The 57,671-nt window shown below is 66.7% G+C and carries 46 protein-coding genes and 2 pseudogenes (1 of these 48 cut by a window edge); 21 read left to right on the top strand and 27 right to left on the bottom strand.

From position 1 onward, the window contains the following. The 5 genes from MBENS4_RS10840 to MBENS4_RS10820 all read left to right on the top strand — a co-directional run. Positions 1-205: the end of an IclR family transcriptional regulator domain-containing protein gene (locus MBENS4_RS10840; protein ID WP_039390716.1), read on the top strand. It extends 575 nt beyond the left edge of the window; only the last 205 of its 780 coding nucleotides appear in the window; the start codon falls outside the window, past its left edge; it ends in the stop codon at positions 203-205. A gap of 153 nt (positions 206-358) precedes the next feature. Next, entirely contained in the window at positions 359-1,138 is a 780-nt protein-coding gene (locus tag MBENS4_RS10835) for an IclR family transcriptional regulator (protein ID WP_039390715.1), read from the top strand. Between the two features lie 309 nt (positions 1,139-1,447). Beyond that, a complete protein-coding gene (locus tag MBENS4_RS10830) occupies positions 1,448-2,404 on the top strand; it encodes a LysR family transcriptional regulator (RefSeq protein ID WP_052322194.1) in 957 nt (318 codons plus the stop codon). Positions 2,405-2,490: 86 nt separating this feature from the next. After that, positions 2,491-3,024 (top strand): phosphoribosyltransferase, encoded by a 534-nt coding sequence (locus MBENS4_RS10825; protein ID WP_039390713.1) that lies wholly within the window; start codon positions 2,491-2,493, stop codon positions 3,022-3,024. A 50-nt stretch (positions 3,025-3,074) separates the two neighbouring features. Continuing rightward, positions 3,075-3,653, top strand: coding sequence for an LOG family protein (locus MBENS4_RS10820; RefSeq protein WP_039390710.1), 579 nt, complete (start codon positions 3,075-3,077; stop codon positions 3,651-3,653). 60 nt (positions 3,654-3,713) lie between these two features. Here MBENS4_RS10820 and MBENS4_RS10815 read toward each other — a convergent pair whose 3' ends face one another. The 20 genes and pseudogenes from MBENS4_RS10815 to MBENS4_RS10725 form a co-directional block, all read right to left on the bottom strand. Continuing rightward, positions 3,714-4,232 carry a DUF4269 domain-containing protein gene (locus MBENS4_RS10815; RefSeq protein ID WP_039390708.1) on the bottom strand — a complete coding sequence of 173 codons (519 nt, stop codon included), beginning with the start codon at positions 4,230-4,232 and terminating at the stop codon, positions 3,714-3,716. Positions 4,233-4,236: 4 nt separating this feature from the next. After that, positions 4,237-5,199: a nucleoside hydrolase gene (locus tag MBENS4_RS10810; protein WP_242404872.1), complete on the bottom strand. Its 963-nt coding sequence runs from the start codon at positions 5,197-5,199 to the stop codon at positions 4,237-4,239. A 169-nt stretch (positions 5,200-5,368) separates the two neighbouring features. Beyond that, positions 5,369-6,385, bottom strand: a complete 1,017-nt coding sequence (locus tag MBENS4_RS10805) for an adenosine deaminase (protein WP_039390706.1) — start codon at positions 6,383-6,385, stop codon at positions 5,369-5,371. Next, positions 6,385-7,683, bottom strand: coding sequence for a guanine deaminase (guaD, locus tag MBENS4_RS10800; protein WP_039390704.1), 1,299 nt, complete (start codon positions 7,681-7,683; stop codon positions 6,385-6,387). Before guaD ends, MBENS4_RS10805 begins: the two co-directional genes overlap by 1 nt. Next, on the bottom strand, positions 7,683-8,600 hold the full coding sequence (gene xdhC / locus MBENS4_RS10795) for a xanthine dehydrogenase accessory protein XdhC (RefSeq protein ID WP_039390703.1): 918 nt from the start codon (positions 8,598-8,600) through the stop codon (positions 7,683-7,685). The genes guaD and xdhC overlap by 1 nt, the downstream gene beginning before the upstream one ends. After that, positions 8,597-10,924, bottom strand: a complete 2,328-nt coding sequence (xdhB, locus tag MBENS4_RS10790; RefSeq protein ID WP_039390701.1) for a xanthine dehydrogenase molybdopterin binding subunit — start codon at positions 10,922-10,924, stop codon at positions 8,597-8,599. Before xdhB ends, xdhC begins: the two co-directional genes overlap by 4 nt. Then, the gene (xdhA, locus tag MBENS4_RS10785) at positions 10,917-12,344 is read right to left on the bottom strand and encodes a xanthine dehydrogenase small subunit (RefSeq protein WP_039390699.1); all 1,428 of its coding nucleotides are present in this window, start codon (positions 12,342-12,344) and stop codon (positions 10,917-10,919) included. Before xdhA ends, xdhB begins: the two co-directional genes overlap by 8 nt. 1 nt (position 12,345) lies before the next feature. Continuing rightward, entirely contained in the window at positions 12,346-12,678 is a 333-nt protein-coding gene (uraH, locus tag MBENS4_RS10780; protein WP_039390698.1) for a hydroxyisourate hydrolase, read from the bottom strand. Then, on the bottom strand, positions 12,675-14,108 hold the full coding sequence (locus MBENS4_RS10775; RefSeq protein WP_039390696.1) for an FAD/NAD(P)-binding protein: 1,434 nt from the start codon (positions 14,106-14,108) through the stop codon (positions 12,675-12,677). The genes uraH and MBENS4_RS10775 overlap by 4 nt, the downstream gene beginning before the upstream one ends. Then, entirely contained in the window at positions 14,105-14,545 is a 441-nt protein-coding gene (gene uraD / locus MBENS4_RS10770) for a 2-oxo-4-hydroxy-4-carboxy-5-ureidoimidazoline decarboxylase (protein ID WP_039390695.1), read from the bottom strand. The genes MBENS4_RS10775 and uraD overlap by 4 nt, the downstream gene beginning before the upstream one ends. Beyond that, positions 14,545-14,937, bottom strand: coding sequence for an oxalurate catabolism protein HpxZ (gene hpxZ, locus MBENS4_RS10765; protein ID WP_039390693.1), 393 nt, complete (start codon positions 14,935-14,937; stop codon positions 14,545-14,547). The genes uraD and hpxZ overlap by 1 nt, the downstream gene beginning before the upstream one ends. Further along, positions 14,934-15,839 carry an allantoinase PuuE gene (puuE, locus tag MBENS4_RS10760; RefSeq protein WP_039390691.1) on the bottom strand — a complete coding sequence of 302 codons (906 nt, stop codon included), beginning with the start codon at positions 15,837-15,839 and terminating at the stop codon, positions 14,934-14,936. The genes hpxZ and puuE overlap by 4 nt, the downstream gene beginning before the upstream one ends. Continuing rightward, positions 15,836-17,098: a pyridoxal-phosphate-dependent aminotransferase family protein gene (locus MBENS4_RS10755; protein ID WP_039390689.1), complete on the bottom strand. Its 1,263-nt coding sequence runs from the start codon at positions 17,096-17,098 to the stop codon at positions 15,836-15,838. The genes puuE and MBENS4_RS10755 overlap by 4 nt, the downstream gene beginning before the upstream one ends. Continuing rightward, positions 17,088-18,338: an allantoate amidohydrolase gene (locus MBENS4_RS10750; protein ID WP_039390687.1), complete on the bottom strand. Its 1,251-nt coding sequence runs from the start codon at positions 18,336-18,338 to the stop codon at positions 17,088-17,090. The genes MBENS4_RS10755 and MBENS4_RS10750 overlap by 11 nt, the downstream gene beginning before the upstream one ends. After that, complete coding sequence (locus MBENS4_RS10745; protein WP_039390685.1) at positions 18,332-19,909, bottom strand: gamma-glutamyltransferase family protein; 1,578 nt, start codon at positions 19,907-19,909, stop codon at positions 18,332-18,334. Before MBENS4_RS10745 ends, MBENS4_RS10750 begins: the two co-directional genes overlap by 7 nt. A 17-nt stretch (positions 19,910-19,926) precedes the next feature. Further along, positions 19,927-20,853, bottom strand: coding sequence for a 5'-methylthioadenosine/S-adenosylhomocysteine nucleosidase (locus tag MBENS4_RS10740; RefSeq protein ID WP_039390683.1), 927 nt, complete (start codon positions 20,851-20,853; stop codon positions 19,927-19,929). Continuing rightward, entirely contained in the window at positions 20,853-22,217 is a 1,365-nt protein-coding gene (locus tag MBENS4_RS10735) for an NCS2 family permease (protein ID WP_039390681.1), read from the bottom strand. Before MBENS4_RS10735 ends, MBENS4_RS10740 begins: the two co-directional genes overlap by 1 nt. After that, positions 22,214-22,546, bottom strand: a complete 333-nt coding sequence (locus MBENS4_RS26635; RefSeq protein ID WP_242404871.1) for an amidase family protein — start codon at positions 22,544-22,546, stop codon at positions 22,214-22,216. Before MBENS4_RS26635 ends, MBENS4_RS10735 begins: the two co-directional genes overlap by 4 nt. Before the next feature lie 392 nt (positions 22,547-22,938). Next, positions 22,939-23,583, bottom strand: a pseudogene (locus MBENS4_RS26630) (amidase family protein); the annotation flags it as partial. Then, on the bottom strand, positions 23,580-23,762 hold the full coding sequence (locus MBENS4_RS10725) for an AtzG-like protein (protein ID WP_039390679.1): 183 nt from the start codon (positions 23,760-23,762) through the stop codon (positions 23,580-23,582). The pseudogene MBENS4_RS26630 and the gene MBENS4_RS10725, both read right to left, overlap by 4 nt. A 530-nt stretch (positions 23,763-24,292) precedes the next feature. Between MBENS4_RS10725 and MBENS4_RS27580 the strand changes: the two are divergent. Beyond that, positions 24,293-26,769: pseudogene (locus MBENS4_RS27580) on the top strand (TonB-dependent siderophore receptor). 82 nt (positions 26,770-26,851) lie between these two features. Then, positions 26,852-28,096, top strand: a complete 1,245-nt coding sequence (locus MBENS4_RS10715; protein WP_242404868.1) for a purine-nucleoside phosphorylase — start codon at positions 26,852-26,854, stop codon at positions 28,094-28,096. Between the two features lie 47 nt (positions 28,097-28,143). On the opposite strand, the gene pobA is transcribed toward MBENS4_RS10715, so the two are convergent. Then, positions 28,144-29,313 carry a 4-hydroxybenzoate 3-monooxygenase gene (gene pobA / locus MBENS4_RS10710; protein WP_039390677.1) on the bottom strand — a complete coding sequence of 390 codons (1,170 nt, stop codon included), beginning with the start codon at positions 29,311-29,313 and terminating at the stop codon, positions 28,144-28,146. A 160-nt stretch (positions 29,314-29,473) separates the two neighbouring features. On the opposite strand from pobA, the gene MBENS4_RS10705 reads away from it, so the two are divergent. Then, positions 29,474-30,337, top strand: coding sequence for a helix-turn-helix domain-containing protein (locus tag MBENS4_RS10705; protein ID WP_039390675.1), 864 nt, complete (start codon positions 29,474-29,476; stop codon positions 30,335-30,337). Positions 30,338-30,344: 7 nt separating this feature from the next. Here MBENS4_RS10705 and MBENS4_RS10700 read toward each other — a convergent pair whose 3' ends face one another. The 4 genes from MBENS4_RS10700 to MBENS4_RS10685 form a co-directional block, all read right to left on the bottom strand. Next, positions 30,345-32,735: a hypothetical protein gene (locus tag MBENS4_RS10700; RefSeq protein ID WP_242404867.1), complete on the bottom strand. Its 2,391-nt coding sequence runs from the start codon at positions 32,733-32,735 to the stop codon at positions 30,345-30,347. Positions 32,736-33,108: 373 nt separating this feature from the next. After that, on the bottom strand, positions 33,109-34,395 hold the full coding sequence (locus tag MBENS4_RS10695) for an anaerobic sulfatase maturase (protein WP_052322193.1): 1,287 nt from the start codon (positions 34,393-34,395) through the stop codon (positions 33,109-33,111). Between the two features lie 111 nt (positions 34,396-34,506). Next, the gene (locus MBENS4_RS10690; protein ID WP_052322192.1) at positions 34,507-34,983 is read right to left on the bottom strand and encodes a hypothetical protein; all 477 of its coding nucleotides are present in this window, start codon (positions 34,981-34,983) and stop codon (positions 34,507-34,509) included. 118 nt (positions 34,984-35,101) lie between these two features. After that, on the bottom strand, positions 35,102-36,103 hold the full coding sequence (locus tag MBENS4_RS10685) for a sterol desaturase family protein (RefSeq protein ID WP_039390671.1): 1,002 nt from the start codon (positions 36,101-36,103) through the stop codon (positions 35,102-35,104). A gap of 510 nt (positions 36,104-36,613) precedes the next feature. Between MBENS4_RS10685 and MBENS4_RS10680 the strand changes: the two genes are divergently transcribed. Further along, positions 36,614-38,185, top strand: coding sequence for a tetratricopeptide repeat-containing sulfotransferase family protein (locus MBENS4_RS10680; RefSeq protein ID WP_039390670.1), 1,572 nt, complete (start codon positions 36,614-36,616; stop codon positions 38,183-38,185). Positions 38,186-38,276: 91 nt separating this feature from the next. Here the strand turns inward: MBENS4_RS10680 and MBENS4_RS10675 are convergent, their stop codons facing one another. Both MBENS4_RS10675 and MBENS4_RS10670 read right to left on the bottom strand, forming a co-directional pair. Further along, the gene (locus tag MBENS4_RS10675; protein ID WP_039390668.1) at positions 38,277-40,775 is read right to left on the bottom strand and encodes a TonB-dependent receptor; all 2,499 of its coding nucleotides are present in this window, start codon (positions 40,773-40,775) and stop codon (positions 38,277-38,279) included. A 135-nt stretch (positions 40,776-40,910) separates the two neighbouring features. Then, the gene (locus MBENS4_RS10670; RefSeq protein WP_084592038.1) at positions 40,911-41,909 is read right to left on the bottom strand and encodes a sterol desaturase family protein; all 999 of its coding nucleotides are present in this window, start codon (positions 41,907-41,909) and stop codon (positions 40,911-40,913) included. A gap of 488 nt (positions 41,910-42,397) precedes the next feature. Here MBENS4_RS10670 and MBENS4_RS10665 point away from each other — a divergent pair, with 488 nt between their 5' ends. The 12 genes from MBENS4_RS10665 to MBENS4_RS10610 form a co-directional block, all read left to right on the top strand. Then, the gene (locus MBENS4_RS10665) at positions 42,398-42,895 is read left to right on the top strand and encodes a CopG family ribbon-helix-helix protein (protein ID WP_039390666.1); all 498 of its coding nucleotides are present in this window, start codon (positions 42,398-42,400) and stop codon (positions 42,893-42,895) included. Positions 42,896-43,133: 238 nt separating this feature from the next. After that, entirely contained in the window at positions 43,134-44,216 is a 1,083-nt protein-coding gene (locus MBENS4_RS10660) for a putative urea ABC transporter substrate-binding protein (protein ID WP_039390664.1), read from the top strand. A gap of 57 nt (positions 44,217-44,273) precedes the next feature. Next, complete coding sequence (locus tag MBENS4_RS10655; protein WP_039390662.1) at positions 44,274-45,089, top strand: ABC transporter permease; 816 nt, start codon at positions 44,274-44,276, stop codon at positions 45,087-45,089. Further along, a complete protein-coding gene (locus MBENS4_RS10650) occupies positions 45,086-45,868 on the top strand; it encodes an ABC transporter ATP-binding protein (RefSeq protein WP_039390661.1) in 783 nt (260 codons plus the stop codon). Before MBENS4_RS10655 ends, MBENS4_RS10650 begins: the two co-directional genes overlap by 4 nt. 12 nt (positions 45,869-45,880) lie before the next feature. Next, the gene (locus tag MBENS4_RS10645) at positions 45,881-46,372 is read left to right on the top strand and encodes a CopG family ribbon-helix-helix protein (protein ID WP_039390659.1); all 492 of its coding nucleotides are present in this window, start codon (positions 45,881-45,883) and stop codon (positions 46,370-46,372) included. Beyond that, entirely contained in the window at positions 46,369-47,196 is an 828-nt protein-coding gene (locus tag MBENS4_RS10640; protein WP_039390657.1) for an urea amidolyase associated protein UAAP1, read from the top strand. Before MBENS4_RS10645 ends, MBENS4_RS10640 begins: the two co-directional genes overlap by 4 nt. 14 nt (positions 47,197-47,210) lie before the next feature. After that, the gene (locus MBENS4_RS10635) at positions 47,211-47,846 is read left to right on the top strand and encodes an urea amidolyase associated protein UAAP2 (RefSeq protein WP_039390656.1); all 636 of its coding nucleotides are present in this window, start codon (positions 47,211-47,213) and stop codon (positions 47,844-47,846) included. After that, complete coding sequence (gene uca / locus MBENS4_RS10630) at positions 47,843-51,439, top strand: urea carboxylase (protein ID WP_039390655.1); 3,597 nt, start codon at positions 47,843-47,845, stop codon at positions 51,437-51,439. The genes MBENS4_RS10635 and uca overlap by 4 nt, the downstream gene beginning before the upstream one ends. Next, positions 51,436-53,205 carry an allophanate hydrolase gene (gene atzF, locus MBENS4_RS10625; protein ID WP_039390647.1) on the top strand — a complete coding sequence of 590 codons (1,770 nt, stop codon included), beginning with the start codon at positions 51,436-51,438 and terminating at the stop codon, positions 53,203-53,205. The genes uca and atzF overlap by 4 nt, the downstream gene beginning before the upstream one ends. A 67-nt stretch (positions 53,206-53,272) precedes the next feature. After that, entirely contained in the window at positions 53,273-54,202 is a 930-nt protein-coding gene (locus tag MBENS4_RS10620; RefSeq protein ID WP_039390645.1) for a Vgb family protein, read from the top strand. Positions 54,203-54,631: 429 nt separating this feature from the next. Continuing rightward, positions 54,632-55,798 carry a nucleotide sugar dehydrogenase gene (locus MBENS4_RS10615; protein ID WP_039390643.1) on the top strand — a complete coding sequence of 389 codons (1,167 nt, stop codon included), beginning with the start codon at positions 54,632-54,634 and terminating at the stop codon, positions 55,796-55,798. Positions 55,799-56,195: 397 nt separating this feature from the next. Continuing rightward, on the top strand, positions 56,196-57,671 hold a 1,476-nt coding region (locus MBENS4_RS10610), incomplete at its 3' end, for a tannase/feruloyl esterase family alpha/beta hydrolase (protein WP_039390641.1).

The raw sequence follows: 57,671 nt of genomic DNA, 5'->3' as shown, positions 1-57,671 counted from the left end.
GTGGCGCCCCTCGCTGTTCGGCGATGAGAACAAGACCTCCTCGATCTCGGTGCCGGTGCTCTATGGCGAGCGCATCCTCGCGGTTCTCACGCTGACCTACTTCTCCGCCGCGATGAAGTCCGATGTCGCGCGGGAACGCTATGTGCAGCCACTCAGGGAAACCGCCGCCCAAATCGCGCACGACGTCACGCCGAATTGCCCCTGAGATCGACCTGAAGCCCCTCTCACAGAACGAATTTTTTGAAAAAGTTTCCATTAGGTGGAAACACTTTGCATTTTCGGCTGCAGCGCAGCGCAATTTGCCGATCCTCCTACCACCACGACGCGAAACCGCGCGAACACAGGGGGAAGTACACAAATGGAAGGGGTTCCAATTCGCTCCGTCTGCCGGTCCATCTCGGTCCTGCAAGTCATCAATTCGCATGGTCCGCTGCCGCTGATGGACATCGCGCGCATCGGCAATCTGCCCTATCCCACGGTCTTTCGCATCGTGCAGACGCTCGTCCACGAGGGACTCGTCGAGCAGGAGCCGACGTCCAAGACCTACCGCCCGACCGCGCTCGTCGAATCGCTGGCCCACGGCTACCGCTCGGACGGCCCCTTGAGCGAAGCGAGTCGCGAGCCCATCGCCGCGCTCACCCGCGACATCGGCTGGCCGGTCTTCGTCTCGGTACGCGTTGGCCAGCGTATGGTCGTGCGCGAATCGACGCACGCCCAGACCTCGATGACCTTCGAACCGTGCAATCCTGGCGTCACCATCCCGCTGCTAAGCAGCACCACCGGCCGCGCCTACCTCTCGGCCCTGCCGACCGCGCGCGTCCACGCGATCCTCGACAGTGCGGAGCGCAACCGCTGGGGCCTTGATCCCAACTTCGAGCGCGAGGCCTTCCTCGCCCGCCTCGAACAGATCCGCGCCCGCGGCGTAAGCGCGGCTCCCTACACCTCGCGCGAGGCCAACCGGACCGCCTCCATCGCGGTGCCGATCGTCGCCGACGGCGAGGTGGAAGCGACGCTCACGCTGACCTACTTCTTCAACGCCATGAACGAGCAGACCGCGATCGCGCGCTACGCCGACCGTCTTCACGCGGTAGCCACGCGCATCTCCGACCGGCTCGAATGCCGCGCGGTGGCCGCCTAGAGGGAAAGGGCCATGGAAAGAACTACGTCTTCAAGGGGTCATCACCCCTTGCCCCCGGAATCGGCGAACTCCCCTTTCTCGGCCAAGTCGGCGCGACAAAGGTGACTTCGACAGTTTGGGGAGCCCGAGGGCGATGGCCCTCGGAAATCCTCTTTCCGTTACCTCGTTTCTTTCCTGCAAACTCTGGGGTTTGCTGATTAAGTTCCCTAGCCTAGCTGCGCCGGGCGCGCTTGACAGCGCCCGGCAAAATGCAATGCTGACCCGAAATGCGTTGCCGAAAAGCGCGCACCTTGGGGACACCATCACGCGATGCCGGCATTCTCGCGCTTCCTGCGCTACTTCATGGCCGTGGGCCGCCTCGGCTCGATCCGCAAGGCTGCGGACGAGTTGAACCTGTCGGCCTCGGCCATCGACCGCCAGATCCTCAACGTCGAGGCCGAGCTGGGCATGCCGCTGTTCGAGCGCCTGCCCACCGGTCTCAAGCTGACCGCGGCGGGCGAACTGATGATGGCCAGCGCCCACCAGTGGGAAAAGGGCATGACCGAGGTCCGCGCGCGGATCGAGGACCTGCGCGGGCTCAAGCGCGGCCACGTCGAGATCGCGGTGATCGATGCCCTCACCCGCGGCTACATTCCCGAAACCGTCCACCGCATCCAGCGCGACTATCCCGGCATCACGATCTCCCTGCGCGTTCTCGACAACGATTCGGTACGCCGCGCGGTCGCCGAGGGCGAAGTCGATTGCGGCATCATGTTCGATCCCCAATCGCTGCGCGAGTTGAACGTGCGCGCCTACGTGGAAGTGGTGCTCGGCTTCGTCACCCCGCCCGGCCATCCCTTCGGCGCGCGCGAGGAGGCCCGCTTCTCGCAATGCGTGGGCGAACCCATCATTGCACCGGGTGAGCCGCTGGCCGTCGGCCAGCAGGTCGCCCTTCTCGAAGCCGCCACCAGCGTGCCCCTCAAGCGGCGCGTCACCTCCGACAATATCCAGATGATAGCGGCACTTGTACGCCAGGGCGCAGGGATCGGCATCCTCACCTCGCTCGATGTCATGACCGAGGTGCAGGAAGGCCGCCTCCAGTTCACGCGCATTGCCGAACCGCTGCTGCGGCCCATGACGCTGGCATTGTGCACCGCCTCGACGCGCACGCCGTCCTATGCAGCAGCGCTGGTCCTGCGCGAGATCGGCAATGGCTACACCCGCCTCGACCACCGCAGCGCGCTGGCCGGTTTCGGGACAGATACGGCGCGCGAGGCGGGGGAATAGCGCGCGTTCCAATATTGTTTGCAGGGCCGGAATTGGGTAATTCGGAAGGCTCTCCCTCCCCCAAGCTTTCCTCTCAGGAGTCCCCCATGGACGACACGTCCGAGCCCCAACTGCAGTACCTCGAATACTACGAGGACTTCCTTGCCAAGGTGCGCGTTGTCTCGCGCAAGGTCGCCGACAGCGACTGGATGCCCGATTTCGTGATCGGGATCGGCCGCGGCGGCCTCGTTCCGGGGTGCTACGTCTCGCACCAGCTCGACGTCCCCATGCTCTCGATCGACCACTCGGCCAAGCAGCCCGACTTCGCCGACGAGCTCCTCGCCAAGCTCGCGGTGATGAGCGGCGAGGGCAAGAAGCTGCTGTTCATCGACGACATCAACGACAGCGGCGGCACCATCGAATTCCTGCGCGCGCGCCTTGCCGAACTGGGCGCGGACGCCAGCTTCGTGCGCTTTGCGGTCATCATCACCAACACCAGCTCGCGCGCGAAGACCGACTACTGGGCCCAGACCATCGATCGCAGCCACGACAAGCGCTGGTTCGTCTTCCCCTGGGAATCGGTCTCGACCCGGGAAACCATTACCGCCGAAGCGCTTTCGGTACCTGAAAGGCTTGCCTGAGGCCTTCGTGCCTGCCCCTCCCGTGCGATAGCAGAAAGAAGATCCCGTTCATGCGCATCTGTGTCTACCTCGGTTCCTCCCCCGGCCGTAACCCGATCTACCGCGAGACGGCCGAGCAGTTCGGCACGCTTCTCGCCAAGCGGGGCATCGGCCTTGTCTATGGCGGGGGCGAAGTGGGCCTGATGGGCGTGATCGCGGACGCGGTCTGCGCGGCGGGCGGCGAGGTGATCGGCGTGATCCCCGAGGCGCTCCGCGCGCGCGAGAAGGACCACCAGGGCATCACCGAGCTGCACGTGGTCAAGTCCATGCACGAACGCAAGGCGCTGATGGCCAAGCTCTCCGATGGCTTCGTCACCCTTCCGGGCGGCATCGGCACCTTCGAGGAGATGTTCGAGGCCTGGTGCTGGTCGCAGCTGGGCTACCACGCCAAGCCCGTGGGCCTGCTCAACGTGGGCGATTTCTACAACGGCCTCATCCAGTTCGTCGACAAGATCGTCTCCGAGGGCTTCCTCCAGGACCGCCACCGCGACATGCTGCTGGTCGACGACAACCCCGAGCGCCTCCTCGACCGCATCATCGAGTTCATTCCGCCCCAGACCGAGCACTGGCTCCACGAAGGCGAGAACTGAGGCACAGCTAACGCGGGCCGGCGGAGAGACACCTTCCGCCGGCCCGTTTCGCATGTGGCTCTAGGCAAAGCCCGCCTGCGCAAGAGTGCCGCGCAGTTGGCCATCGCGCGCCGAGGCCAGCTCGAACAGCCGCGCGTAAGGATCTCCTGCAAGTCCCAGAACCTGTGCGAAGGCCGGTTCGGTCTTGACCCCGGTGCGCCGCACTTCTCGCACCGCAGCGTGGAAGGCAACTCCACCCAGGGCCAGCAAGCGCCGTTCCACCTCGAAGTGGCGCCACCCCGCCTGCATCGCGACCGGCACTGGCGCGCCGAAGACTTCGAGGGGCAGATCGCAGATGGAAAACTGCGCGATCACCGCCCGCTCCCCCTGCACCCACTGCCGCAGGGCGAAGTGCTCGCTCTGTGCGAAACGCGCCCAAAGCTCGTGCGCAAACGCCTTCGCATCGGGCGCATGGCAAACGATGTCCACATCGCTGCCCGCAACGTCCAGTCCGAGCGGGAAGGTGCCGACCACACGGGCATCATAGGCCGCCAGGACATCGGGCAAACCGCTCGACGCGAGGATACCGCGCCAATCCATCCGATCAGTTGCCCTGCCGCTGGGCCCCTTCGCGCATGGCCGTGACCATCAGGTCCTCCAGCCTCGCCGGGTCGATTGCCAGAACCACGTTCGCCTTGCGCTCGCCGAGACCGGGTTGGTAGTGTTCGTGCCAGCTCAGCGTGGCACCGTACTTGGGCCCGAAATCGGTGACGTAATCGACGTAGAGCTGGTCCGCCTTGGTGACGATACCCGGATCCAGCACATAGCCCGCCGCGATCTCGTCCCAGAGCGGGAAGCCCGGTTCAAGGCCTGCGATGAACGCCGCGACCTTGCTGGGCGCCGCCTTCTCCAGCCGCGCCAGAAGTCCGGGCGTGCGCTGGGTCGCGGTGGAGGGATCGACCGGGATCACCGTCAGCTTGCGCCAGGGGCTGCGCGAAACGATGCTCGCCGCCTCGGGATCGAAGGCGACGTTGAACTCGCGCCGCGGGGTGTTCTCGAACTCGCGCGCGAACTCCGCTGCGGACTGGTCCTTGAGCACCTGCTGCGGATTGAAGCTGCCACCCATGTAGACGAGTTCGCCCACCAGGCTTGCGAACTGGGGATCGAGACGCTGGGCGAGCGCGAGGTTGGTGAGTGGCCCGCAGGCCACGATCGTGATCTCGCCCGGGTACTGGTGCACCATCCGGATCAGGAAATTCGCCGCGATCTCCTCCGACTTCTGCAAGTGCGAGTTGCCACCGGGCAGCTCCACCGGATCAAAGGGGCCATGGTATTCGGGCGTCGACTGCACGGTGGGCTCGACCCAGTCGCGCATCCACGCGCCTTTCCAGACAAGCTTGCCGTAAAGGCCCTCCCAGCGCGCGGTCGCCGCCTCGGAGTTGAGGAGCGGAAAGGTCGCCCCTTGCGCGACGGGGATATCTTCGCGGCCCGTCAGTCCCAGCCCGCGCAGCGCCAGCGCTGTCGCCCGGTTGGCCCAGACATCGCCCGAGACCGTGGTGATGCCCACGACGTAATCTTGCGGCTTTCCAAAAGCATGAGGTGCATGAGCGCAAAGCCCTCATCCTCGATGATGACCTTGCGCGGTGCCCCTTCCTCCGCTTGCGCCGCAAGAGCCGCCACCGGCGCGAGGAACAGGGCCACAAGCAGCGCCAGTGCAGCGCAGGCACGCCTGTGCATCAGGCGACCTCGGCGACGAAGGCGTCGATCGCAGCCAGATGGCGCGCGATATCCTCTTCCGGCAGGAACGATCCGGTGAAGCTGTTGCGCGCCAGCGTCACCAGGTCCTCGCGCCCCAGCCCGCGCGCCTCTGCAACGGCCCGATAGTTGTCCGCGATGTAGCCCCCGAAATAGGCCGGATCATCGGAATTGAGCGTCGCCTTCAGGCCCGCCTTGAGCATGGCGTCGATGGGGTGCTGCACGATGTCGTCGATCACGCAGAGCTTGAGGTTCGAGAGCGGACAGACCGTCAGCGCCATGCCGCTGTCCGCCAGCCGCCTGGTCAGTACCGGATCCTCCAGCGCGCGGTTGCCGTGATCGATCCGGTCGACATCGATCAGGTCGAGCGCCTGGTAGACATATTCCGGCGGCCCCTCCTCGCCCGCGTGCGCGGTGAGCTTCAGGCCCTTTTCGCGCGCCGCAGCAAAGACCTGTGCGAACTTGATCGGGGGATGGCCGACCTCGCTGGAATCCAGCCCCACCGCCGCGATCCGGTCGAGCCAGGGCTCGGCCGCCGCAAGGGTCTCAAAGGCGGCCTCTTCGCTCAGATGCCGCAGGAAGGAGAGGATGAGGCAGCTGGTCATGCCGTGTTTCGTACGCGCCTCCTCCATTGCCGAGAGCAGCCCCTCGATCACCTCGGCAAAGGGAATGCCGCGATCGGTGTGGGTCTGGGGGTCGAACATCAGCTCGGCATGGACCACCCCGTCCCTCGCGGCCCGGTCGAAATAGGCCATGGCCATGTCGTGAAAATCGCACCGCGTGCGCAGCACATTGGCGCCTGCGTAGTAGATGTCGAGGAAGTCCTGAAGCCTGGTGAAGGCATAGGCCGCGCGCACCTCCTCCACGCTCGCATAGGGGATCTCGACCTGGTTGCGGCGGGCCAGCTCGAACATCAGCTCGGGCTCGAGGCTCCCCTCGATATGCAGGTGCAGTTCGGCCTTGGGAAGCCTTGCAATAAACGTGTCGAGATCGGTCATCATGCTGTCCTTTCCCAGGCGCACCCGCCCAGAACGTAGGTGCGGGCCACGGCCCGGTCATCGCCCAGAACCTGAAGCGCAAACAGCCGCTGCGCAAGAGGAGCGTCCTGTGTACGGCGTGCAAGAAGCGGGGTCGCGGCAGGGTCCAGCACCACAAAGTCCGCCTCCTGCCCGACCTCCAGCGCCCCGACCTTGTCGGCAATACCCAGAAGCTGCGCACTTCCCAGTGTTGCGAGGTACAGCGCACGGAAGGGAGAAAGCCGGTCCTCGCGCGCCAGCGCCGCCTGGTAAGCAAGGCCCGCCGTGTGCAGCAACGAGAAGGTCGTGCCCGCCCCGACGTCGCTGCCCAGCCCCAGCTTCACACCAAAACGGTCCGCCTGCCCGAAGTCGAAATGGCCCGACCCCAGGAACAGGTTGGAGCTGGGACAGACCGCGATGCCCGCCCCGCTTTCGTGCAGGCGCGCGCAGGCCCGGTCAAGGAGATGAATGCCATGCGCGAAAACCGAACGCGGCCCGACGAGGCCGAAGCGGTCGTAAACATCAAGATAGTCCGCCGCATCGGGGAAGCGCGCCGCGACGGCCGCGCACTCGTGGACATTCTCGGCCAGGTGCGTGTGCAGAAGAACCTCGGGATGCTCAGCTAGGAAGGCGCCCGCATCGGCGAGCTGCGCGTCGCTGGAGGTCAGCGCGAAACGCGGGGTCAGTGCATAGCCCAGCCGCCCACGTCCGCGCCAGCGCCGCAGCAGCGCCTCGCTCCCGGCCCGGCCCGAGGCGACACTGTCGCGCAGGCCCTCGGGGCCTTCGTCCATCTGCACCTTGCCCGAGATGACCCGCATGCGCCGCGCCAGCGCCGCCTCGAACAGCGCGTCGACCGAATGTTCATGGACCGTTGCAAAGACCAGCGCGCTCGTCGTTCCGTTGCGCAGCATTTCGGTCAGGAATGCCTGCGCCAGCGCGTCAGCGTGGGCGCGCTCGGCAAAGGCCATCTCGGCCGGGAAGATGTGGCGCTCCAGCCAGTCGAGCAATTGCTCGCCATGCGCGGCCATGCTGTCCATCTGCGGATAGTGGACGTGGGCATCGATGAAGCCCGGCACGACAAGGCCGGGCAGCGTCTCGGTCGGCACCTGGGCGAAGCGCCCGGACAGGTCGGCATGGTGCCCGCGCGCCACGACGATCCCGTCCTCGACCACAAGGAGACCATCCGCCTCGTAACGGATCGCCCTCTCACCGTCGGCCCCTGCATCGCGCGGATCACAGGTCAGCGACAGGAACTCCCCCCGGAACGCGCGCAAGGCCATTACTGCCCCCTCAGCTGGAGAAGCTGGGCGAGCACCGAAATCGCGATCACGTCGGGCTCCTTGCCTTTCACCCCCGGCACCCCGATGGGCGTTGTCAGGCGCGCGAGGGCCTCGTCGGAGATACCATCGGCCTTGAGGCGCGAGCGGAAGCGGGCAATCTTGGTGGACGAGCCGATCAGGCCCACGAAGGCGACCGGATCGCGTCGCAGCGCAGCCAGGGTCAGGTGGTAGTCGAGCGGATGGTCGTGCGTCAGGATCGCGATGGCCGCCTCGGGCGGCGCTTCCTCGATGCAGGTCGCAATGTCCTCGACATCGACGATGGTCACCCCGTCGAGATCGGCCAGTTCCGGACGAATGTCGAACCAGGCCAGTTGAAGCGGAAGGCCCGTCGCATGCCGCGCGATGGCCTGCCCGACATGGCCCGCTCCGAAAAGATAGACCGGACGCGGACGCTCCCCCACCGGCTCAATGATCCGCGCGCCCGCGACCGGCTTGTCTCCGCGCGCGGACTGGCGTGTCGCCGTCTCGCGGTCATGGATGCGCCGCCGCACCGCGCCGTCCTCGAAGCAGGTCTCCAGCATGCGACCGGGCTCGGCCTCGTGCAGCCAGTCGAGCCCTGCGGGATCAAGATGCTCAATGAGGAGACACACACGCCCGCCGCAACATTGGCCAAGGAGAGGCCCGAGCGGATAGTCCTGCACGCGCCAGGTCCCGACCGGGCGGTCAAGGATCGCGCGCGCCTGTTCGACTGCGCGGTATTCCAGCTGACCACCGCCGATGGTGCCCTGCTGCTCCCTCGCGGTCACCAGCATGCGCGTGCCGCCCCCGCGCGGCGCCGAGCCCTCGGTCGCGAGCACGGAAACCATGGCACAAGGGCCGGCCTCGAGACGCCGCAGCCAACCGATCCACTGGGTCATGCCGCCGTGCCCTCCTTGCGATGCCCCGCAATCGCGGCCAACACCTTTTCCGGCGTTGCCGGTGCATCGAGTGGGGGCAGGCACCGCGCCTCAGGCACACAGGCCCCGACCGCGCGGTTGAGCGCAGAAAAGACCGAGATTGCAAGCATGAAGGGAGGTTCGCCCACGGCCTTGGAGCGGTTGATCGTGGGCTCCACGTTCTGCCCGTCCCACAGTTCGATGGTCAGGCGTTTCGGGCGGTCCGAAGCGGTCGGGATCTTGTAGGTCGCCGGGCTGTGGGTGAGCAGGCGCCCCTTCGCATCCCAGACCAGTTCCTCGGTGGTGAGCCAGCCCTGCCCCTGTACGAACCCGCCCTCGATCTGGCCCTTGTCGATGGCCGGGTTGAGTGAGGCGCCCACGTCGTGGAGGATGTCGACGGCCAGCACCTTGTGCTCGCCGGTCAGCGTGTCCACCGCGACCTCGCTCACCGCCGCGCCATACGAGAAGTAGTAGAACGGACGGCCCTTGTGGGCAGCCCGGTCGTAGGCAATGTCCGGCGTCGCGTAGAAGCCGGTGGAACTGAGCGATACGCGGCCGATCTGCGCGCGCCGCGCCACTTCGCCGAAGGTGAGCCTGGCCGCGCCTGCCTGCACACCATCGGCCCCGAACGTCACATCCTCAGGCGCACAGGCGTACGTGCGCGACAGGAAATCGACGAGGCGCGCCTTGATCGTGGACGCCGCGTTGAAGGCGGCCATGCCGTTGAGGTCGGCCCCGGAACTCGCCGCCGTCGCCGAGGTGTTGGGTACCTTGTCGGTACGGGTCGCGGTGCAGCGAATGGTGTCGAGCGCTACGCCGAAGACATCGGCCACGACTTGCGCCACCTTGACGTAGACCCCCTGCCCCATCTCGGTCCCGCCATGGTTCACCTGGATCGAACCGTCCGCATAGACATGGACGAGAGCGCCCGCCTGGTTGAGGTGCGTCGTCGTGAAGCTGATGCCGAACTTGACCGGCGTCAGCGCAATGCCGCGCTTGATCACAGGGCTTTGCGCATTGAACGCATCAATCGCCTTGCTGCGCGCATCGTAGCGCGCGGTTTCGCGCAGGCGCGCGATCATTTCGGGCGCGATGTTGTCCCTGATCTCCATGCCATAGGGCGTTTCGCTGCGTCCGGTCGCGTAGAGATTGGCAAGACGCACCTCGAGCGGATCGCGGTCCAGCCGCGCGGCAACGTCATCGAGGATACGCTCGATCGCGAGCATCCCCTGAGGACCGCCGAAGCCCCGGAAGGCGGTGGCCGAGACGGTGTTAGTCTTGAGCCGTTCCGAGACGATCTCCACGTCGGGCAGGTAGTAGCAGTTGTCCGCGTGGAACATCGCGCGGTCGTTGATCGCGGGCGAGAGATCGACGCTTGCGCCGCACGGGCTCGACAGGAACAGCGACAGCGCCAGGAGATGCCCCTCCTCATCGTAGCCCACCTCGTAGGCGACTTCGAAAGGGTGACGCTTGCCGGTCATCACCATGTCGTCGTCCCGGTCGCAGCGCAGCTTGGCGGGACGGCCGGTCCTCGCAGCCACCAGCGCGGCCGCCGCGGCAAAAAGCGCGGCCTGCGTCTCCTTGCCGCCGAAGGCCCCGCCCATGCGCCGTACTTCTACCGTCACGTCGGCCGAAGTGAGGCCGAGCATGTGCGCGACGAGATGCTGCACTTCGCTGGGGTGCTGGGTGGAGCTGACGATATGCACCGCGCCATCCTCGCCGGGGGTCGCGACCGCAATCTGGCCTTCCAGATAGAAGTGGTCCTGCCCGCCCATCTCGAAAGAACCGCGGGCGCGGTGCGGAGCGGAAGCCAGTGCGGCCCCGGCATCGCCGCGCGCCATGCGCTGCGTGGGCTCGATGAGGCTGTTTGCCGCGCGCGCCTGTGCCGGCGTGATTGCGGCGTCAAGCGGTTCGTATTCGACTTTCGCAAGGCGTGCCGCGCGCCGGGCGGCCTCGCGGCTGGTTGCCGCGACGAGGAACAGCGCCTGGCCGTGGCTTACCACTTCGTCTTCGGCCAGCAGCGGATCGTCGTGCGCGACGGGTGCGACATCGTTGGCGGCGGGAATGTCGGCGGCGGTGTAGACACTGTGAACACCGGGCGCCGTGCGCACCGCCTCGAGATCCATCGACACGATACGGGCGTGGGCCTCGCTGCTTTGGCCAAAGCACAAGTGCAGCATATCGCCCGGTTCGGCGAGGTCATCGGCATAACGCGCTGCGCCCGTCACGTGCAGATGCGCGCTCTCGTGCGGGTGCGAGGGCCTGGCCAGAACGACCGCGCCCGGTTCGGGATCGCGCTCAGCCATCAAGCGCCTCCATGTCCAGCACCGAAACCGCCCCGCCTTGTTCGCGCAGCCAGAGGCGACGCAGCAGATTGCCCGCCGCTTCGAGGCGGTAGGCGGATGAGCCACGCACGTCGTCGAGCGGCGTGAAATCCTCGCGTAGAGCCTCGGCTGCACGCTCCATCGTTTCCATCGTGAAGGGCGCGCCGACCAGCGCGGCCTCGCACGCCGCCGCGCGGCGCGGGGTTGCCGCCATACCGCCAAAGGACACGCGGGCCGACGCGATCTGCTGGTCCTCCAGTGTCAGCGCAAAAGCCCCGCACACCGCCGAAATATCGCTGTCGAAACGGCGCGAGAGTTTGGCGATGTGGATCACCGTACCGGGCGCGGGGCGCGGTATGCGCACCCCGGCCACGAACTCGCCGTCGCGCAGGTCCTGCTTGCCATATGCGAGAAAGAAGTCCTCGAGCGGCAGCGTGCGCGTACCTTCGATGCTGCGCAGCACAAGCTGCGCGCCAAGCGCGATCAGCGCCGGCGGGCCATCGCCGATGGGCGAACCGTTGGCGATGTTGCCGCCGATGGTGCCCGCGTTGCGAACCTGCAGCGCGGCAAAGCGGCGCCACAGTTCGCCCAGGTCGGGATGCAGCTGCGCCAAAGCCGCATGAGCCTCGGCGTGACGGACATTGGCACCGAGGACCAGCGCTTCATCGGTTGCTTCGATTGCGGCCAGCTCGACGATATCCCCGATGAAGATCACGGTGTCGAGGACCTTCAGGCCCTTGGTCACCCACAGGCCCACGTCGGTCGCTCCGGCCACAAGCGTGGCATCGGGATGCTCGCGCAGGAGCCCAGCCAACTCATCCGGGCTGCGCGGGGCGAACCAGCGCCGCCCCTGCCACTCGCCCGAGGCCGGTGTTCCTGCGATCTCGGCAAGTTGCGGGATCAGGGCGGCATCGTCCTGCGCAAGAACCGGCACCTCCTGCGCGGCCTCCAGGATGGGGCCATAGCCGGTGCAGCGGCACAAGTTGCCCGCAATCACGTCCTCGACCGGGAGCTCGCAGCCGGTTGCGCCAATGGCGCGGCCATGGAGCGACATGACGAAACCCGGCGTGCAGAAGCCGCACTGCGAGGAACCGTTGGCCGCCATACAGGCCTGCAGCGGATTGGGAATACCGTCATGTGCGAGGCTCTCCACCGTCATCAGCGCCTTGCCGTGCAGCATGGGGAGGAACTGGATGCAGGAATTGAGCGTGCGCCACTGAACCTTGGGTCCCGCCTCCAGCGTCCCGACCAGCACCGTACAGGCACCGCAGTCGCCTTCCGCGCAGCCCTCCTTGGTGCCGGTGCGGCGAAGCTGCGTGCGCAAAAAGTCGAGCACCAAACCCGTCGGATCGAGCGTCTCAAGATCAATCCGCTCACCATCAAGCAGAAACGAGATCGCCATGTCAGCTGCCCCGATACGTCGAGTAGCCGTAGGGTGAGACGAGCAGCGGCACGTGGTAGTGCGCGCCCGTCTCGGCGATGCCGAAGTCGATCTGGACAACATCGAGAAACGGCGGTTCGGGCAGGTGCATGCCCTTGCCCCGAAAGTAGTCGGCGACGGCGAAGCGCAGGTGGTATCCGCCCGAGGGCACCTGCGGCAGGTCCGGGCAACGCCCGTCCGCGTTGGTCGTGCCTGTGAACAGCACCGAGCCGCCCTCGGCGATCAATTCTATGGCGACCCCGCTGGCGGGCGTGCCGTGGGCGGTGTCGAGAACGTGGGTCGAAAGTGTGTTCATGCCGCGTCTCCGGTTTCGGGGAGTGGCCATTCGCCGACGAATTCGGGATCATCGTAAGCGAGGAATTCCTCGACCAGCACGTCCTTGTCATCGAGGAACAGCTGGTCGGCAATGCTGCGCAGCAAACGCGGCAGCGCAAGGTGCAGGCCCGAGAGCGCCGAGGCCGAGAGGCCCAGGCTGATCAGCGCGGAATAGTTGAAGGCGTAGAGGCCATGGAGCGGTGCACCGTCAACGCCCTGGCGCGCGCAGAACTCGAAACCGTCACCCAGGTAAGGATGGGCATCGATCAGCGCGTTACGCGGCCCCTTGGGCGTCACGACTTCACCCCAGCGCGCGATGAGATCGGCAACCTCGGCAAGTTCCGGGCGCAGCGCCGGGTCACTGATGAGCCCGGTCGAGATCACCACGAAGTCGAATTCGTGATGGCCATGCGGCGTGGTCACGCGCACCAGCCCGTTGTGCTCGGCAACGTCCAGCCAGGGCGCCCCGGTGTGGAGATGAAAGCCCGGCCAGGACGCGGCGCGGGCGAACGTATCATTCGTCGGGGGCTGGTTGTGCCCCAGGAAGCAATCCATCGCCGCGTACTTCGTCGCATCGTCAAGCGCAGGGTAGCGCGCGGCAAAACCGACCTTCTCCATGAAGCGGATCGGATTGACGCGCGGAAGCTGGCTGCGGCGGATGAAGACTTCGGCCGCCTCCACCCCTTGCGAAAGAGCGAAATGGGCGTTGTCGAAAGCGGAGGCTCCGCCGCCCAGGATGCCAATGCGCTTCCCGTGGAGCGCGGCAAAGTCGATGGGCTCGCTGGTGTGCGCCCAGAGCGCCTTGGGCAGATTGTCGCGCACCATGGCAGGCGTGTGCCATTCGCCCCCGCCCTGGATGCCGGTGGCAAGAACCACCTTGCGCGCGAGTTCGCTCGTGCCGTCGGCAAAGTGCAGACGGTGGAGCGCTTCACCCGGCACAGGTTCGATGCGTACGAGCTTCGCCTCGTTGACGACCGGGAGGTCGAGCGCGTGGCGGTACCAGCGCAGATACGCCATCCAATCCCCGCGGGCGATCTTGTCGAGCGCGCCCCAGCTCGCGGCACCGTTCTGCGCCTCCCACCAGGCCTGGTAGGTGAGCGAAGGCACACCGAAATCGAGCGGGGTGAGCGTCTTGGGCGTGCGCAGCGTGACCATGCGCGCATAGGTCTCCCACGGCCCCTCGAAGCCTGCCGGGCTTTCATCGAAGATCATGACGTTGGTCACGCCTTCGCGCCTGAGGCCAAAGGCCGTCGCAAGGCCGCACTGCCCGCCGCCGATCACGGCAACATCGAGCACATCCTCGCCCTCGAACTGGCGCGGGCGCACCCATTGCGGGCGGTTGAAGGCGATAAGCTCCAGCTCGCGTTCAAGGCGCTGTTCCAGCGCGCGCAGGCCCATCTGTTCGGTCATGCGAGGTCTTCCAGGCGCAGGCGGACGATCTCGCCGATCTGCGCGAGGGCAGTGGCGATCTCGGTCTCGCGGTCGTTGGCAAGGCGCGCGCGCATGGCGGCAAGGATCCCGGCCTTGTCGGTCAGGCGCACGCAGATGATGAAGGGGAAGTCGAAGCGCTCACGGTAGGCCGCATTGAGCGCATGGAACGCCTCGTATTCGGCCGGCGAAAGCCGGTCGAGCCCGGCGCTCGCCTGTTCCGACGCGCTCGCCTGCGTCAAGGTGCGGTCGATGGCGGCCTTGCCGGCAAGTTCGGGGTGCGCGCGGATGAGCGCGAGTTGCTCCTCGCGGCTCGCGGCGTGGACCACGGCCATGAGATCGGCGTGCCGGTCCCCGTGGGACGGTGCGGCATCGGCGCGCGCCTCGACCCAGGGGCTGTGTTCGAAAAGCGCCGCCATCAGTGGGTGTTTCCTTCGAGGCTTACGTGCGCGGAGACGACCTTCCAGCCGCCGAAATCGCCGTCATCGAACTTCACCCAGCTCTGCGTCTGGCGCCCGCGCCGCTCCGATCCCTCGCGAAAGAACTCGGCATCCGCGGTCGCGAAGGCATCGCCGTAAGTCACGATCGAGACCTTGCCAAGCGTGCGCTGGGGCGAGCCGCCGCGTCCCTTTCGAAACGCCCGGATTTCCTCGATGCCGTAGAGCACTTCGCCCACCCCATAGCGGTTGGTGGTTTCAGCCTCGTGGAAGAGCGCATCCATCGCCGTAATGTCGTCCTCCATCAGCGCGCGTTCGTATTCGTGGAACGCGGCGGTGACTTCGGCGAGGAGAACGGGATCGTTGATCTTCATGTCGTCTCTCCGGCGTAGGGGTGCGTGGTCTGCCAGTGGCGGGCGATGTCGATGCGGCGCGCGATCCAGGCCGCGCCGCTTTGCGCGACATGGTCGAGGAAGCGGCCGACCCAGCGCGCGCGGCCGGGCTTTCCGGCGATGCGCGCATGCAGGCCCACCGACATCATTCGCCCGCCTTCCTCGACCAGTTGGTCATACGTGTCGCGCATATGGCGGAAGAACTGCTCACCTTCGGTAAAGCCGTTGTAGGCGACGATCTTCATGTCGTTGACGTCGAGCGTGTAGGGCACGACGAGCTGCGCGCAGCCATGCTTGTCATCCCAGTAGGGCACGTCGTCGGCGTAGCTGTCGGCATCGTACACGAAACCGCCTTCCTCGGCCACGAGACGTGCGGTGTTGGGCGACGTCCGCCCCTGGTACCAGCCGAGCGGGCGGGTGCCGGTTACCGTTTCGTGGAGCGCGATGGCCTCGGCGATGTGCGCGCGTTCGACCTCTTCGGGGACATTCTGATAGTCGATCCAGCGCAGGCCGTGGCTGGCGATCTCCCAGTCGGCCGCCCGCATCGCGGCAACTGCCTCGGGGTTGGCTTCGAGCGCTTTCGCCACGCCGAACACCGTCACCGGAAGGCCGCGCGATGCAAACAGGCGGTGAAGCCGCCAGAACCCGGCGCGACTGCCGTATTCGTAAAGGCTTTCCATCGCCATCGCGCGGTCCGGGTGGCTGGCCGCACCGACCATCTCGGAGAGGAAGGCCTCGGAACCCTTGTCGCCGTTGAGGACGTTGTTCTCCGCGCCTTCCTCGTAGTTGATGACAAACTGGAGAGCGACGCGCTTGCCGCCCGGCCAGTGCGCCTCGGGCGGGTTGGCGCCGTAGCCGACAAGGTCGCGGGGCGTCGTGTTCATGCGGTTTCTCCCACGCCGGCACTGTCCCAGGCCTCGATCGCAGCGGGCACCGCCTCGCCCAGCGGCAGCACGAAACCATGGGCACGCAGGCACGCCTCGAGTGCGCCGAGCGTGATCAGCACCTTGTGCTTCATCGCGTTGTAGCCCATCGCGCCCAGCCGCCAGATCCGCCCCTGCAAGGGGCCGAAGGCCGTGCCGATCTCGATCTCGAAGGTGTCGCGCATCATCGCGCGCACCGCCTCGCCATCGACGCTGTCCGGGATGTGGACGCCCGTGACGTTGGACATGCGGTGCGTGTCATCGCCAAAGACGGTGAGGCCCATCGCGCGCAGGCCCGCCGCCATCGCGCGGCCCGAACGGGTGTGGCGATCATAGCGCGCGGCCAGTCCCTCGCCCAGCGCCACACGAGCGCATTCGCGCGCGGCGTAGAGCATCGAGGTCGCCTCGGTGTGGTGGTTGAGGCGCTTTTCCGACCAGTAGTCCATGATCATGGCGAGGTCGAAATAGTTGGAGGAAATGCGCGGTCCCTGCCCGTCCTCAAGCCCCTTCATGCGAATGCCCGCCTCGGTGTGGCGGCGCGCGAAGATGTGCTCGGCCGCCGCGTCCGAGATGGTGATCGGGGCCGAGCCCGAAGGCCCTCCCAGGCACTTCTGCAGGCCGCCCGTCACGACATCGACATCCCAGCGGTCGGCGGCAAGCTCCATGCCGCCGATGGTCGCGGTCGCATCGACGTAGGAGAGCGCGCCCGCCGCGCGGCACAGCGTGCCGAAACCCTCAAGCGGCTGCGCCATCGTGGTCGAGGTATCGCCGTGGATCGTCGCCACCAGCCTGGGCGAGGTGCGCGCGATGGCCTCCTCGATTGCCGCGAGCGGGACAACTTCGCCCCAGGGCGCCTCGACCGTCTCGATGCGCGCGCCGATGCGGGTGAGAATCTCGGTGAGGAGCAGGCCGAAGCGGCCAAAATTGACGACAAGCACGGTCTCGCCCGGTGCGACAAGGCTGACGAGCGCGGCCTCGATCCCCGCGCGCGCGGTGCCATCGACCAGCATCGTCCAGCGGTTCTTCGTGCCGAAGATCGGGCGGTAGAGCGCCATGACCTGCTCCATGTAGCCGGTCATCTCGGGGTCGAACTGGCCGAGCAGGTCGGCCGACATCGCGCGCAGCACGCGCGGATGCGCGTTGACGGGGCCAGGCCCCATGAGCAGGCGCTGGGGCGGGTCGATCTCCCCGAAGAGAAGGGGATCGAGTTCAACGGGCATGGTGGCGCTCTCCGAGACGGTCGAGGAAACCGAGCATGACGGCGAGCGCGACTTGCGCGTCCGCAGGCTCCACATGTTCGGCCGGGTTGTGGCTGATGCCGCCCCTGCAGCGCAGGAACAGCATGGCGGTGGGGCACAGCGCGCCCATGTTCATGGCATCGTGGCCCGCGCCCGAAACGAGGCGAAAGACCCGCTGGCCTGCGCTTTCGTGGGCGGCGTCGAGCAATTCCATCAGACCCTCATCGCAGGGGCTGGGCGGCAGGTCGTGGATGCACGCGACGTCCAGTTCGAGCGCGCGCGCGGCGGCAATCGCCTGGCAGCGCGTCAGGATTGCTTCGGCCACGCGGTTGCGGCGGCGTACATCGCCCGCGCGCACGTCGAGAGTGAAGCGCACTTCGCCCGGAATGACGTTGGGCGCGCCGGGCAGTGCCTCGATCCGGCCAACGGTGGCGACGGCATCGGACATGTCGGCGGCGGCCAGTTCCTCGGCGGCAAGCACCATCTGCGCGGCACCGGGAAGCGGATCGCGGCGCAGCGGCATCGCGCTCGTCCCCGCGTGTCCGGCAAGACCCTTGAGGGTGATCGCGTAGCGCAGCTGCGCGGCGATGCCGGTGACTGTGCCCACGGCAAGACCATTGGCTTCGAGCACCGGGCCCTGTTCGATATGGGCTTCCAGATAGGCAAAGATCTCGCCCCGCGCGCGCCGGGCGGTGAGGTACGCATCCGGGTCCACTCCGGCCTCAGCCAGCGTCACACCTTGCCCATCGGCGATGTCGAGCGCGCCGCGCTCCAGCGTGCCGGCCACCGCACGGCTGGTCAGCATCGCGGCGGGAAAGCGCGAACCTTCCTCATCGCCAAAGGCATAGACCTCGATTGCGAAGGGGAAGCGACGCCCCTTGGCGTGGAGCGCGGCCACGCACTCGATCCCCAGCATGATGCCGAGCGGCCCGTCGTAGGCACCGCCATCGCGCACCGAATCGAGATGGCTGGCGATCATCAGCGCGGGCGCATCGGGACGGCTCGCCTCATAGCGGCCGATAAGGTTCGCGGCGGCATCGCGGCGCACCTTCATCCCGGCCTCTTCCATCCAGCCGGTCAACGCCCCCTGCGCGGCGGCATAGGCCGGCGTCAGGTAACCCCGGTAGAGCCCCCCTTCCATGTCGGAATAGGGAGCCTCGCGCAGCGCATTGCAGCGCGCGACAGCGCGCGCGCCACCAGGAGATTGCAGACTACTCACCATCCCAGCGCCGCCCCGTCGCTGCGCGGATCGCTCGCGCCTGCAAAGCCGCCTTCGGGCAGGCGCACCAGCGCGCCCGCATGCCCCATCATGGCGCTGGGTGGGCCGACCCGCTCGACATCATGCCCCGCCGCTTCGAGCGCCGTGTAAAGCGCAGGATCGAAGCCGTCCTCCAGCTTGAGCGAGGTCGTGACATCGCCCCAGGTTCGCCCGAGCAGCCAGCGCGGTGCCGAAATCGCCTCCTGCAGGTCCACGCCGTAGCGCGCGTAGCGGGTAAAGAGCGCGGCCTGCGTCTGGGGCTGCCCCTCGCCGCCCATCGTGCCGTAGGCCATGATCCGGCCATCGTCGAAGAGCGCCATGGCGGGATTGAGTGTGTGGAAGGGCTTGCGCCCGGGCTTGAGGGCATTCCAGCCCTCTTCGGCGAGACGGAAGGAGGAGCCCCGGTTCTGCCAGGTAATCCCGGTCTGCGGCAGCACCAGCCCCGAGCCGAACTCGAAGTAGGTCGACTGGATGCACGAGACCACGCGGCCCTCTCCGTCGGCGGCAGCGAACCAGCAGGTATCGCCCCACTGCGGGGGCTGCGGCCAGGGCAGCGCTTTTGCGGGGTCGATGCGCGCAGCCAGAGCGTCGAGCGCATCGGGATCGGCGAGCAGGCCCTGAAAATCGAAATCGGTGAAGGACAGATCGCCCACATGCGCATCGCGAAGCAGAAAGGCCTGCTTGGTCGCCTCGACGAGGCCGTGGACGTGATCGAAGCCGTCCGGCGCGTCGGCCTGCAGGCGGTCGAACAGCGCGAGGATCAGGAGCGAGGCGAACCCTTGCGTGGGCGGCGCGGTGTTGAAGAGGCGCGCGCCCGTAATCGGCACCGAGAGGGGCGCGGGGCGGCTCACCGCATGCGCGGCGAGGTCAGCCGCCGAGACCGGACTGCCCAGTTCCGCGAGGTCCTCGGCCAGGCGCGCGGCCAGCGAACCTGTGTAGAAACTCGCCAGGCCCTCCCGCGCGAGCGTGCGCAGCGTTTCGGCGAGCGCAGGCTGGCGCAGCACGTCGCCTTCGGCAAGCGGGCGGCCTTCGGGTTCGAAGATGTCGGCATAGGCGCCGGGCTGGCTGCGCAGTTCCTCGCCCTTGGTCTGCGCAATCCCGGCCCCGCCTGCGGTCACGGCAACGCCGGTCTCGGCATGGACGATGGCATCGCGCAGCAGACGATCGAGCGGGAGGGTGCAAGCCGGGTCGGCCAGTGCCGCCTCCCAGGCCGAGACCGTGCCCGCCACCGTGTTGGCGGCCAGAGGACCGCGCTGGGGCACCGCATCGAGGCCTGCATAGAGGGAGAGGTCCGCGCTCGCCGCCGCCCCGCCCACGCCGTGGATCGCGTGGAGGCGCCCATCGGGCTCGCGGATCAGCCAGAAGCCATCCCCGCCGATCCCGGTCATGTGCGGATAGACCGCGCTCAGGGTGGCCGCGATGGCAACGCAGGCCTCCAGGGCCGTTCCGCCCTCCGCGAGCACGTCGCGGCCCGCCTGCGCGGCGAGGTGGTGTGGGGCGGTGGCGATGCCATTTTGCGCGGTAACGGTCTGCATGGGTCTGGGCCTTCTGTTCAGTCCGGGAGCGCGGCGAGGAACGCGCGCACGACATGCGCGGAGTTGACCGAGGCAAGCGCCATGAAGGTGTTCATCTGGTTCTCGCCATCATCGCCGCCGGCAAGGTCCGACAGGCTGCGAAAGACGATGGCAGGCACCTCGTTGGCGTAGGCGACCTGCACCACGGCGGCGCTTTCCATATCGACGACGCGCGCGCCCCAGGCGGCCTGAAGGTACTCGCGAAACTCCTTGTTGTCGGCAAAGACGCCCGCGCTCACGCCCGTACCGCCGACCACCACCTTGGGCTCCTCGACCAGGCAGTGCGTACCGCTTGCCGTGCCCGAAGGCCCGGTGCAGCGCTGCAGGCTGATGCGGGCGGTCACATCCTCGGCCAGCTGGAGCAGCGCGGGGTCTGCACCGAGCGTGTAGTGGCGCACCGGGGCCTCGCTCGCGTTGCCCACGCGCACGCCGCGCGGGAACATCATCTCCCAGTTGGCGGGCGCTTCCGCATCGACCGGCTCGGGCGTCACCCAGCTCTCGCCGGTGCGGCGCGCGAAGGAGACTTCAAGGTACTGCGCCCAGTCCCTGGCCACCACCACATCTCCGATCGAAAGCGCCGGATCGACCCCGCCCGCGATCCCGGAGAAGACAATGCGCTTCACCTTGAAACGGTCGAGCACGAGCTGGGTGTTCATCGCCGCGTTGACCATGCTCACCCCGCTCTGCATCAGCACCACGGGCTTTCCTTCCAGCGTTCCGGCCAGGAAGGTGAGGCCATTGGCGCTGTATTCGCGCGGCTCGGCAATGGCTGGGGCCAGCGCATCCCATTCGGGCGCAAAGGCGGTCATCACCACCGTGCGCGGGATCGTGTCGAAAGGCTCGGCCAGCGCGGGGGCAGAAACAAGCGCGAGCGCGGTGGCAAGAAGAGACATGGCACGACGCATCAGGCAGCTCCCATCCAGATGAAGCGGGCAACGAAGAGAGAGGCAAGAACCAGCAGGAAAAGGTCGCTCTTGCCGAAGGTTCCGCGCACGATCTTGAGCACCGCGTGGGCGGTAATCCCGAAGGCAAGGCCATTGGCAATCGAGAAGGTGAAGGGGATCATCGCGACAGTCAGGAAGGCGGGGATCGCGCAGAGCGGGTCCTCCCACTCCACCTCGGTCAGCGGCAGGCACATCATGCCGCCCACGATGATCAGCGCAGGCGCGGTCGCGGCGAGCGGAATGAGCTGCGCATAAGGCGCGACGAACATCATCGCGAGGAACAGGAGGCCGGTGACAATGGCGGTAAGCCCCGTGCGTCCGCCCACCTGCACGCCCGAGGCGCTCTCGACGTAGCTTGTCACCGTGCTCGTGCCCGCCATCGAGCCGACCATGGTCGCCACCGCATCGGTGACCAGGATGCGGTTGAGACGCGGGATCTTTCCGTCCGAACCGATCAGCCCCGCACGCTTGGTCACGGCGACAAGCGTGCCGATGTTGTCGAACAGGTCGACGAAGAGAAAGACGAAGAGCACTTCGAGAAGGCCGAGGCCATGCTGGCCTTCGGAGCCGAACACACCGCCCAGGTCCAGCTGGAACAGCGTGCCGGTCATCGCCTCGAGCGAATAGGGTTCGGGCGTGAAGCTGACGAGGCCGAACAGCCAGCCCAGAACCGTCGTCGCGACAATCCCGATCAGCATGGCTCCGCGCACGTTCCAGGCGCTGAGCCCGCCGATCAGGATCAGCCCGAAGAGCGCAAGCGCGGGTGCCGGCTGGCGCAGGTCGCCCAGCGCCACGAACGTCGCCGGGTTGGCGACGACAATGCCGGAATCGCGAAGACCGATGAAGCCGATGAACAGGCCGATACCGCCCGCGACTGCGGCAAAGAGGTACTGCGGGATCGAGTGGACGATCAGCTGGCGGATGCCGGTCAGCGTCAGGAGCAGGAAGGCCACGCCCGAAATGAACACGCAGCCCAGCGCCACCTGCCAGGGCACCCCCATCTGCTGCACCACGGTAAAGCTGAAGTAGGCGTTGAGCCCCATGCCCGGCGCCAGCGCAAGCGGGGTGTTCGAGGTAAAGCCCATCAGGATCGAGGCAAAGGCTGCGGCAAAACACGTCGCCGCCGCAACCGCCGCGACAGGCATTCCCGCCGTTCCCAGGATCGCGGGATTGACGAGGACGATGTAGGCCATCGTCAGGAAGGTGGTGAACCCGGCCAGCACCTCGGTGCGCGGCGTCGTGCCGCGCGCGCGCAGTTCGAAGCGGCGTTCCAGCCGCGCGTCCCAGGCGCTGTCCTGCCCGGCCAGCGTCTCTGTGTCACTCATTGCCTAGTCCCCTCTTCGCGTGTCTCGGCCATGCAGGCCGGCGCGCTCACCCCCGTGAACCCGCGCATTTCCAGCTGGCGTGCCAGCGCGAACAACCTGTCCTCCTCACCCGGCTTGCCGATCAGCTGCAGGCCGAGCGGCAAGGCGCCTGGTCGCTTCAGAGGCACGGCCAGCGAGGGAAAGCCCAGGAACGTGATCGCCTGGGTGTGAATACCAAGGTCCGCGCGCGCGGGCCGCATCCCGCCATCGATCGCGATACGAGGATCCTCGATGCGCGGGGCGGTACAGGGCGTGGCCGGTGCCAGGACCACATCGGTGTCCGCCAGCATCGCCGTGACCCTGGCGATATAGTCCGCCCGGAACGCGCGCGCTCGTCCACGATGGTCTCGGGCAGGAGGGCGCCTGCGATCAGGCGGTCGCGCACTTGCGGATCGTAGTCCATGGCCCGCTCCGCCAACATGGCGCGGTGGAGCATGCCGCCCTCGTGCGCGGTGATCAGAAACGCCGCCGAGCGCGCCCGGCCAATCTCGGGGATCTCCAGCAAGGGCCCCTCGCCCGCAATGGCGTCCATCGCGGCGAGCTGGTCGGGATCGGCGTTCACCCGGAAGCGCCCGCCCAGCCGCGCAACGCGCAGGTCCGCAGCCGTGAGCGGGACGTTCGGCTCCCCACGCAGCACCGCCCAGACCCGCTCCATGTCTTCCACCGACCTCGTGAAAGGCCCGACATCATCGAAGCTTTCGGCAAACGGAAAGACCCCGTCCAGCGGCAGCGCGGTATGCGTGGGCTTCAGGCCATAGAGCCCGGTGAGGCTGGCGGGCACGCGCACCGAGCCGTTGGTGTCCGATCCCAGCGCCAGCGGCATGAGCCCGGCCGCCACGACGGCCGCCGAGCCGCCCGATGACCCGCCCGCAAGACGCGCCAGGTCGTGCGGGTTGCGCGTGGTGCCATAGGCCGCGTTGATGGTCGCAAAACCATAGGCGAACTCATCCATGTTGAGCGTGGCGACCAGCACCGCGCCTGCCGCCTTCAGCCGCGCCACGGCCTTGGCATCGCACGGCGCAGACGGCGCATCGGCATAGACGCGCGAGCCTGCCGTAGTGGGCCGTCCGGCGACGTCGAAAAGGTCCTTTACCCCGTAGGGCACACCCGCCAGCGGCCCCGGATCCTCGCCCGCCGCGATCCGGGCATCGACGGCGTCCGCTTCAGCGCGCGCGCGCTCGGCCAGAAGCTGCGTCACCGCGACCAGCGGCGCGGCCCGTGCCTCGATATCGGCAATACAGCCTTCAAGGACCGCGCGGGCCGTGACCTCGCGCCCCCGTACCGCCCGAGCGATGTCGCAGGCCGTCGTGCGGTGCCAGGAGATCATTCCCCGTCCTCTGCGCGCATGCGGCGCACATGGCTTTCGAGCAGCTCCAGGTTGGCTTCGACGCCGGGACGGCATTCCTGCGGTATCGGCAGTCCGACAGCGGCGGCGGCGGCATCGATGGCCGCATGCGAGCGCGGGACGGCAGCGCCGCCGGACCGGGGCGGTGTGGACGTGGTCATGCGGCCTCATCTCCTGGCTGGAGGACGCGCACAGCGCGCGCCAGCACGGGAAGGCATGCGCCAAGCCCCTGTGCAACCACGCGATCATGCCCCGTTGCAGCCCTGCGGGCAACGGGCCAATTGCCCCCTCCCACGCAAGGTTGGCGCAAGACGGAGCGCGGATCGAGTCCGATCCGGGAGAAAGGCAAGGCGCGGCGCATGCCCCTCTCCTGCCTGCCGCCACCCTATCCAGCAAACGCAATGATCCGGACAGATCGTTGCAAAAAAGAGAGCACCCCCGTCGGAAGCACTGCAGGCGCTCTAATTTTCGCAACACCTTGTAAAATTCATTGCATTTGCTTGCACATCAATGCGCCACTAGCCCTACGCACCAAGAACAGGGAACAACAGTCCGAGACCGTGCGGAAATGCATGGCAATAGAGGACGTAACGACCACCAAGACAGGGCGAGGACAACTGAAAGGGAGAGCAGAACTGTTCGGCCGCGTCAGACAGGGACGACGCGCCGGGGCATTCATGAGGGGGTTAAAATGCGGATTTCACGTTATTTTACAGGCAGGTCGCGCAGATCTGCAGCGCGCGGTCATGCGCTTGTTGCAGGCCTTCTGGGCTGCACCGCGCTGAGCACGCCCGCGCTCGCGCAGGAACCGGCGGAGCGCGATCCGGCCTCCGAGATCGTCGTCACCGGCTCGCTGGACGCATTGCCTGTCGCCGACGTCGGCTCGGTCTTCGGCTTCGACAAGACCATCGTCGAAACGCCGCGTTCCGCCTCTACCGTCAGCGCCGAGCAGATGGAACGCTTCGGCATCACCGAGATCTATGACCTCGTCGCGCAGTCGCCGGGCACCTTCACCAACTCGTTCTTCGGCGTGGGCGGTGCGCTCGACATTCGCGGTACGCCGGGCGAAGTCTACTTCCGCGGCGTGCGTCGCCTCGACAACCCGGGCAACTATCCCACCCCGATTGCAGCCGCGGACCGGGTCGACATCGTGCGCGGCCCCGCCTCGCCGATCTACGGCCCCTCCAAGACCGGCGGCTACATCAACTTCGTGCCGCGTTCCGCGCGCGCGCAGGGCGGCGCCTTCATGGCCAGCCCGGAAGGCAAGATCGGCCTTACGCTGGGCAGCTGGAACAAGACCGACCTCACCGCCCAGATCCGCGGCCCGGGCCACATCGGCACGCAGCAATTCGGGTACAGCCTCTACGCCGAGGTCGAGGATTCGGGCAGCTACTGGGACAACATGTCCACCAACCAGACGATCCTGCAGGCTGCCTTCGACACCGACCTGACACCCGATCTGCGGCTGGAATTCGGCGGCATGTACCACCGCTTCCGCGGCCAGCAGAACGGCGGCTGGAACCGCCTGACGCAGGACCTGGTCGATGACGGCACCTACATCACCGGCAACGCCATCTCGCTCGACACCGATGGCGACGGGCAGATGTCGGTGGAAGAGATCAACGCGGCGGTGCCCGGCGGGCTTTCGATCTTCGGCGGCTTTGCCTGCGGGGGCGGCGTGTTCGCGGATTCGATCACCGATGCGTGCTACACCTCCAGCCCCAACAACCTGCTCAACCTGCAGAACACCGGCACCACCACGCTCAGCCGCCGCAAGACGCTGACCGGCAAGGACGACCGGCTCGACAACAACGCGACCACGCTCTACGCCGACCTCATCTGGACGGGTCCCGGCGACATCGAGATCAAGAACCAGGCCTTCTACGACAGCTACGAGAACATCAACGAGAACGCTTACGGCTTCTCGCAGCTGCACGATTCCTGGGTCTTCGAGGACAAGATCGTCGTCTCCAAGACCTTCGAATCGAGCGCGGGCACCTTCGCCTTCCAGCTCTCTCCCTCGATCCGCTACACCAGCTTCGAGCATGGGGAGGACTTCAACTACGAGTACTTCCACCGCGTTGACCTGACGCAGGGCTACGACCCGGCCAGCGATCGCCTGCTCTCGACCGAGTGCGACTGCAACTACACTTCCTACGTCGATGGCCACTATACCGACGTCGCCTTTGCCGCGCTGACCGACCTCGATTTTGCCTTCGGCCTCGATGTCACACTGGCGCGCGCTACGACCACGTGAAGGCCAAGTCGACCTCGGACATCGGCCGCATGGAGGCCGCCCAGGTCGCCTCCGACCGCGCCGATGGCATCCCGGACAGCGCTTCGGGCAGCAAGGGCGCCTGGTCGTGGTCGGCGAGCGCCAACTACAAGCTCCCGCTCGGCCTCGTCCCCTACGCCACGATCGCGCGCCAGTCGGTCGTGATCGCGGGACAGGGCGCGGAAATCGCGGTCTCGAACATCGCGGGTGATACCTTCATCACCGCTTCCAAGCTCTATGAAGGCGGTATCAAGGGATCGTGGCTCGACGACACGCTCTACGCCGCGATCTCGGTCTACAAGCAGGAGCGTACCGACTACAACGCGCAGTCGAGCACGGTGAACCAGGCCGTCGAGACCAAGGGTCTGGAGGCCGAACTGCGCTGGGCGGTGGACGAGCACCTGCTCATCACCGGCGCCTATACCCGAACCAAGGTCTATAACCTCACCTTCTACGAAGCGGGCAGCACCTTCAGCTTCCTGGGCATGGAGGACCTCGTCAACGTCACCGACCAGACCCTGCACCTGGGCGGTCAGCCCGGCGGCCTGATCCCCATCACGTCCAAGAGCGATTCGCGGCGCGCGGGCATTCCCACCAACCTCTATGCGCTGACGGCGACCTACGCCTTCGACAACGGCCTGGCCTTTGCGGGCAGCATGGTGGCGGTGGATTCGGTCTATTCGGGCCAGTCGCAGGCGGTGCGCCTGCCCGCCTACACGCTCTTCGATGCCAGCGCGTCGTACAGCACGGGCCCCTGGGATCTTCGCGTCGTGGTCAAGAACGTGACCAACGAGAAGTACTTCCGCGCCAACTTCACCGAACTGTTCGGCTCGACCATCGCGCTGCCCGAACGTCCGCGCAGCGTCCAGGCCACGCTGTCCTACAACTTCTGACGCTCCCCCCAGGCGCAGGGACAAAGCTCCCCCCCACGGCACCGTCCCTGCGCCGCACCTTCTCACACAGACGAGACCTAGCATGCGCCTTTCCCCGCTCCATTCGCGGCGCCCATTCCGGCTGCGTTTCCTCGCCGCAGCCCTTCTGGCAAGCTGCTCGCTTGCTCCGGCGGCCCAGGCGCAGGACGCCGCCGCCCGTGCAGCCCGCACGCTCGCCACCTGCACGCCCGCCGCCCCGTGCGACAGCCCGCTGCCCGTCAAGGTCGTCGTCGTCTCACTCTTCGAGATCGGCGAGGACGAGGGCGACACCGCGGGCGAGTTCCAGCTGTGGAAGGAGCGCCGCGGCCTCACCACCCGCATTCCCTTCCCGCAAGGCTTCCACGACCTTTACTACAACCCCGACACGCAGGTTCTGGGCGTGGTGACCGGGATCGGCACCGCACGCTCGACGGCCGCCACGATGGCGCTCGGCCTCGATGATCGCCTTGACCTCACCCAGGCCTACTGGCTGGTCGCGGGGATTGCCGGCATCGATCCGCAGGACGCTTCGATCGGTTCGGTCGCGCTCGCGCGCTATGTCGTCGATGGCGACCTCGCCCACGAAATCGACGCGCGCGAGATCCCGGCGGACTGGGACTTCGGCTACTTCGCACGCGGCACGCAAGGCCCCCACGACACGCGGACCCCACTCGATCCCTCGGGCGGTGAGGTGTTCCAGATCAATCCCTCGCTCGAACAATGGGCCTTCGCCCTCACCCGGGACATTGCCCTGCCCGACACGCCCGAGATCGCACGCGAACGCGCCAGCTTTACCGGCTTTCCCAAGGCGCTGGAGCCTCCGCGCGTGCTCGAAGGCGAACAGCTCTCGGCGATGACCTTCTGGCACGGCGCGCGCATGACCGACTGGGCCAACCACTGGGTACGGCAATGGACCGGCGGCAAGGGCGAATTCGTGACCTCCGCGATGGAGGACACCGGCATCCTCCAGGCCATGACCTACCTCGATGCGGCCAGCCGCGCGGACCGCGACCGGGTGCTGGTGCTGCGCGCGGGCTCCAACTTCACGATGCCGCCGCCCGGCACCGATGCCGCGAGCTACCTCCTTCGCGAGAACGAGGCTACGCCGGGCTCGAGGCGGCGGTGGAGAACCTCTACACGGTGGGTTCGGTACTGGTCGATGAACTGCTGGGGAACTGGGAGCGGTATTCCAAGACAACACCCTGATGAAAGTAAAAGAGATTCAAGGGGTCATCACCCCTTGCCCCCATACCCGTCGACCTCACCTTTCCCAGCCAACGTAGCTGAGACCGGTGAGGTCGACTGGTAATGGGAGCCCGAGGGCGATGGCCCTCGGAAACCCTCTTCTTCTATCCTTCAGACAGGCAAGCCGACATAGTTCTCGGCAATGGAACGCTGCGCCGCTTCGCTGCTGGCGATGTAGTCCAGTTCGGCCTGCTGCATGCGGCGCTCGAACGGGCCGTCTTCGGGGAAGCGGTGCATGAGCTTGGTCAGCGTCCAACTGAAGCGTTCCGACTTCCACACGCGGGCAAGCGCCTTCTCCGAATAGCCCGCGATGGCGTCGGCATCGTTGCTCTTGAAGAAGGCGAGCAGCGCCTCAGCCGCGTAGTGCACGTCGCTGGCGGCCAGGTTCAGGCCCTTGGCGCCGGTCGGCGGCACGATGTGCGCGGAATCGCCGCAGAGCATCAGGCTGCCATGGCGCATCGGCTCGAAGACGAAGGAGCGCAAAGGGGCGATCGACTTTTCGAGTGAGGGGCCACGGGTGATGTTGGCAGCGGCTTCGGGGCCAAGGCGCACGGCCAGTTCGTCCCAGACCCGCTCGTCCGACCAGTCCTCGATCTTCTCGGTCAGCGGCACGTCGACGTAGTAGCGGCTGCGCGTCTCGCTGCGCATCGAGGCCAGCGCGAAGCCGCGTTCGTGGTTGGCGTAAATAAGTTCGTGGTTGCACGGCGGCACATCGGCAAGGATGCCCAGCCAGCCGAAGGGATAGACGCGCTCGAAGCTGCGGCCGACCGATTCCGGGATGGCCTTGCGCGACGGGCCATGGAAGCCGTCGCAGCCCACGATGAAGCGTGCATCGACGCGGTGCTCCACGCCGTCCTTGGTATAGGTGACGTAAGGGGCATCGCTCTCGATATCGAAGAGCGCGACATCGGACGCTTCGTAAACCACTTCCAGCCCGCGCTCACCCGTGGCTTCCATGAGGTCGCGGGTCAGTTCGGTCTGGCCATAGACCATGACTTCCTTGCCGGTGAGCGCCTTGATGTCGATGCGGATGAGGCGTTCACCATCGGCAAGGTTGAAGCCATCGTGCGGCAGGCCTTCGGCCTTCATGCGCGCATCGAGACCGAGACGCTCCATGAGCTGAACGGTCACCTGCTCCAGCACGCCCGCACGGATGCGCGAGAGGACATATGGCCCGTTCTGGCGTTCGAGGACGACGCAGTCGATCCCCGCCTGGCGCAGGAGATGCCCGAGGAGGAGACCCGAAGGGCCCGCACCGATGATGGCGACTTGTGTACGCATATGCCGTGCTCCTTTCCCGATGCGCGCCATGTCGGCGCTGCACATGCGGCGCGACGTGCGCGCCCTGATTGTTCTTACTCTTGACCCTGTAATGCGCGCGTGGCCTCTCGACAGGAAGGGCTGGGAGCGTCACACTTCAGGTACTATTCGGACACAGGACATGGCACCCGGCACGATTCCCACCTTCCTCCTCTATGGTGAGGACCTTGGCGAAATTCCCGCCCAATTCGCGCATATTGAGACAATTGCTGCGCGAAGTTCGTTGCTCGACTGGGAAATCGGCGCGCACCGGCACCTTCACAGCGTGCAGATCCTCTTGGTATCCAAAGGACAGGTCACCTTCCGCTGCGACGGCCGGGTGGAGACGCTGCAAGGTCCCTGTTTCATGGCGGTCCCAATCGGCAGCGTACACGGTTTCCAGTTCCAGCCCGACACCCGCGGTTACGTGCTTTCCCTCTCCGCGGCCTTCGTGGCGCGCGGCGTGGACGCGCAGGACCCGCTGCTCCACATGCTCACCCATGGGGCGAGCGGCGAGGTCGCGCCCGGCGCTGTCGCGCGGGTTGACTGGCTGTGCCGCGAAATGCTGGCGATCCAGGCCGACTGGCGGCTCCCTTCCGCGCTGTTCCTGACGCTCGCCGAGGCGCTCGTGCGCAGCCTGGAGGCCCCTCAGAACGACGCCCCGCCCGCCCAGTCGGATGAAGCGCGCCTCTCCGCCTTTCGCCAGCTGATGGAACTGCACCTCACCGAACACCGCGGGGTCGAATGGTACGCGGCGCAGATGCGCGTCAGTGGCAAGACGCTCACCCGCATCTGCCAGCGTGCGGCAGGCTGCACGCCGACCGAAATGCTGCACGCGCGCCTGCTATTGGAGGCGCAGCGATTGCTCTGCTTCACCAACGCCAGCGTGGTCCAGGTCGCCAATGACCTGGGCTTTTCCGATCCTTCGTACTTCTCGCGCTTCTACCAGCGGCTGAGTGGCCGCCGGCCGCAGCAGGACAAGTCGAGCGCCACCGGGCGCACCTGACGCACGGTCACGCACCGTCCGGCCGAAGCCGCGCCACCGCCTCGCCGTCATCGCGCAGGCGCAGATAGAGGCCCTCCGCACCGGGAGCGGGCACCTCCAGGCGCTCTCCCGTGAAGCCGGGCGGAACGGAACGCGCACCGGCGAAGTCCGCGCCCTGCGCCACGGCAGCGACAAGGAACAGGTTGCGCCCCTCCAGCGTGCACGTGGCGTCCTTGCCCTTGGCGCAGGCCACCTCGTCAATCGCCGGAAGACGCACCAGCCGCGCGAGATCCTGCCAGCGCCCCGCCACGCCGTTCGCGACGAGCCGAAAGCGCAGCGGCCCGAAACTGCCGGGCGCAAGCGCGCCCGTATCGAGCCGCGCGATCAGCACGCCCGGGCTGGAGGGCATGAGCCCCGATCCGACGCCAAGGCGCACCGTCTCGGCCGTTCCCGCAAGCGCAACCTCGACCACGGTATCGCGGCCCAGATCCTGTCCCCCCGCCGCCTGGAGCGAGAAGACAAGCTCGCCGCCCGCCGGAAGCAGCTCGTCAGAGGTCAGTTCCAAGGGACGCGTGCCCTGCGCCGGTTCGGGCATGCGCACCGAGCGCGACAGAACCTGCGCATCGGGGCGCGGCGGCGCGACTGTCACCGGCAGGGTCTGCACACGCCCGTCGGCCAGCGCGATGCGGGCCTCCAGCGTGGAGCCCGCCTTGGGCATCCCGGCCGCATCCAGCGCGAAGGTCAGCACATCACGCCCATCACGGCGCTGCAATTCGCCGGGTTCGAGCGTCAGGTCCCCGAGAGCCAGCGCCCGGACCTGGTCGAGCCGCTGCCCGCTCAGCCGCGCCTCACTGTCGCCTTCGTGCACCAGGAGCGTATCGATCCGGCTTGCCTCCGCACGGCTCTCCAGCGTCAGAGCGACCGGATCGGCCTCCCCCTGAAGGTGCAGTGCCAGCTGCACAGGCCCCGGCCGTGCGCCTTCCAGCGGGACAGTCACGGCAAGGCGTTCTGTATCCTTCACCTCCCACTCCAGGCTACGGCGCGAGCCGCCTCCGGTCAGCGTGATCGCGCTGACGCAGGCGGGAGCGGAACCCGCCAGCACCGCCACACTGTCGCGCCCGACGACGAGCGTGCCGTTGTCGCCCACCGAGTGCCAGGCCCCGGGACCGGGGCGCTGGAGCGTGAAGTCGGGCCCCTCGAACGGGGCGAAGCCCCAGTTGCCATGAAGGTGCGCGCGCAACGATCCCGAGAAGGTCGCAGGGATCGCGCGGGCATCGAAGACATAGCCGCCCCGGTCGGCGCGCGCGGAGACCGGCACGTCCACCGTGCGCCCGTCCGAGGCGGTGATGCGCAGCGCCATCGCGTGCGCGAAGTCACTTGCGTAGACCAGCGGCGCGCCTTCCACCGGCAGCAGGACGTGGCCCTGCGCGGCACAGATCGGCGCCGTGTGCGTGCTGCGCAGACGCGGCAGGACATCGGCCTCGACAGAGGGCATGCCCACGACCAGCACCGACTTGGGCTTGGTGAAGGAAGGGGCGGTGTTGAGCCGCAGAGCCAGACGGTCCGCCCGCCGCTCGGTCAGCGCGGGGAGATAGTCGAACTGCGGGTTGTTGAACGCGCCGAACAGGCGCGCGATGTCACGTGCAACGCCGATATAGGCGCTGTAGGAGCCCGAGCCGGCCTGCGGTGTCGCGCTCAGCTGCAGGGCCAGGTCGGTCGGTGCGCCTGCCAGCGTGTCGGCCAGCGAACTGGTGTGGACATCGCTCAGGACCAGCGCGCCGCGCCCCTCGATCAGGCAGGCGGCCTGCTCCTCCAGCACCTTGTCGAGGCAGTCGGCCTGAAGGCGCATGCCCAGACTGGAGGCGAGCACCGGGGCAACCTTGCGCAGAGCTTCGGGGTTGCGATCCCCCTGCGCGCGGATCGAGGCCATGAAGGTTTCCAGCCGCGCATGGTCGAGCGAGGCCTCGTAAAGCTCGCCGCCCGCGCGCACGAACTCGCCGGGCTTTCCCTGTACCGCGTCCTCCAGCACGCCTTGCGCGCCCTGGGTACGCGGGACCATGAGTACCACCATCTGCTGCGCGCCCTCGGGCACAGTCAGCTGCAGAGTGTTGTCCTTTTCCTTGTCCTTCCAGCCCTGTCCGGTGGCGATCCAGTCGTCCGGCGGCGGGTTGACCGCGCCGCGCAGGAACGCTGCAACGAACAGGAAATCGCGCAGCTTGTCGTCAGGGTCCTCGCTTTTCGGCAGATGCAGGCTCACCTTGTCCCCGGCCAGAAGGCTGGGCACCTGCGCGGCGGGCAAGGTCGTGTCCCCGCGCGTCACCTCCATCACGAGCTCCGGCCCGCGCAGCTCGAAACCGGAGCCACCACTGCTGGCCGCATTCGCGCAGGCGCCCCAGGACAAGGCAAGCGCAGAGGCCACGCAAAGCGCGCGCGGCAGACGTCGGGAACGGAACAAGGTCAACACGGGCAAAGTCAACACAGGCAGGGGCGATCCGAAAGGGCACCGGCGCAATCTGCGCATCGGGGCCGCAGCCACGACGCCCAAGGCGCGGAAGTACAGGGAATGTCCCACACCTAGAAAGCCATATGCGGGCCCGTCAAGATGCGTGGCGATCCGCCCGTCGCGGGGGGCACCCCGCCGGGCGCAGGCGCAAGTAGGCTGCAAGGGGTCATCCCCCCTTGCCCCCAGAACGGGCGAGCTTGCCTCTCTCAGCCAGCGCGGCGCGCGAAAGGTGAGGTGGATAGTTCGGGGAGCCCGAGGGCGATGGCCCTCGGATCTGACCTTCTACCTTCTATGCCTGCGCGCGTACCTGCGCCGGGCTCATCGCCATGACCGGCTCCAGCGGCTGCCCTGCCATCACGCGCTGGGCAATCACGCTCAGCCAGGGGGTGATGTGGCGGAAATAGCGCTCGTAGCCCCGGCACAGGTAATTGAGCCCTGCTTCCCCGTCGCGCGTGCGGGTGAAGCGATGCTTGGGGCACCCTCCCCAGCACAAGGTCAGCTGCGCGCAGGAGCGGCACTTGCCCGGAAGATCGCGCCACTTGGCCTCCCCGAACGCCTGCTGGCGCGGAGAAAGGACCATGTCGGCAATGCTGTCCTCGGCAAGGTTGCCCAGGCGATAGTCGGGATAGACGTAGTGGTCGCAGGAATAGACATCGCCGTTGTATTCGCTCGCCAGGGCGTGCCCGCATTGCTTCTGGTGCAGGCACACCGCGCCCGGCTGGCCCATGTACGAGGCCAGCGCCCACTCGATGTTCATGACGAAGACGCGCCCGATATCGGCCTTGCGCCAGCGGTTGAACACGCCGACGAGAAAGTCACCCCAGGCCTCGGGCAGAACCGCGAAGGGCGCGACCTGCGGGGACTTGCCGTGCGCAGGGGACGCGCCGGGGCCTGCAAGGTCGAAGCCCTGCGCCGCGTAATCCCGCCCGGCCACCCGCTCGACCACGGGGGTGAACTGGATGAACTCGACGCCCGCCGCCTTGAGGAAATCGTAGATCGCCTGGGGCTGGCGCGCGGAATGGCGGTCCACACAGGTCAGCACGTTGTAGTCGACACCGTGGCGCTGCAGCCGTTCCAACGCCGCCATCACCAGATGGTGCGAAGGCGCGCCCGAACGGTAACGACGGTAGCGGTCGTGGACCTCGCCCGGCCCGTCGAGGCTGAGGCCAACGAGGAAACGCTCCTCGGCCAGGAAGCGCGCCCAGTCCTCGTCGATCAGGACGCCGTTGGTCTGGAGCGTGTTGGTGACGGGTCGCCCAGCGGCGTAGAGCTTCTGCAGGCGGACCGCCTCGCGGAAGAAGGGCAGGCCCTGCAAGGTGGGCTCGCCGCCCTGCCAGGCGAAGAGCGGCGTGGCCTCGGGCGGTGTCGATGCGAGCACGTTGCGCACGTAGGCGTCGAGCACCTCGGGCGCCATGCGGCGCTTGGCGGGCCGCTCGTAAAGCGCTTCCTTCTCCAGATAGAAGCAGTAGTCGCAGTCGAGATTGCAGGCCGGGCCGCTCGGCTTGGCCAGAAGGTGGAATTGCGCAGTCCGTGCCGCGCCGGTGCCCGCGCTCGTGGTTGCCTTGACCCTCGCCATGCTGCGTATTCTCCCTCGCTCCTCGCGGCGAAGACTAGCATGGCGGCGGGCCGGCAAACCCGACATGGATCAAGAAACCGCGCTTTTCCGGGAAAGCGCGCGACGCTCCGATCAGGAGTGGGCGGGAGCGCCCATGTCGCCGTTCACCTCGCCCGCGATGCGGCGGCGCAGCTCGGCGCGGAACAGCCGCGGTTCAAGAATGCGCCCCACCACGTAGAGAAACGCGAAGATCCCGGTGAAGACGAAGCTGGGCGTGCGCGATTCCTCCAACAGCCAGGCAACGCCGAGGAAGAAGAAGGGCAGGCAGAAGCAGAACATCAGCGCCGGGCTGTGCATGTCCCAGGCGAGCGAGCGCCCCTCGCCTTCGTGGCGCACGTTCAAGGTGCCGCTCTTGTAGATCGACATCTTGTCCTGCGAGAGCGGGTCCTTCTTGTGGAAGGTCAGAGCATCGTTCTCGATCTCGTAGTTCGTTCCGGCGACCTGGAACAGGCTTTCAAGGCGCGCGAAGATCTCCGAGGCGGGCGCGGCGGTGTCGAGCGGGAGCGACCCGCGCACGCGCCAGAGGGTGTCGATAAGGGGCAAGTTCACGCGAAGGGTACTCCCGCAATGGCGTACGGCGGACATGGCTGTCCTGCGGACCGGCGCACCGGTCCCGAAAAGCGATAGGGGCGCAGGCGGGCGCCCCGCAAAGGGCGCCCGGCCGGCATCATTCGGCAGGTACGGTCGAACCCGAGGCGCCCGGATGCAGGCGACGCTGGACGAACGCCTTGCTGGTCTTCCAGGCCTCGGTGAAGGGATAGTGCATCTGCTCCCAGACCGACATGCGGCGGCCGCCTTCCATGCCCAGCACTTCCGCCTCGCCATCGACGCAGGTGCCGAAGATACGATCAAGGAAGATGTAGGTGTTGCAGTAATTGCTGCGGCTGCCCTCGAAATCCTGCGAGTGGTGCACGCTGTGGTGTTCGGTGGTGTTGAACACATAGCCCCACCAGCGCGGCGTGTTGAAGCGGATGTTGGCGTGCTGGTAGATGCTGATCGCCATACCCAGCGAACCTGCGAGCAGCGCGGCGCGCGGCAGGAAGTCGAAGAAGCCACCGATGCCAAGGCCGATCAGGAAGATCTCGATCGGGCTGCCGATCGATCCCTTGTTGATGTTGAGCTGGGTAATGTAGTGGTGCACCGAGTGGGTCAGCCACAGCGGGTACCAGTTGTGCATGCCGCGGTGCATCCAGTAGTAGCAGATGTCCGCGAAGAGCGTGATCAGGAAGGCCTGCAGCAGGAGCGGCATGTCCGTGAACCAGGCGAATTTTTCCCAGTTGAAGGCCGCCAGGATGTGTTCGGCCCAGACATCGCTGCCAAAGTGCTTACCCACCGCGCGGATCAGCGTGTAGGCGATGGCGACGTAGAACAGGTCGACGACCAGTTCCTTCCAGGTGAGACGCCAGCTCTTGTAGCGCGGGCTTACCCATTCCAGCACGTAGAGCAGCGCCTTGAAGCCAATGCCGATGCCGATCGCGGTCGAGGTCTTGGCAATGGAATCGGGCGCGTACATCCAGAACAGCACGAGCGCGACAAGCACCGCGGGCTGAAACCAGGTGAAGATGAAACGCTTTACCGGGCCACCCTCGACCCGGCCGAGGTTTTCCCAGCCGATAGTGACGGGAGAGTCAGCCCCGATGATACGTTTTCCTACGCGAACTCCGTCCATATTACCTACCCCCGTAATACGCAGCCAATCGTTCTAGTAATACTGAATACAGGTATCGTAATAATCGATTCCGCAGCTGTCCATGCCCAATTGGGCTTGGAGCGCATATTATTGCCGCAGCACTGTTTTTTCCGGTTTTCTTGATGCGCCGAAAGGCACCTGCAGGCACAAAATGCGCAGAATCCCGGAGTTTGCGCCCGACCGCTTTGCCGGCCGGATCGCCCGCTCCCTGAACGACAAACGTCTCACGAAGGCCCTTTGCGCGCAAGGCCGGGCCGACAAGCCCTTGGACCGCCGTGCAAACCCGACCGTTCGGGCACCTCCACACAGAACTGATTCGCGCGCGCCCGCGCGAGCGGGTCATGCGCGAGACGCGTGCGGGCGCATGGACCTGGCCTGGCATGCGTAAAGGCAATTGCCGCTCCCCGCCTGCCCGGTTAGGCTCGGATAAACCGGCGCCGCGCCGTCGCGCGGGACCGGAGCGCCCCCGCGACAGCGAGCAAGGATGCCATGACACTCGAAGACCAGGCCCGCGCGGCCCTGCGACGCGGCGACATCGCCGCAGCCGCCACGGCCGCGCAGGCTCTCTGCCAGAGCGAACCCAGCCATCCCGCAGGCCCGTTCCTGGCCGGGATGGCCGCAGCGGAAAGCGGGCAATTCGGCAAGGCGCTTCCCCTGCTTCAGCGCGCCGCGCAGATGGCGCCCGGGAACGCCGAGTATCTCGCCCAGCTGGCCAAGACGCTGATCCTGCTGCGGCGCGACGGCGAGGCGGGCGAAGTCGCCGCGCGCGCGCTGGCGCTCCCCTGCACGGATCCGCTCGCGCTCGACACGCTGGGCTGCGTGCTGGCGCGGCTGGGCGACCACGAAGCCTCGCTTGCCCCTTTCACCCGCGCGGTGGACGGCGCGCCCGACAACTTCGACTTCCGCTACAACCTTGCCGCGGCGCTGGGCTTTACGGGAAAAGTCGAGGAGGCGCGCACGCATTACGAGACGATCCTCGCCGCCGATCCCGGCAATGCGCGAGTGCATTACGCCCTCTCGATCGTAGCGCGCCAGACGCGCGAGGCCAACAATGTGGCGCGCCTTGAAAACGTGCTCGCCAGCGACCCGCCGCCCGGCGACACGCTGCGCCTGCGCTACGCGCTGGCCAAGGAACTGGAGGATATCGGCGCCCCGGCCGAGGCCTTCGCCCAGCTTCACGCCGCGAACACCGCGCACAAGCGCGCGACGGGCTATGACTTTGCGCAGGACGCGGCCATCTTCGAGGCGCTCGAAACGCTCTTCCAGCGCACCGACACCGCGCTCGCCACCCAGCCGGGCTGCCCCGATGCCGCACCGATCTTCGTGGTCGGCATGCCGCGCACGGGCACCACGCTGGTCGACCGTATCCTCTCCTCGCACCGCGACGTGGAGGCGACCGGCGAGCTGCAGGCAATGCCGCTGGCGGTAAAGCAGATGGCCCGCACGCCCTCGCGCCAGGTCATCGATGCCCCGACGATCGCGGCAAGCGCGAACTGCGCGCCCGCCGCCATCGGTGAGGCCTACCTTGTCCGCGCGCGCCATCATCGGCGCAGCAAGACGCCCCGCTTCACCGACAAGCTGCCCGCCAATTTCCTTTATATCGGCCACATCCTGCAGGCGCTGCCGAATGCCAGGATCGTGTGCCTGCGCCGCGGCGCGATGGACACGGTCTGGAGCAACCTGCGCAATCTGTTCGCCACGACGTCGGCCTACTACGCCTATTCCTATGACCTCATGGACACCGCCCGCTACTACGCGCGTTTCGATGCGCTGATGGCGTTCTGGGAGACGCGTTTTCCGGGACGGGTACTCCAGTTCGGCTACGAGGCGCTGGTCGACAACCAGGAGGAGGAAACCCGCCGTCTCCTGGCCCATTGCGAGCTCGACTGGGATGCGGCCTGCCTCGACTTTCATCGCAACACCGCCGCCGTCGCGACGCCCAGCGCCGCACAGGTGCGCCGCACGCTCAACCGCGACGGGATCGGGCGCTGGAAGACCCACGCCGCCGACATGGAGAAGGTTGCCGCCTTCTTCCACGCGCGCGGCATAGCGCTCGACTGAACATCCTTACCCAGCCGGCACACGAAAAGGGCGCGGAGACTGGAGTCCCCGCGCCCTCTCGTTCCAGGAGCCGTCAGCCCGGCCCTGCGCTTTAGAAGCGCACGGTGCCCTGCACGCCGATGGTGCGCGGCTGGGCCACCGAGCGCGCGTAGTAGCGCGAGATCACCCCGTCGTTGACCAGGTTGCGGCGGGTCAGGTCGTTGCTGACGCCGGTCACCGCGTAGGTATCGAAGATGTTGGTCGCGAAGACACCCACGTCGAAACGGTCGGTCTTGTAGGTGATGTTGGCCTGGTGCATCCAGTAATCCGGCAGCTTCTCGCCGCCGCCACGGCTGCCCACGCGGGTCAGGATGTTCCCGGTATAGGTCGCGGTCCAGCCGAAGTTGAGCGCATTGTCGCCCACCGGCAGCTCGTAGGTCGCCCCGATCGCGCCCTTGTTCTTGGCCGAGCCGGGCAGACGGTCGCCCGAGAAGGCACCGACAAGATCGCCACCGGCAATCGAGAGCAGATCGGGCACGTCCTCGGTCAGGTGCGCATCAAGGTAGGAGTAGTTGCCGCGGATCGAGAGGCCGGGCAGCGGCTGCGCCTGGAACGAGACGTCGATGCCCTTCGACACCGCCTTGCCGCCGTTCGACGTGATGCCGATGGCCCCGTAGGTGGTCTGACCGTCAAGCTGGATACCATCCCAAGAAACATGGAAGGCCGCCAGCGTGAGCATCAGCTTGTTGTCGAACAGCTGAGCGCGCATGCCGATTTCGGCGTTCTTGGTTTCGTCCGGACCGTAATCGAGTTCGTTCGGCAGGGCGCACAGCGTCTGGCCGTTCTGCTCACCACCGGCTTCGTGGATGTCGATGACTTGCTGGCTGCACGGCGCCACGCGGTTCACGCCGCCAATGCGGTAACCGGTCGACCAGGTGCCGTAGACCATGAACTCGGGCGCGATGTTCCACGAGGCGTTGATCTTGTAGACAAGGCCGTCCTTCGAGGTGCTGCCCGAGCGCGAGCTGTAGCCAGGATCCCACAGAGGCAGGTAGGAGCCGCCGTTCACCCAGGCATCGTACTTGTAGTAGCGCAAGCCCCCGGTGAGCTGCAGATCATCGGTGAAGTGCCAGGTTAGCTCGCCGTAGAGGCCCTTCTCATCCGTCGAGGTGCGCACATAGGATGAATACTCGTGTGCGTACTCCGGATCGCTGTGATCGGTGATAAAGTCTTGGCCGCAGAAATAGTAATCACCACACAGATCGACGTCGTTTGCGTGCTCGGGAAAGCCGGGCACGTATTCGTCGTAGTTCGAACGGTATTTCTGGCGATTCCAGAAGGCACCCGCCACGAAGCTGAGCGGGCCGTCGAAGGTCGAGACGAAGCGCAGTTCGTTGGTGAAGGCGTGCTCCTTCTGGTTCGACTGGTTGTAGCTCGAGAACCCGGGGAAAGTTTCGTAGTCGTAGTCGAGGTCGATCAGGAGGTCGGTGTTGTCGCCCTGATACTCGGCCTTGCGCTGGGTATAGGCCGAGACGAACACCACGTTGACCGCGTCCGCGACGTTGCCCTCGACCTCGAGCGAAAGGAGGTCGCCGCTGCGCTTGGCGGGCTCCTTGTAGCGCCACGGCGCCTCGTAGCGGCCTTCACCCACGACACCGCCGCCATTGGCCGAGCGGCCGTCGGTCTTGGTCTCCTGATGCGCGTAGGTCACGTAGACCTTGAGATCGTCGGCGTAGAAACCAAGCTGGTTGCGGGTGGTGAAGGTGCGCTCGAAGTTGAGATCCTTGCCGCGCGTGAAGTTCGCGTCCTGGTCCGCCTCACTGCCCAGCGGATTGTCGACACCGCCCGGCTGCGGAAGCGACGTTCCCGGCTCCTGCAGCAGGTAGGGATAGTCGATGAAGCCCGGGGTGAAGTAGTAGCCGGTCGCCGAGCGGAACGCGATCGTGTCCTCCACGAGCGGCACGTTGACGACGCCGTAGCCGTTGTAGCCGGTGTCGCCCGAGTGGGCCATGTCGAAGACGCGGCCGCTGCCCTCGAACGAGAATTCGCCGGCGTCGGGGCGATTGGGCATGTTGCGCATCGCGCCCGCCAGCGTGCCCAGACCATAGAGCGTACCCTGGGGGCCAAGGAGCGTCTCGACGCGGTTGATGTCGATCAGCTTGAAGTCGTAGTACATGGGCACTTCGCCCAGGTACATGCCGACGGCCGAGTTCGAGTTGTCACCGGCCGTGGCCGACGTGTCGCTGGCCGAAAGGCCGCGCATGACAATCGTGCCCGCGCCGCGCGGACCGTTGTCGAGGATCGTCACACCCGGCGTGAAGGCGCCCAGGTTGCGCATGTCGTCGATGTGCTGTTCCTGCAGATCATCGCCGCTGATCGCGCTGATGTTGATCGGCGTTTCCATGATCGTGGTGTCGCGGCGGGTGGCCGAGACGACGATCGCCGAGCCGACCAGTGCAGGCGCATCGGCAGCCGCCGCAGCGCTAGCCGGAGCCGCGACATCCGCCGGTGCGTCGGCCGCCTCATCGGCCAGCGCGGGCGAGGCCAGCGCCGCGCAGGTAATGCCGGTCGCGCACAAGAGTCCGGCCTTGAATTGTCCCCGAATTGACATGCAAACCCCCTGTAGATTTTAGTTAAAGCTTGCCCGTTCCCTGACAGCACACCGCCAGGGCCGGATCCGATTGGTTGGTGGAATGAAGACCCCGGCGCACACGGGATGCTGCGCGCGCCGGATGCTTCCGGTGCGTTACGGCTGGCCGGTCGACGCCTTCGTGGTCTTGGTCGTGCTGCGCAGGCGATCGATCACCGGCTGGAAGGGAAACAGGAACTGCTCCCGGATCGTGAGGCGCCGCAGGTCGTCCTGGCCGACCACCCTCGCCTCACCTTCGCGGTAGGTGCCCATCAGGCGGTCGAGCAGGATGAGCGAATTGGCATAGTTGCAGCGCGTGCTCTCGTAGTCGGTCGAGTGATGCAGGCTGTGGTGGCGGATGGTGGTGAAGAAGAAGGCGTAGAACGCCGGCGGGTTCGCGCGCACGTTGGCATGGGCGTAGGTCGAGACAACGCCGAGCACGTTGAAGGCGCAGAACACCGGAACCATATCGAAATCGAAGAAGGCAAGGACGCTGAGACCGATCAGGAAAAGCTCGATCGGGTTGCCGACATAGCCCTTCATCGCGTTGAGCTGGGTGACGTGATGGTGCGGCGCGTGGGTCAGCCAGAACGGCGTCGAATTGTGCATCAGGCGGTGCATCCAGTACTGCCCGAACTCGAACAGGACCATGACCATCACGACCTGCACGAGGAACGGCAGCTCGCCCGCCCAGGGCGTCGCGATACCGAGCGTTTCCTTGAGCGCGAACAGCGGCCCATCGCCCGCCACCTCGACCAGCCAGCCAATGGCGGTGTAGCCCAGCGCAACGTAGAAAACGTCGGTCGCGAATTCGCGGCCGTTCATGCGCCAACCTTCGTGGCGCTCGAACGCCCACTCGAGAAGTTGCACGAACGTCGTCACCGCAAGCCCGGCAACAACCAGCGACCAGGGGCTCTGCGTCAGCGAGGCGGGCGCGAACATCCAGAAGAGAACGACGGCCAGAACCGTGAAGGGCGGAAGAAGATCGACGAACAGCGCCTTGAGTCCTGCCGCACGCGGTGCCGGAGCAAAGTCAATTCCGACAGCCGAAGCGTTGGAAGACACAGGTTCGTGCTCCTCGTGGTAATCCGGACTGAAGGTCGGCGTTCGAGCCATTACGAATCTCCCTCATCGCGCCGAAATACGGCGCAACCCTTGCGTTCTCCTCCCCGTGTCCAAGCTCGCTCTCAGTGGCGAATAGGGACACGGTATTGATATTACAGATTGCGTCAAGAGTATTAATTCGCGGCCGCAACATTGCGCATTGAAAAGTCGTAACTCGCGGAAATGCTTACCCTTGCCTCCTTATCCGCGTGTGCAAATCGCTCCGGGACGCTGGCGTTTTGCAGTGCGAAAGCGTGATTCGCCGCACTCTGGCCTCGTGCTGTGCCCCTTATGCCACACCCGGATGCACGCGGACTTTCGGGCACCACACCCCGGACATGACCTCCCGCCCCGCCTTGATATTACCGAAGAGCGAACGTGGTAATATTGCCGATGGACAAGCCGAATACTTTTCGCGATTGAGGAGAGACAGCGCGCCCGATCCTTCAAGGATGCCTTGCCCCGGCGCGGGCCCCAAGACGAGACGAGTTGAGAGACCGATGAGCACCGAACTTGCCCGCCTCAGCATGAGCCTGCCCGCCGACCTGTTCCGCCAGCTCGACATCATGGTCGAGGAACGCGGCCTGCCCTCGCGCTCGCAGCTGATCGCCGAACTGATCCGCCACTCGCTTGCCAAGCATGAGGCGCGCACCCGTCCCGACGAGATGCTCGCGGGCACGATCACCATTGTCTATCGCGGCGACCGGGGCCGTGTGCGCCAGCAGCTTGCCGAGCGCCAGACCGAGTTCCTCAAGGAAGTCATCTCCTCGCAGCATGTCTTTCTCGAGGATGACCAGTCGCTCGAAGTGCTGCTGGTCCAGGGCCCGGCCGTGCGCCTGGCCGACCTGGCCGACGCGCTGCGCGGCATTCGCGGCGTCAGCCAGCTCGAACTCGTCACGACCACCGCCCTGCTCCCCCCACTGCACGAACAGGACGGCCTGGACGCCGCAACCTCGGCGGTTACCGGGAAAGCGGCGCGAGGCGCCGAAGCGGCCTGAATGCGCACCTTCGCGCAGAGGTAACGATCGCGCGCGAAGAGAAGCCCCGCGGGGCTAAACAGGGGTGCGAAGCCGCAGAAATGCGACCCTGAAGCCGTATCCTGCGCGCGGCATCCCAGGTGACGACCTGTCAGCACTGCCTCCGCGTCGGTATTACACAATCTTCACGAAGTAATACATTTTGGATGGACAAGCCCTTCCAGACGCGCAATGTTGCGCTGCGAAAGGGGACTGATTCATGCTCGCATCCATCCGCAAGGCCGCCGCCCTCGCCGTGACCACCGGAGCGCTCTTCACCGCGTCGTGCTCCGGGCCTGCGGACGCGCCCGAGACCCCGCGCACCGAGTTCAACATCGGCTGGTCGATCTACGCCGGCTGGATGCCCTGGCCCTATGCCCAGCAGGCCGGCATCGTGAAGAAGTGGGCCGACAAGTACGGCATCACGATCAACATCGTGCAGGTGAACGACTACGTCGAATCGGTGAACCAGTACACCGCGGGCAAGCTCGACGGCGTGACGGTCGCCAACATGGACGCGCTCACCATCCCGGCCGCGGGCGGCAAGGACACCAGCGCGATCATCGTGGGCGACTACTCGAACGGCAACGACGGCGTGCTGCTCAAGAACGCATCGGATCTCAAGGCGATCAAGGGCCAGCCGGTCAACCTGGTCGAGCTTTCGGTCTCGCACTACCTGCTCGCCCGCGCGCTCGAATCGGTGAACATGACCTTGCGCGACGTGAACACCATCAACACCGCCGATGCCGACATCGTGGGCGCCTTTGCCAGCCCCGACGTCAAGGCCGCGGTGGCCTGGAACCCGCAGCTCTCCTCGATGAAGGCGCAAGACGGCGCCAACGAGGTCTTCAGTTCGGCCGATATTCCCGGCGAAATCCTCGACCTTCTCGTCGTCGACACCAAGACGCTGAAGGCCAACCCCAAGCTCGGCAAGGCGCTGACCGGCATCTGGTACGAAACGGTCGCGCTGATGCAGCAGCAGAATGCACAGGGCAAGGAGGCGCGCGCGGCGATGGCCAAGCTCGCCGGCGCCAGCCCCGCGCAGTTCGACAGCCAGCTTGCCACCACTCACCTCTACGCCGACCCGGCCGAGGCGGTGAAGGCGACCGACGATGCTGCGCTTGTCACCACCATGACCCGCGTGCGCGACTTCAGCTACGCGCAGGGGCTCTTCGGCGGTGCGCCCTCGGCCGACACCGTGGGCATGTCCTTCCCCGGCGGCAAGACGCTGGGCAATGCGCAGAACGTCACGCTGCGTTTCGACGACAGCTTCATGAAGATGGCGGCCGACAAGAAGCTCTGAGCGGCCGCTTCCCTTCTCTTCTCCCCGAAATATCGAACCTGAGGTGAGGCGCCGCTTATGCGTTGGGTGAATCGCCAGGTCGGCCGGAGCAACCGGATTTTCCTCGGATCGCTACCGATCCTGCTCCTCGTGCTGACCTACCTGTTCCTGGCCGTCCAGCGGCACGAGGCCAACCCGGCCGACAAGATCCTGCCGCTTCCCTCGGCCATGGTCTCGAGCATGTCCGCGCTCATCATGGAGCCGGACAAGCTCTCCGGGCAGTTCATCTTCTGGGCCGACACGCTGGCCAGCCTCCAGCGCCTGGGCATCGGCCTTGGCATCTCGACGCTGATGGCGCTCGCGGTCGGCCTCGTGCTCGGCATCCTGCCGCCTGTGCGCGCCACCTTCGGGCCGCTGGTGACGGGCATCGCGGTGATCCCCCCGATTGCCCTTCTTCCCATCCTCTTCATCGCGCTCGGCCTTGGCGAGACGGCCAAGGTGGCGCTGATCGTGGTGGGCATTGCGCCGGTCATGATCCGCGACGTTGCCGCCCACGTCCAGGCGCTCCCGCGCGAGCTCATCATCAAGGCCCAGACGCTGGGCGCAAGCAGCTGGCAGGTCATGATCCGCGTCGCGCTGCCCCAGGCCATGCCCCGCCTGATCCAGGCGATCCGCCTGGCGCTGGGCCCGGCCTGGGTGTTCCTGATCTCGGCCGAGGCGATCGCGTCGGATGTCGGGCTTGGCTACCGCATCTTCCTGGTCCGCCGCTATCTCTCGATGGACGTGATCCTGCCCTACGTCGCCTGGATCGCGCTCCTCGCCATCGCCATCGACTTCGTTCTCGTCACGATCAGCAAGCGCGGCTTTGCCTGGGCCCATGGAGACGACCATTGAGCAGCCTTCTCAGCCTCCGCAACGTCTGGGTCGAGTATGGGGACAAGGTCATCATCGAGAACCTCAGCCTCGACATCGAGGAAGGGTCCTTCGTTTCGGTGGTCGGCCCCTCGGGCGCAGGCAAGAGCAGCTTCCTGCGCCTGATCCTGGGCCAGGAAGGTCCCAGCCGCGGGAAGATCCTGCTCGACGGCACCCCGCTGCCGCCCGAATGCGGGCCTGACCGGGGCGTCGTCTTCCAGCGCTATTCCACCTTCCCGCACCTGACCGCGCTGCGCAACGTCATGTTCGGGCACGAATGCGACGGCGCGCCCTTTTCCGCCCGCCTGTTCGGTTCGGCGAGGCGCCAGGCCCGCGAGGAAGCCGCCGAGATGCTGGCCGCGGTGGGGCTGGGCGCCAATCTCGACAGCTACCCGGCCGAGATGTCGGGCGGCATGCAGCAGCGCCTCGCGATTGCCCAGGCGCTCATCAAGCGTCCGCGCATCCTGCTTCTAGATGAGCCGCTCGGCGCGCTCGATCCGGGCATCCGCGCGGACATGCACGAGCTCATCTCGCGGCTGTGGCGCGACTATGCGCTGACCATCGTCATGGTCACCCACGACATCCGCGAGGCCTTCACCCTGGGGACCCGTGTGCTCACGCTCGACAAGCGCCGCCACGACCCCCAGGCGCCGCACCGTTACGGCGCGACGGTGGTCTACGACCTGCCGCTCGACAAGGAGAATGCGCAGGTCACCTACCACGCCGAGCGTATTACTATTGACGAAGTTCGTAATAACTGAGAGACCAGAGGCATGAGCTCCGAATCCGCTTCCCTTGCCCGTCTCAGCATGAGCTTGCCCGCCGAACTGTTCCGGCAGCTCGACGTGATGGTGGCGGAACGGGCCCTGCCCTCGCGCTCGCAGCTGATCGCCGAACTGATCCGCCAGGCCCTGGCCGAGCACGAATCGCTGTTCCGTCCCGACGAGATGCTCGCGGGCACGATCACCATGGTCTACCGCGGCGAGCGCGGGCGCATGCGCCACCAGCTCTTCCGCACCCAGTCCGGCTTCCTGAAGGAGATCATCTCCTCGCAGCACATCTTCCTCGAACACGACCGCTCGCTGGAAGTGCTCCTGGTGCAGGGCCCCTACGCCCGCCTCAAGGAGCTGTGCGACGCGATCCGCCGCCTGCGCGGCCTTCAGCAGCTCGAACTGGTGACCACCACCTCGCTTCTGCCGCCGCTCCACAAGCAGGACCGCGGCGCCCCCGACACGCCCCCTCACATTCCCGGAGCGCATCCATGACACAGACCCTGGAAAATCCCCTGGCCGCGCGCGACCATGCCCGCAGCATGGAAGGCACCGTGGTGGAAAGCATGCCCGTGCTGCCGCCGGTGGCCGACGATCTTCCCGCCGGCATTTCGCCCAGCGACCTTGTCTGGGAAGAGACCATCGCGGCGGGCGGCTATGCCACGCGGCGCCTGGCGCGCGGCGCGCGCCTGCGTCTCGTCGATCTCAAGGGGGATGCCTGCGCTTCGCTCCTGATCTTCAACGCCGAGATGCCCAGCGAACGTCTCAACGTCGCAGACACGGTGAAGGTCCAGTGGAACGCCTACCTGGAGAAGGGCCGCCTGCTCCTCTCCGACATGGGCCGCGTGCTGATGAGCCTGGTCGAGGACGAGGCCGAGACGCACGACTGCTTCTGCGGTGTCTCCAACGCGAAGCTGAGCGCGGCGAAGTACGGCAAGGGCCAGGAGCCCGCCCCCTACTTCTCCAACGGCCGCGACCGCTTCCTGAACGGGGTGGCCAAACATGGCCTGGGCCCGCGCGACGTGCACCCGTGCGTCAACCTGTTCAAGGGCGTGCGGGTTGAGGACGACGGGGTCATCACCCCCCTCACCGGCCCCTTCGATGCCGGGCGCAGCGTGATCCTGCGCGCGGAAATGGACGTGATCGTGGTGATCGCCAACTGCCCCCACGTGATGGACCCGCGCGAGGAATGGTCGTGCACTCCCCTTCGCGCGACCGCCTGGCGCGGGCCCATCACCCCCGAGGACGATGCGGTGCGCAACGCCACGCCGGAAGGCCGCCGCGCCTTCCTCAATGTCGAAGACTACTTCCGTCGCTGAAAGGACCAAGTGCCATGACCGCTGATCCCTACCTGGCCGATCTTTCCGGCGCCGTTGTCCACGACGAGACCGTTCCCGCGCGCAGCCCCTGGCTGCACCACATCAAGGCGGGCGAGACGCTGCGCATCGTCGACCTGGAGGGCAACCAGGCCGTCGACTTCCTGCTCTATTCCGAGGCCGACGACGCCGAGCGCTACAGCGCGCAGGACACCGTTTCGGCGCAGGGCAACCTGTTCCTGCGCGAGGGCACCGTGCTGCGCTCGAACGAGGGCAACCCGATGATGACCATCGCGGGCACCTCGGTCGCTTACCACGACACCATCGGCGGCGCGTGCTCGTGCGAATCGAACACGCTGCGCTACGGCCACCACACCAAGGCCCAGCACGCCTGCGTCGAGAACTTCCTCAACGCCAACCTCACCGAGGGGCGCACCAAGCGCGACATCGTCTCGAACATCAACTTCTTCATGAATGTTCCGGTCGAGGCGGACGGGTCGCTGGGCATCGTCGATGGCATCTCGGCGCCGGGCCTTACCGTCGATCTCAAGGCCGAGATGGACGTCATCGTTGTCGTCTCGAACTGCCCGCAGATCAACAACCCCTGCAACGGCTTCAACCCGAGCCCCGTCCGGATGATCGTGACCGCATGACCTTCGACACCGTCCTGATCGCCAACAGGGGCGCGATCGCAACCCGCATCATCCGTACCCTGCGCCGCATGGGCCTGCGCTCGGTGGCGGTCTACTCCAAGGCCGACGAGGGCTCGCTCCACGTCTCCGAGGCCGACGTCGCGGTCTGCATCGGCGAGGCCAAGCCCTCCGAGAGCTACCTCGACATCGCAGCGATCATTGCGGCGGCCAGGGAAACCGGCGCGGGGGCCATCCACCCGGGCTACGGCTTCCTTTCCGAGAACCTCGAGTTCGCGCAGGCCTGCGCCGATGCGGGGATCGTCTTCGTGGGCCCGACGCCCGAGAACATCTCGACCTTCGGCCTCAAGCACTCTGCCCGCGCGCTCGCCGCCGCGCACGACGTGCCCCTGGCGCCCGGCACCGACCTCCTCACCGACGAGGAAGAGGCCGTCGCGGCCGCCGCCAGGATCGGCTACCCGATCATGCTCAAGGCCACCGCAGGCGGCGGCGGCATCGGCATGCGCGTGTGCGAGAACGAAGGTGACGTGCGCGAGGGCTTCGCCTCGGTCAAGCGCCAGGGCCAGGCGAGCTTTGGCGATGCGGGCGTGTTCCTTGAAAGCTACATCCGCCGCGCGCGCCACATCGAGGTCCAGCTCTTCGGCGATGGCGAAGGCAAGGTCGTCGCCCTGGGTGAGCGCGACTGCTCGCTCCAGCGCCGCAACCAGAAGGTGGTCGAGGAAAGCCCCGCCCCCTGCCTTCCCCAAGCCGTGCGCGAGGAACTCATTGCCTCGGCCATTCGCCTGGGCGAAGCGGCCAACTACCGCTCGGCGGGCACCGTGGAATTCCTCTACGATGCCGACAAGGAGCAGTTCTTCTTCCTGGAAATGAACACGCGCCTCCAGGTCGAGCATGGCGTAACCGAGGAAGTCTTCGGCATCGACCTTGTCGAATGGATGATCCGCGGCGGCGCGGGCGACTACGCCTTCCTGTCCGAAGATCACGGCGCGCCCCGGGGCCACGCGGTCCAGCTGCGCATCTACGCCGAGGACCCCTCGCTCGACTACCGCCCGACCACGGGCATCCTCACCAACGTGGAATTCCCCGAGGACATCCGCGTCGAGACCTGGGTCGCGGGCGGCAGCGAGATCACCGCCTGGTACGATCCCATGCTCGCCAAGCTGATCGTCCACGCGCCCACCCGCGAGGAAGCTATCGCGGCCGTGCAGAAGGTTGCCGACACGGCGCGTATCGACGGTATCGAGACCAACCTGCGCTGGCTGCGCGATGTCACCCGCTGCGAGGAATTCACCAGCGGCGCGGTCTCCACCCGCGTCCTCGACACCATTTCCTACCAGCCCACCGGATTTCGCGTCGTTGCAGGCGGCACGGCGACGACCGTGCAGGACTGGCCGGGCCGCCAGAAGTACTGGGCGGTCGGCGTACCCCCTTCGGGTCCGATGGACGACCAGTCGTTCCGCCTCGGCAACCGCCTGCTCGGCAATCCCGAAGGCACCGAGGGCCTGGAGATCACCGTCACCGGCCCGACGCTCGCTTTCACGGCCCCTGCCCGCATCTGCCTGATGGGCGCGGACTTCGGCGCCCGGCTCGACGACCAGCCGGTCGCGCGCGGCACCGTGCTCGAGATTGCAGCCGGCCAGACTCTCTCGATGGGCCGGGCGACCGGCGGCGGCATGCGCGGCTACATCCTCTTTGCGGGCGGCCTCGATGTCGCGCCGTACCTGGGCAGCTGCTCGACCTTCGAGCTCGGCCAGTTCGGCGGCCCCGCCGCGCGCCGCCTGCTGGCAGGTGACACGCTGCACCTGGGCGGCAAGCCCACGGGGACGGCGCTCCCCACGCCCGAGATCCCCGAAGTTTCGACCGAGTGGACGCTGCGCGTCCTCTACGGCCCCCACGGCGCGCCGGACTTCTTCACCGACGATGACATCGGCACGCTCGTCTCGGCGAGCTGGCAGGTCCACTACAACTCCAACCGCACCGGCGTGCGCCTCGTCGGCCCCAAGCCGCAGTGGGCACGCACCGACGGCGGCGAGGCGGGCCTGCACCCCTCCAACATCCACGACAACGCCTACGCCATCGGCGCGGTCGACTTCACCGGCGACATGCCGATCATCCTGGGCCCCGATGGCCCGTCGCTGGGCGGCTTCGTGTGCCCCTTCGTGGTGATCGCGGCGGACTTGTGGAAGGTCGGCCAGCTCACCGCAGGCGACAAGGTGCGCTTCGTGCCGGTGACCATGGACGACGCCGACGTGGCCCACGCCGCGCAGCGCGCCTTCCTCGAAAGCGGCACCCCCGTACCGGCGACGCCGCACCGCGATGTTGCCGACCTTGACCCGATCCTCGCCCAGCTGCCCGAAGGCCCGGGCCGTCCGCGCACGGTCTACCGCCAGCAGGGCGACCGCAACATCCTCATCGAGTACGGCGACATTGTCCTCGACGTGGAGCTGCGCATCCGCGTCCACGCGCTAATGGCCGAACTGGAGAAGATGGCGCTGCCCGGCGTGATCGACATCGTGCCCGGCATCCGCTCGCTGCAATTCCACTTCGATGGCGAAGTGCTGCGCCAGAAGGACGCGCTGGACGCCCTCATCTCCGCCGAAGAGCGCCTGGGCGATCTGGAAGACTTCACCGTTCCCTCTCGCGTTGTCCACCTGCCCTTGAGCTGGCGCGACCCGGCCACTCTCGAGACGATCGAGAAGTACATGTCGATCGTGCGCGACGATGCGCCCTGGTGCCCCGACAACATCGAGTTCATCCGCCGCGTCAACGGGCTTCCCGATGCCGATGCGGTCAACAACATCGTGTTCGACGCCAACTACATCGTGCTGGGTCTGGGCGACGTCTACCTCGGCGCGCCAGTGGCGACCCCGATGGACCCGCGCCACCGCCTCGTCACCACCAAGTACAACCCGGCGCGCACCTGGACACCGCCCAACGTCGTGGGCATCGGCGGCGCCTACATGTGCATCTACGGCATGGAAGGTCCGGGCGGCTACCAGCTCTTCGGGCGCACGATCCAGGTCTGGAACACCTACCGCCAGACCGACGCCTTCACAGACGGCAAGCCCTGGCTGCTGCGCTTCTTCGACCAGATCCGCTTCTATCCGGTAAGCCCGGACGAGCTGATGGAATGGCGCCGCGAGTTTCCCAACGGGCGCCGCTCGATCCAGATCGAGGAGAGCGAGTTCCGTCTGGCCGACTACCGCAAGTTCCTTGCGGACAACGCGGAATCGATCGGGGAATTCCAGGCCACCCGCCAGGCCGCGTTCGACGAGGAACGCGCCGAATGGCACCGTAACGGCGAATTCGACCGTGTGGCTGAGGCCGAGGACGTTGAAGACCTCGAACCCGTCGCCGTTGACGTGCCCGAAGGTGCCGACCTCATCGAGGCGCCCTATGGCGGCGTTGTCGCCCAGCTTCTCGTCTCGCCCGGCGACATCGTGAAGGCGGGCGACCGTATCGCGGTGGTCGAGGCGATGAAGATGGAAGCCCCTGTCGAGAGCCCGGGATCGGGCACGATCTCGGCGATCTACATGGAAGAGGGCAAGTCGTTGCAGCCCGGCTCGCCGATGCTCGCCCTGTCGAGGACCGCATGATGGACCTGAGCCGCCGCAGCGCTGCGGACATTGCCGCCCGTGTCAACGCGGGCACCCTCACCGCCCTTGCCGTTGCCGAGGAAACGCTCGCGCGGGCCGAGAGCTACGACGCGATCCAGCCCCAGATCTGGATCAGCCGCGCCGCGCCCGAGGTCGTACTGGCTGAGGCCCGCGCGGTAGATGCGCGCGTGGCGGCGGGCGAGAGCCTGCCACTTGCGGGCGTGCCCTTCGCGGTGAAGGACAACATCGATGCGGCCGGGCTCCAGACCACCGCCGCCTGCCCCGCCTTCGCCTACGCGCCCGACGAGGACGCCACCGTGGTCGCGCGGCTGCGCGAGGCGGGCGCCATCCTCATCGGCAAGACCAACCTCGACCAGTTCGCCACCGGCCTTGTCGGCACGCGCAGCCCCTACGGCATCCCGCGCAACGCCTATAACCAGGCTTACGTCAGCGGCGGGTCCAGTTCGGGCTCCTCGGTCGTGGTCGCGGCGGGCATCGTGCCCTTTGCGCTGGGCACCGATACGGCGGGGTCGGGCCGCGTTCCCGCCGCCTTCAACCACCTCATCGGCTTCAAGCCCACCAAGGGCCGCTGGAGCACCAAGGGGCTGGTCCCGGCCTGCCGCACCATCGACTGCATCACCGTCTTCACCGACGATACCGCCGACGCGCGCCTTGTCGACGGCGTGATCGCGGGCTTCGATGTCGCCGATCCCTACTCCAAGCCGCTGGCCGACGCGCCGCTTGCGCCCAAAGTCATCGGCGTGCCGCGCAAGGATCAGCGCCAGTTCTTCGGCGATGCCGCAGCCGAAACCTTCTACGAACAGGCTCTCGAGGTGCTGGGCCGCGAGGCCAGGATCGTCGAGATCGACTACGCCCCGCTTCAGGAAGCTGCGCTCCTCCTCTACGGCGGGCCGTGGGTTGCCGAGCGTACTGCGGCCATCGAAAGCCTGCTGACGAGCGATCCCGAGGCGATCGACCCGGTCGTGCGCGAGGTGGTGGAACCGGGCCTGAAGATCGGCGCGGTCGAGCTCTTCAACGGCATCTACCGCATGGCTGAGCTGAAGCGCCACGCCGACCTTCTCTGGGAGGAGGTCGACATGCTCGCCTTCCCCACCACCGGCACCACCTACCGTGTGGCCGAGCTGGCCAAAGCGCCCGTCGCGCTCAATTCCAACCTTGGCTACTACACCAACTTCGTGAACCTGCTCGACATGGCCGCGCTCGCGGTCCCGGCCGGAATCCGCGACAACGGCACCGGCTTTGGCGTGACACTGATCGGGCCTGCCGACACCGACCGCGCGCTGCTTGACGTCGCCGATGGCTACCTTGCCGCGCGCAAATCTTCTCCTTTGCCACCGCTTGATCTTGAGGGACGTATGGAAACCGTGAAACTGGCCGTTGTCGGCGCCCACCTGAAGGACATGCCGCTCCACTGGCAGCTGACCTCGCGCAACGCCAAGTTCATCGGCGCCTTCGACACCGCGCCCAGCTACCGCCTCTACGCGCTGGCCAACAGCACGCCCCCCAAGCCCGCGCTCGTCTTCGAGGAAGGCGGCACCAGCCTGCCGGTCGAAGTCTACGAGCTGGGTGCGGCCGAATTCGGCAGCTTCGTCGCCGAAGTGCCCGCCCCGCTTGCCATCGGCACGGTCACGCTGGCCGATGGCTCCAGCGTCAAGGGCTTCGTGTCCGAACCGCGCGCGACGATCGGTGCCACCGACATCACCGCTCTTGGCGGTTGGCGCAACTATATCGCCAGCCTCGGCTGAGACGAGAGCCACGCTTCGGGTCGCACCAGGCACTCTTGCGCACACTACGTTGAATGGGGGACATCGGATGAACAGGTACACGCGCACTCTGGCGGCAGGCGCTGTCGCCGCCATGGTTTCGCTCGCCAGCCCTGCGCTGGCGCAGGATGAGACTGTCGTCCATGTCCCCGACTTCGCCGACTTCCTGGCCGTCGATGGCGACAGCGTCTGGGCCACCAACCGGGGCCGGGTCGAAAAATGGTCGCGCGCGGGCAAGCAGGCGCAGGTCCCGCTCGGGCGCCCGTGTGGCACCATGAGCATCGCGGCCGGTTCGCTGTGGGTGGCCGACTGCGGCGCGGGCACGATCAACCGCATCGATCTTGCCAGCGGCAAGCTCGTCGCCGCGATCTACACCGGCATCGCCAACCAGGCGGGCGAGCTGAACGTCGCCTTCGGCGCAGGCTCGATCTGGGTCGCGAGCAATCCCAACGGACAGGTCGCGCGCATCGACCCCGCCACCAACGCGGTAACCGCGCAAGTCACCGTCGATCCGGGCACCTGGTACCTGGCTTATGGCTTTGATGCCGTGTGGGCCGTCAGCGCCGAGAAGCAGACGCTCCAGCGCATCGATCCGGCCACCAACAAAGTGACCGGAAGCACCCCTCTTGGCACGACACCCGGCTTCCTCGCTGCGGGCGAAGGGGCGGTCTGGGTCCAGGAACAGGGTGACGGCACGCTGGCGCGCGTCGATCCGGCCAGCGTCGAGGTGACCGGCCGGATCAAGGTCGGCGACAACCTCAAGTGGGGCGACATCGACACCGGCGCGGGCAAGGTCTGGCTGCGCACCACCGACGACCAGCGCTTCGTCGTCATCGACGCGGCGACCTCCGAAATCACCGCCCGCATGGGCAAGGCCGCGGGCAGCGGGGCGCTGCGCTACACCCCCGAGGGCGTGTGGACCTCCGCCCACGACGAGCACATCATCACCTGGTGGCCCACCGCCATGCTGCCCGACTGACCAGCGAGACGCGCGCGGATCGATCTGGTCTGCGTACTGCCCCCCGCGCCGCGACATAATCCTGCCCATCCACCAACGGGCTCGCCGCGATCTTTCCGCGTCGGGCCCGTTCGGGCATGTTCGGCAAGGAATTCGCACGGATGGTCGACGTCGCCGTTGTCGCAGGGGTCGAGTTCGACTACGGGCTCTCGCATAGGTCCGGACCCGCCTTCCGTGACACGGCGCCAAGAAAGGCCCGGCGCCACGAAAGGCCCGATGCCACGAAAAGGAAGCCAGCTCGATGTCCGCGCCTTACGCCAGGCAGCCCAGATGGCTTACCACTCTTCGAAACGTGACATTCCCCGGCCAAATTCGCAGTATGAGGCGACAGGTCTGATCGTTCGCGAACGTTCCGGCACCACCGCACTACCACCGCAAGAGTACTCGTAGATGAAAATTGCTGTCTTTGGCCTCGGTTATGTCGGCCTGTCCAATGCCGTCCTGCTCGCGCAGCACAACACGGTCGTGGCCGTCGATATTTCGGCCGAGCGCGTGGAGATGCTCAACGCACGCCAGTCTCCGATCGTGGATGCGGAACTGGAAGAGTTCCTGCACGAGCGCAAGCTCGACCTGCGCGGCACGACCTCTGCCGAAGAGGCGCTCGCCGATGCCGACTATGTCATCATCGCAACGCCAACCAACTACGATGTCGAGACCGACAAATTCGACACCTCCTCGGTGGAAGCGGTCATAGGGCTGGCAACCACCCACGCGCCTGCGGCCACGATCGTCATCAAGTCCACGGTTCCGGTCGGGTATGTGCGGGACGTGCGCCAGCGCATGGACACGCAGCAGGTCATCTTCAGCCCGGAATTCCTGCGCGAAGGCCGCGCCCTCTACGACAACCTGAACCCGTCGCGGATCATCGTGGGCGAACGCTCAGAGCGCGCCCGGATCTTTGCCGACCTGCTGGTGCAAGGTGCCGAGAAGGACGATATCACGGTCCTGTTCACCGACGCCGACGAGGCCGAAGCGATCAAGCTATTCGCGAACACCTATCTTGCAATGCGCGTGGCCTTCTTCAACGAGCTCGACAGCTACGCCATTTCCAGGGGCATCAACACCCGCCAGATCATCGAAGGGGTTGGCCTCGACCCGCGGATCGGCACGCACTACAACAACCCGAGTTTCGGCTACGGCGGCTACTGCCTCCCCAAGGACACCAAGCAGCTGCTCGCGAACTACTCCGAAGTCCCCCAGAACCTGATCCGTGCGATCGTCGATGCCAATCGGACCCGAAAGGACTTTCTGGCCGACCAGATCATCGCCCGCAGACCGAAGAAAGTCGGCGTCTACCGGCTCGTGATGAAGGCCGGTTCCGACAATTTCCGCCAGTCCTCGATCCAGGGAATCATGAAGCGGATCAAGGCCAAGGGTATCGAGGTGGTCATCTACGAACCGGCGATGAGCGAGGAGACCTTCTTCGGCTCGAAGATCATGCGCGATCTCGACGCGTTCAAGCAGGACTGCGACATCATCATCGCCAACCGCCAGACCGATGCCATCCGCGATGTCGCGGACAAGGTCTACACCCGCGATCTGTTCGGCTCCGACTGAACCCGCGCGGGGGATCCCGTCTCGTCAACGCCGCTCTGGCGCGGACACGGCCCGAGCCGTTGGCGAGGCGCTCCAACAGACTTCCTGAACCAAGAGCCCGGGCCTGACCAGGGTCAGATCCTAGGCCACCGCGTCACGCGCGGAGCCGATACGGGCTCCATTCACCAGCAAACGAGCGATGCGCTCGTTGCCCCATGGCGTCCCGATCCGCGCGACGTGCCCGGCGAAATGCCGTTTCATGGTTGCCTTGTGCAAAACCCGATGGTGAACTGCGCTTCACACGGCATGGAGCAATACGGCACTGAACAGCCTCGCTTCCCGCCTCTATGGTGCTGGCACACGATCAGCCGAGCCCCGTTCCGATACTTTCGGGCACGACAAGAGCAGGGAAACCAGAATGAAATACCGGTTCATGGGTACGGCCGCAGCGGCCGCCATCGCCTTTTCGGCCTCGCCCGCCATGGCGCGCGATTGTTCGGACCTTCTCACGCTCGAACTTCCCGGCGTCACCTTCACCAAGGCCGAGGCCCAGGGCAGCGCGCCGATCCCAGCCGACCCGATGAGCGCCATGACCGGAGGCTCGCCGCGCCCCGTGCCCGCAGGGCCGCACTGCCTTGTCGAAGGCCGTATCGGCGACCGTGAGGGCGTGGGCGGGCACTACGCGATCCGCTTCCAGATGCGCCTGCCCGAAAAGTGGAACGGACGCTTCCTGTTCCAGGGCGGTGGCGGCACCGACGGCTTCATCGCGCCCGCCATCGGCGCCATCCCGAGCACCGGCTCGACCGCGACGCCCGCGCTGCAGCGTGGCTATGCGGTCGTCAGCATGGACAGTGGCCACGACAAGCCCAACCTCGATTTCGCGGTCGACCAGCAGGCCGTGCTCGACCTGGCCTACGCCTCGATCGGCAAGGTGAGCGACACCGCCAAGGCGCTTATCCGCGCGCGTTATGGCCGCTCGGCGCAAACCTCCTACTTCATGGGCTGCTCGAACGGCGGGCGCGAGGCGATGCAGGCAGCCATGCGCTTTCCTACCGAATTCGACGGCGTGGTCGCAGGCAATCCCGGCTTCCACCTCAGCCGCGCGGCGCTGGGCTCGGTCTGGGATGTGCGCCAGTTCCAGGCGCTGGCCGGAAAGGGCGCGTTCTACGATGCGCTCACCCAGTCGGACCTCGATCTCGTCTCGAGCGCGGTTCTCAAGCAGTGCGACGAACTCGACGGCGTGAAGGACGGCATTGTCGCGGCCTTCGGCAAGTGCCACTTCGCCCCCAAGGTGCTGCGCGGCAAGCTGAGCCAGGCCAAGCTCGACACACTGAACGCGGTCATGGGCGGCCCTAAGGACGCACAGGGCAACGCCGTCTACAGCACCTGGCCCTGGGACCCGGGCATCAACAGCGCGGGCTGGCGCGCGTGGAAGCTGGGCAGCGATCAGCGCCCGGCCATGCACCTCTCGCTTTCGGTCCCCTCGACTGAAAATCTCTTCCTCACCCCGCCCCACGAAATCGGCACGCACCCGGACTACGGCCAGCTGGCACGCGAAGTGGCGCAGGTGGGCGGTTATTTCGATGCCGACGAAACCCGCCTCTCCACCTTCGTCCAGCGTGGCGGCAAGATGGTGATCTTCCAGGGCGCAGCCGATCCGATCTTCTCGGCCGACGACATCGCGCGCTGGTACGGTGAGGCCGCGGCGCAGAACGGCGATGACTTCGCGCGCCTGTTCGTGGTGCCGGGCATGACCCACTGCGGCGGTGGCCCCGCCTTCGAGGACTTCGACCCGCTCACCGTCCTGGAAAGCTGGTCCCAGACGGGAGAGGCGCCGCTCTCGATGCCCGCCAAGGCACCGACGATGCCCGGACGCGAGATGCCGATCTGCGCC

It is taken from the genome of Novosphingobium sp. MBES04 (assembly GCF_000813185.1).
GTDB classification, from domain to species: domain Bacteria; phylum Pseudomonadota; class Alphaproteobacteria; order Sphingomonadales; family Sphingomonadaceae; genus Novosphingobium; species Novosphingobium decolorationis.
Note: the sequence above shows the minus strand (reverse complement) of the source record. Positions and strands in the feature narration are given on the sequence as shown.

Excerpts from the sequence above, each read along its gene's own strand:
- MBENS4_RS10835 (WP_039390715.1), top strand. The coding sequence starts at position 359 with ATGGAAGGGGTTCCAATTCGCTCCGTCTGCCGGTCCATCTCGGTCCTG.
- MBENS4_RS10830 (WP_052322194.1), top strand. The coding sequence starts at position 1,448 with ATGCCGGCATTCTCGCGCTTCCTGCGCTACTTCATGGCCGTGGGCCGC.
- MBENS4_RS10825 (WP_039390713.1), top strand. The coding sequence starts at position 2,491 with ATGGACGACACGTCCGAGCCCCAACTGCAGTACCTCGAATACTACGAG.
- MBENS4_RS10820 (WP_039390710.1), top strand. The coding sequence starts at position 3,075 with ATGCGCATCTGTGTCTACCTCGGTTCCTCCCCCGGCCGTAACCCGATC.
- MBENS4_RS10815 (WP_039390708.1), bottom strand. The coding sequence starts at position 4,232 with ATGGATTGGCGCGGTATCCTCGCGTCGAGCGGTTTGCCCGATGTCCTG.
- MBENS4_RS10805 (WP_039390706.1), bottom strand. The coding sequence starts at position 6,385 with ATGACCGATCTCGACACGTTTATTGCAAGGCTTCCCAAGGCCGAACTG.
- guaD (WP_039390704.1), bottom strand. The coding sequence starts at position 7,683 with ATGGCCTTGCGCGCGTTCCGGGGGGAGTTCCTGTCGCTGACCTGTGAT.
- xdhC (WP_039390703.1), bottom strand. The coding sequence starts at position 8,600 with ATGACCCAGTGGATCGGTTGGCTGCGGCGTCTCGAGGCCGGCCCTTGT.
- xdhB (WP_039390701.1), bottom strand. The coding sequence starts at position 10,924 with ATGGCTGAGCGCGATCCCGAACCGGGCGCGGTCGTTCTGGCCAGGCCC.
- xdhA (WP_039390699.1), bottom strand. The coding sequence starts at position 12,344 with ATGGCGATCTCGTTTCTGCTTGATGGTGAGCGGATTGATCTTGAGACG.
- uraH (WP_039390698.1), bottom strand. The coding sequence starts at position 12,678 with ATGAACACACTTTCGACCCACGTTCTCGACACCGCCCACGGCACGCCC.
- MBENS4_RS10775 (WP_039390696.1), bottom strand. The coding sequence starts at position 14,108 with ATGACCGAACAGATGGGCCTGCGCGCGCTGGAACAGCGCCTTGAACGC.
- uraD (WP_039390695.1), bottom strand. The coding sequence starts at position 14,545 with ATGGCGGCGCTTTTCGAACACAGCCCCTGGGTCGAGGCGCGCGCCGAT.
- hpxZ (WP_039390693.1), bottom strand. The coding sequence starts at position 14,937 with ATGAAGATCAACGATCCCGTTCTCCTCGCCGAAGTCACCGCCGCGTTC.
- puuE (WP_039390691.1), bottom strand. The coding sequence starts at position 15,839 with ATGAACACGACGCCCCGCGACCTTGTCGGCTACGGCGCCAACCCGCCC.
- MBENS4_RS10755 (WP_039390689.1), bottom strand. The coding sequence starts at position 17,098 with ATGCCCGTTGAACTCGATCCCCTTCTCTTCGGGGAGATCGACCCGCCC.
- MBENS4_RS10750 (WP_039390687.1), bottom strand. The coding sequence starts at position 18,338 with ATGGTGAGTAGTCTGCAATCTCCTGGTGGCGCGCGCGCTGTCGCGCGC.
- MBENS4_RS10745 (WP_039390685.1), bottom strand. The coding sequence starts at position 19,909 with ATGCAGACCGTTACCGCGCAAAATGGCATCGCCACCGCCCCACACCAC.
- MBENS4_RS10740 (WP_039390683.1), bottom strand. The coding sequence starts at position 20,853 with ATGCGTCGTGCCATGTCTCTTCTTGCCACCGCGCTCGCGCTTGTTTCT.
- MBENS4_RS10735 (WP_039390681.1), bottom strand. The coding sequence starts at position 22,217 with ATGAGTGACACAGAGACGCTGGCCGGGCAGGACAGCGCCTGGGACGCG.
- MBENS4_RS26635 (WP_242404871.1), bottom strand. The coding sequence starts at position 22,546 with ATGCTGGCGGACACCGATGTGGTCCTGGCACCGGCCACGCCCTGTACC.
- MBENS4_RS10725 (WP_039390679.1), bottom strand. The coding sequence starts at position 23,762 with ATGACCACGTCCACACCGCCCCGGTCCGGCGGCGCTGCCGTCCCGCGC.
- MBENS4_RS10715 (WP_242404868.1), top strand. The coding sequence starts at position 26,852 with ATGCGCCTTTCCCCGCTCCATTCGCGGCGCCCATTCCGGCTGCGTTTC.
- pobA (WP_039390677.1), bottom strand. The coding sequence starts at position 29,313 with ATGCGTACACAAGTCGCCATCATCGGTGCGGGCCCTTCGGGTCTCCTC.
- MBENS4_RS10705 (WP_039390675.1), top strand. The coding sequence starts at position 29,474 with ATGGCACCCGGCACGATTCCCACCTTCCTCCTCTATGGTGAGGACCTT.
- MBENS4_RS10695 (WP_052322193.1), bottom strand. The coding sequence starts at position 34,395 with ATGGCGAGGGTCAAGGCAACCACGAGCGCGGGCACCGGCGCGGCACGG.
- MBENS4_RS10685 (WP_039390671.1), bottom strand. The coding sequence starts at position 36,103 with ATGGACGGAGTTCGCGTAGGAAAACGTATCATCGGGGCTGACTCTCCC.
- MBENS4_RS10680 (WP_039390670.1), top strand. The coding sequence starts at position 36,614 with ATGACACTCGAAGACCAGGCCCGCGCGGCCCTGCGACGCGGCGACATC.
- MBENS4_RS10675 (WP_039390668.1), bottom strand. The coding sequence starts at position 40,775 with ATGTCAATTCGGGGACAATTCAAGGCCGGACTCTTGTGCGCGACCGGC.
- MBENS4_RS10670 (WP_084592038.1), bottom strand. The coding sequence starts at position 41,909 with ATGGCTCGAACGCCGACCTTCAGTCCGGATTACCACGAGGAGCACGAA.
- MBENS4_RS10665 (WP_039390666.1), top strand. The coding sequence starts at position 42,398 with ATGAGCACCGAACTTGCCCGCCTCAGCATGAGCCTGCCCGCCGACCTG.
- MBENS4_RS10660 (WP_039390664.1), top strand. The coding sequence starts at position 43,134 with ATGCTCGCATCCATCCGCAAGGCCGCCGCCCTCGCCGTGACCACCGGA.
- MBENS4_RS10655 (WP_039390662.1), top strand. The coding sequence starts at position 44,274 with ATGCGTTGGGTGAATCGCCAGGTCGGCCGGAGCAACCGGATTTTCCTC.
- MBENS4_RS10645 (WP_039390659.1), top strand. The coding sequence starts at position 45,881 with ATGAGCTCCGAATCCGCTTCCCTTGCCCGTCTCAGCATGAGCTTGCCC.
- MBENS4_RS10640 (WP_039390657.1), top strand. The coding sequence starts at position 46,369 with ATGACACAGACCCTGGAAAATCCCCTGGCCGCGCGCGACCATGCCCGC.
- MBENS4_RS10635 (WP_039390656.1), top strand. The coding sequence starts at position 47,211 with ATGACCGCTGATCCCTACCTGGCCGATCTTTCCGGCGCCGTTGTCCAC.
- uca (WP_039390655.1), top strand. The coding sequence starts at position 47,843 with ATGACCTTCGACACCGTCCTGATCGCCAACAGGGGCGCGATCGCAACC.
- atzF (WP_039390647.1), top strand. The coding sequence starts at position 51,436 with ATGATGGACCTGAGCCGCCGCAGCGCTGCGGACATTGCCGCCCGTGTC.
- MBENS4_RS10620 (WP_039390645.1), top strand. The coding sequence starts at position 53,273 with ATGAACAGGTACACGCGCACTCTGGCGGCAGGCGCTGTCGCCGCCATG.
- MBENS4_RS10615 (WP_039390643.1), top strand. The coding sequence starts at position 54,632 with ATGAAAATTGCTGTCTTTGGCCTCGGTTATGTCGGCCTGTCCAATGCC.